General features: G+C 62.7%; 38 protein-coding genes and 2 pseudogenes. 17 read left to right on the top strand and 23 right to left on the bottom strand.

The genetic code is table 11. From position 1 onward, the window contains the following. Positions 1–58 precede the first annotated feature (58 nt). Complete coding sequence (locus tag EOA28_RS01930; RefSeq protein ID WP_128314503.1) at positions 59–844, bottom strand: SDR family NAD(P)-dependent oxidoreductase; 786 nt, start codon at positions 842–844, stop codon at positions 59–61. A gap of 42 nt (positions 845–886) precedes the next feature. Continuing rightward, positions 887–2,074 carry a mandelate racemase/muconate lactonizing enzyme family protein gene (locus tag EOA28_RS01935; RefSeq protein WP_128314504.1) on the bottom strand — a complete coding sequence of 396 codons (1,188 nt, stop codon included), beginning with the start codon at positions 2,072–2,074 and terminating at the stop codon, positions 887–889. Positions 2,075–2,422: 348 nt separating this feature from the next. Here EOA28_RS01935 and EOA28_RS40815 point away from each other — a divergent pair, with 348 nt between their 5' ends. Both EOA28_RS40815 and EOA28_RS40820 read left to right on the top strand, forming a co-directional pair. Then, positions 2,423–2,653, top strand: a complete 231-nt coding sequence (locus tag EOA28_RS40815) for an alpha-amylase family glycosyl hydrolase (protein WP_210214911.1) — start codon at positions 2,423–2,425, stop codon at positions 2,651–2,653. A gap of 2 nt (positions 2,654–2,655) precedes the next feature. Then, entirely contained in the window at positions 2,656–4,134 is a 1,479-nt protein-coding gene (locus EOA28_RS40820; RefSeq protein WP_281060883.1) for an alpha-glucosidase, read from the top strand. Here the strand turns inward: EOA28_RS40820 and EOA28_RS01945 are convergent, their stop codons facing one another. After that, positions 4,135–4,905, bottom strand: a complete 771-nt coding sequence (locus tag EOA28_RS01945) for an HAD-IIA family hydrolase (RefSeq protein ID WP_128314505.1) — start codon at positions 4,903–4,905, stop codon at positions 4,135–4,137. A gap of 363 nt (positions 4,906–5,268) precedes the next feature. Beyond that, a complete protein-coding gene (locus EOA28_RS01950) occupies positions 5,269–6,387 on the bottom strand; it encodes an FAD-binding oxidoreductase (RefSeq protein WP_128314506.1) in 1,119 nt (372 codons plus the stop codon). A 98-nt stretch (positions 6,388–6,485) separates the two neighbouring features. On the opposite strand from EOA28_RS01950, the gene EOA28_RS01955 reads away from it, so the two are divergent. The 5 genes from EOA28_RS01955 (at position 6,486) to EOA28_RS01975 (ending at position 13,210) form a co-directional block, all read left to right on the top strand. Further along, positions 6,486–7,391: a LysR family transcriptional regulator gene (locus EOA28_RS01955; RefSeq protein WP_128314507.1), complete on the top strand. Its 906-nt coding sequence runs from the start codon at positions 6,486–6,488 to the stop codon at positions 7,389–7,391. An 89-nt stretch (positions 7,392–7,480) separates the two neighbouring features. Further along, a complete protein-coding gene (locus tag EOA28_RS01960) occupies positions 7,481–9,559 on the top strand; it encodes a hydantoinase/oxoprolinase family protein (RefSeq protein WP_128314508.1) in 2,079 nt (692 codons plus the stop codon). Between the two features lie 5 nt (positions 9,560–9,564). Then, positions 9,565–11,550 (top strand): hydantoinase B/oxoprolinase family protein, encoded by a 1,986-nt coding sequence (locus tag EOA28_RS01965; RefSeq protein ID WP_128314509.1) that lies wholly within the window; start codon positions 9,565–9,567, stop codon positions 11,548–11,550. Next, complete coding sequence (locus EOA28_RS01970) at positions 11,547–11,846, top strand: (2Fe-2S)-binding protein (protein ID WP_042641147.1); 300 nt, start codon at positions 11,547–11,549, stop codon at positions 11,844–11,846. Before EOA28_RS01965 ends, EOA28_RS01970 begins: the two co-directional genes overlap by 4 nt. Further along, on the top strand, positions 11,843–13,210 hold the full coding sequence (locus tag EOA28_RS01975) for an FAD/NAD(P)-binding oxidoreductase (RefSeq protein ID WP_245501455.1): 1,368 nt from the start codon (positions 11,843–11,845) through the stop codon (positions 13,208–13,210). The genes EOA28_RS01970 and EOA28_RS01975 overlap by 4 nt, the downstream gene beginning before the upstream one ends. Positions 13,211–13,212: 2 nt before the next feature. Here the strand turns inward: EOA28_RS01975 and EOA28_RS01980 are convergent, their stop codons facing one another. Beyond that, positions 13,213–14,538, bottom strand: coding sequence for an FAD-binding oxidoreductase (locus EOA28_RS01980; RefSeq protein WP_128314511.1), 1,326 nt, complete (start codon positions 14,536–14,538; stop codon positions 13,213–13,215). 224 nt (positions 14,539–14,762) lie between these two features. Here EOA28_RS01980 and EOA28_RS01985 point away from each other — a divergent pair, with 224 nt between their 5' ends. Beyond that, a complete protein-coding gene (locus tag EOA28_RS01985) occupies positions 14,763–15,239 on the top strand; it encodes an Lrp/AsnC family transcriptional regulator (RefSeq protein ID WP_042641150.1) in 477 nt (158 codons plus the stop codon). Positions 15,240–15,255: 16 nt separating this feature from the next. On the opposite strand, the gene EOA28_RS01990 is transcribed toward EOA28_RS01985, so the two are convergent. The 7 genes from EOA28_RS01990 to EOA28_RS02020 form a co-directional block, all read right to left on the bottom strand. After that, positions 15,256–16,911, bottom strand: a complete 1,656-nt coding sequence (locus tag EOA28_RS01990) for an ABC transporter ATP-binding protein (RefSeq protein ID WP_042641151.1) — start codon at positions 16,909–16,911, stop codon at positions 15,256–15,258. After that, positions 16,908–17,753 carry an ABC transporter permease gene (locus EOA28_RS01995; RefSeq protein ID WP_128314512.1) on the bottom strand — a complete coding sequence of 282 codons (846 nt, stop codon included), beginning with the start codon at positions 17,751–17,753 and terminating at the stop codon, positions 16,908–16,910. The genes EOA28_RS01990 and EOA28_RS01995 overlap by 4 nt, the downstream gene beginning before the upstream one ends. A gap of 2 nt (positions 17,754–17,755) precedes the next feature. Beyond that, positions 17,756–18,706: an ABC transporter permease gene (locus tag EOA28_RS02000; RefSeq protein WP_042641153.1), complete on the bottom strand. Its 951-nt coding sequence runs from the start codon at positions 18,704–18,706 to the stop codon at positions 17,756–17,758. An 86-nt stretch (positions 18,707–18,792) separates the two neighbouring features. After that, positions 18,793–20,403: an ABC transporter substrate-binding protein gene (locus EOA28_RS02005; protein ID WP_128314513.1), complete on the bottom strand. Its 1,611-nt coding sequence runs from the start codon at positions 20,401–20,403 to the stop codon at positions 18,793–18,795. 65 nt (positions 20,404–20,468) lie between these two features. After that, complete coding sequence (locus EOA28_RS02010) at positions 20,469–21,191, bottom strand: HAD-IA family hydrolase (RefSeq protein ID WP_128314514.1); 723 nt, start codon at positions 21,189–21,191, stop codon at positions 20,469–20,471. 229 nt (positions 21,192–21,420) lie between these two features. Beyond that, positions 21,421–22,797, bottom strand: coding sequence for an aspartate aminotransferase family protein (locus EOA28_RS02015; RefSeq protein ID WP_128314515.1), 1,377 nt, complete (start codon positions 22,795–22,797; stop codon positions 21,421–21,423). A 14-nt stretch (positions 22,798–22,811) separates the two neighbouring features. Next, positions 22,812–23,651, bottom strand: coding sequence for a GNAT family N-acetyltransferase (locus EOA28_RS02020; protein WP_128314516.1), 840 nt, complete (start codon positions 23,649–23,651; stop codon positions 22,812–22,814). Positions 23,652–23,969: 318 nt separating this feature from the next. Between EOA28_RS02020 and EOA28_RS02025 the strand changes: the two genes are divergently transcribed. Both EOA28_RS02025 and EOA28_RS02030 read left to right on the top strand, forming a co-directional pair. Further along, on the top strand, positions 23,970–24,638 hold the full coding sequence (locus tag EOA28_RS02025; RefSeq protein ID WP_128314517.1) for a haloacid dehalogenase type II: 669 nt from the start codon (positions 23,970–23,972) through the stop codon (positions 24,636–24,638). A 16-nt stretch (positions 24,639–24,654) separates the two neighbouring features. After that, a complete protein-coding gene (locus EOA28_RS02030; RefSeq protein WP_128314518.1) occupies positions 24,655–25,929 on the top strand; it encodes an FAD-binding oxidoreductase in 1,275 nt (424 codons plus the stop codon). A 12-nt stretch (positions 25,930–25,941) separates the two neighbouring features. Here the strand turns inward: EOA28_RS02030 and EOA28_RS02035 are convergent, their stop codons facing one another. From EOA28_RS02035 to argE, 6 genes are all read right to left on the bottom strand, one after another. Next, entirely contained in the window at positions 25,942–27,399 is a 1,458-nt protein-coding gene (locus EOA28_RS02035) for an NAD-dependent succinate-semialdehyde dehydrogenase (protein WP_128314519.1), read from the bottom strand. Between the two features lie 17 nt (positions 27,400–27,416). Continuing rightward, positions 27,417–28,460, bottom strand: a complete 1,044-nt coding sequence (locus EOA28_RS02040; RefSeq protein ID WP_128314520.1) for a tartrate dehydrogenase — start codon at positions 28,458–28,460, stop codon at positions 27,417–27,419. Positions 28,461–28,470: 10 nt separating this feature from the next. Beyond that, positions 28,471–29,934 (bottom strand): aldehyde dehydrogenase family protein, encoded by a 1,464-nt coding sequence (locus tag EOA28_RS02045; protein ID WP_128314521.1) that lies wholly within the window; start codon positions 29,932–29,934, stop codon positions 28,471–28,473. 150 nt (positions 29,935–30,084) lie between these two features. Continuing rightward, the gene (locus EOA28_RS02050) at positions 30,085–30,438 is read right to left on the bottom strand and encodes a cupin domain-containing protein (RefSeq protein WP_128314522.1); all 354 of its coding nucleotides are present in this window, start codon (positions 30,436–30,438) and stop codon (positions 30,085–30,087) included. 78 nt (positions 30,439–30,516) lie between these two features. Continuing rightward, positions 30,517–31,440, bottom strand: coding sequence for a glyoxylate/hydroxypyruvate reductase A (locus EOA28_RS02055; RefSeq protein ID WP_128314523.1), 924 nt, complete (start codon positions 31,438–31,440; stop codon positions 30,517–30,519). Positions 31,441–31,453: 13 nt separating this feature from the next. Then, complete coding sequence (argE, locus tag EOA28_RS02060) at positions 31,454–32,578, bottom strand: acetylornithine deacetylase (protein WP_128314528.1); 1,125 nt, start codon at positions 32,576–32,578, stop codon at positions 31,454–31,456. 275 nt (positions 32,579–32,853) lie between these two features. Here argE and EOA28_RS02065 point away from each other — a divergent pair, with 275 nt between their 5' ends. Further along, positions 32,854–33,711, top strand: coding sequence for a GNAT family N-acetyltransferase (locus EOA28_RS02065; protein ID WP_128314529.1), 858 nt, complete (start codon positions 32,854–32,856; stop codon positions 33,709–33,711). A gap of 559 nt (positions 33,712–34,270) precedes the next feature. Here the strand turns inward: EOA28_RS02065 and EOA28_RS02070 are convergent. Continuing rightward, the gene (locus EOA28_RS02070) at positions 34,271–35,617 is read right to left on the bottom strand and encodes a sorbosone dehydrogenase family protein (protein WP_128314524.1); all 1,347 of its coding nucleotides are present in this window, start codon (positions 35,615–35,617) and stop codon (positions 34,271–34,273) included. A gap of 221 nt (positions 35,618–35,838) precedes the next feature. Between EOA28_RS02070 and EOA28_RS38610 the strand changes: the two genes are divergently transcribed. Beyond that, the gene (locus EOA28_RS38610; protein WP_189341897.1) at positions 35,839–35,991 is read left to right on the top strand and encodes a hypothetical protein; all 153 of its coding nucleotides are present in this window, start codon (positions 35,839–35,841) and stop codon (positions 35,989–35,991) included. Between the two features lie 363 nt (positions 35,992–36,354). Here EOA28_RS38610 and EOA28_RS02075 read toward each other — a convergent pair whose 3' ends face one another. Continuing rightward, on the bottom strand, positions 36,355–37,236 hold the full coding sequence (locus EOA28_RS02075; RefSeq protein ID WP_128314525.1) for a LysR family transcriptional regulator: 882 nt from the start codon (positions 37,234–37,236) through the stop codon (positions 36,355–36,357). A gap of 109 nt (positions 37,237–37,345) precedes the next feature. Here EOA28_RS02075 and EOA28_RS02080 point away from each other — a divergent pair, with 109 nt between their 5' ends. Continuing rightward, complete coding sequence (locus tag EOA28_RS02080; RefSeq protein WP_128314530.1) at positions 37,346–37,879, top strand: VOC family protein; 534 nt, start codon at positions 37,346–37,348, stop codon at positions 37,877–37,879. 454 nt (positions 37,880–38,333) lie between these two features. Here the strand turns inward: EOA28_RS02080 and EOA28_RS02085 are convergent, their stop codons facing one another. Next, positions 38,334–39,848, bottom strand: coding sequence for an amino acid permease (locus tag EOA28_RS02085; protein WP_126080971.1), 1,515 nt, complete (start codon positions 39,846–39,848; stop codon positions 38,334–38,336). A gap of 725 nt (positions 39,849–40,573) precedes the next feature. Here EOA28_RS02085 and nhaA point away from each other — a divergent pair. From nhaA to EOA28_RS40825, 4 genes and pseudogenes are all read left to right on the top strand, one after another. Continuing rightward, positions 40,574–41,763: pseudogene (gene nhaA, locus EOA28_RS02095) on the top strand (Na+/H+ antiporter NhaA). 236 nt (positions 41,764–41,999) lie between these two features. Further along, positions 42,000–42,395 (top strand): MAPEG family protein, encoded by a 396-nt coding sequence (locus EOA28_RS02100; RefSeq protein WP_128314526.1) that lies wholly within the window; start codon positions 42,000–42,002, stop codon positions 42,393–42,395. 465 nt (positions 42,396–42,860) lie between these two features. Beyond that, positions 42,861–43,579 (top strand): annotated as a pseudogene (locus EOA28_RS39925) (cation:proton antiporter). Further along, positions 43,531–43,827, top strand: a complete 297-nt coding sequence (locus EOA28_RS40825) for a cation:proton antiporter (protein ID WP_281060884.1) — start codon at positions 43,531–43,533, stop codon at positions 43,825–43,827. Before EOA28_RS39925 ends, EOA28_RS40825 begins: the two are co-directional and overlap by 49 nt. A gap of 157 nt (positions 43,828–43,984) precedes the next feature. Here EOA28_RS40825 and EOA28_RS02110 read toward each other — a convergent pair whose 3' ends face one another. Together EOA28_RS02110 and EOA28_RS02115 are read right to left on the bottom strand one after the other, a co-directional pair. Next, positions 43,985–44,656: an ABC transporter ATP-binding protein gene (locus EOA28_RS02110; protein ID WP_128314527.1), complete on the bottom strand. Its 672-nt coding sequence runs from the start codon at positions 44,654–44,656 to the stop codon at positions 43,985–43,987. After that, positions 44,653–45,785: ABC transporter permease (locus tag EOA28_RS02115; protein ID WP_148670651.1), on the bottom strand; the 1,133-nt coding region annotated here is incomplete at its 5' end. The genes EOA28_RS02110 and EOA28_RS02115, both read right to left, overlap by 4 nt.

The raw sequence follows: 45,785 nt of genomic DNA on the forward strand, positions 1-45,785 counted from the left end.
ATGATCCATGCTTCCAGTCGAGCCGCCAGGGCTCGCTTCCATCAGGGATCATCATTTTTCAGAAAGTTGCCGAGGCGCCGCCATCGACAAGCAGTACCTGGCCCGTCACATAGCTCGCGTCGTCTGAGCAAAGGAAATAGGCCGCGTTGGCGATCTCCGTCGCGGTTCCTGCACGCCGCATCGGGATACGGCCGTGCTTGATGTAGACTGCCTGAAACCAGTCGGTCTCATGCTCATGGCCGGAGCCATCTGGAAGCAGCGCCATTCTCGTATCGACGAATCCGGGTGCGATAGCGTTGACCAGAATCCCTTGGTCGGCAAGATCGCAGGCGAGGCACCGAGTGAGGTTTATCAGCCCACCCTTAGCGGTCGAGTAGGGGATCGAATCCCTGCTGCCGCGGATCCCCATGATCGAGGCAACGTTGACAACGCGCGCACAGGATGACTGCTTCAGCAATGGCAACAGTTTTAGAGTCAGACCGAGCGCGCCGTCCAGATTGACCCGCATCACGTCTCGGTAGCGCTCGATGGTCAGTTCGCTGGTTTTTGATGCATCAAGCACAGCGGCGTTGTTGACGAGGATGTCGCAGGAACCGACGTCATCCGTGACGACGCGGACGAACTTCTCCAGTGCCGATGTCTCCGCGATGTCGACCTCGCATGCTCTCGCGCCAAATCCCGATGCCCGCAAGGATGCGGCGACTTCCTCCGCCTCCTTGATGTCGATGTCGGCGACAACAACGTTCGCCCCCTCCATGGCCAGCCGGCGAGCGATGGCTTGCCCGATTCCGCGGGCGGCACCCGTTACGATGGCGCTGCGTGCTGCAAGACGTTGCTTTTCCATTGACGTGTCACTCTTCTTGAGAGGGGTTCATGAAGCAGGCGATTACCCGACACGAAACAGTGGCTCGGGATCCGGCGTGTAGCGTGCGACTTTTTCGGAGCTCAATGTGATGCCCAGGCCTGGTCTGTCGGAGATGGTCACATACCCGTCCGTATCCAGCGAAAATGGCTCTTCGAGCAGCCCGTCGACGTAGGGGCTGCCTCCGATAAATTCGACAAGGTCACACAATGGCAGGGCAGATGCCAACTGCAGGTCGGCTGCAAGTCCGAGCGCCGTATTCCAGCCGTGCCCCACGTATCTGATACCGAAATCGTCCGCCATCCAGGCGATCCGACGCTGTTCGCTGAGCCCGCCCACTTTGGTGACATCCGGCTGGACAATGTCCAGTGCACCGGCGGCCAGCCATGGAAGGAATGTCTGCCGGCGCGTGAGTACCTCGCCTCCGGCGACCGGAACCGGGCTCGCCTTGCGTAGGGCAATGTAGTCGTCTATTGCATCGGGCCTGAGCGGCTCTTCGAACCAGCCGACGTTGTAGTTGGCCAGCATCTGCGCTGTTCGCGTTGCCCATTTCAGGCCATGGGGCCAATGGGCATCGCTTGCGCCGGCATCGACAAACAGTTTCGACTCTGTACCGATCGCATCACGCGCTGCAGCCACGATTTTCTCGTCAAGATGGTGATCCAGTGCCCGGCCAAACGGTCCCCACCCGATTTTGAACGCACGGAATCCCCGCTCCTTATGGCACGTAATCGCGTCGCGCATTCGGGAAGGCTCCTCCATGAGCAGTGAGCAATAAGGCTGGGCCCTGTTGCGGTATGTGCCGCCGAGGAGACGGCCCACCGGTTGTCCCAATGCTTTGCCCAGAATGTCCCACAGCGCGATGTCCACGCCTCCGGCCACATGGGTCAGCGTCCCGCCACGTCCCATCCAGAAGGTGTTCTGATGCAGCCTTTCGCAGATGCGCTCGGGCTCCATTGCGTTCTCGCCGATGAGCAGCGGTCTGAGCACCTCCACTCCAGCTTTCGCCAGGCGGCCATCAGTGAAGACACTGCCATATCCGGAGATGCCGGTGTCTGTGTGGACAGCTATCAGCGCATGGATTGAGTCGTCGGGCTGGATTTCCACGGACCAGCCCCCCTTCGGGCTTTCACCGAAAAGGGGGACGGCTGCGATCTCGACAATCCGGGGGGCGGGCGAAAGTCCCGAAACGGGCGTGGTACTGTCGTTCATCTTCCATCCTTCGATCTGGAGCGCCGGGCTGACGGGGTGCCAAGATGCTACATCAATGAAACGCCATCAAGGTATAATGTCGACATTCTGAAAAAAATCATGTAGACATGAACCTGCGTCGGGCTTTATATCGTCTTGCCGATGTGTGGCCTCCCTCATGCTCGGCACGCGGCTGGCCGGCCGACAACTGACCGGCCAGCCGCCATTGATTGATAAAAACTTCGGCTGATGATGCCGAACAGCGCTGTCCTCTGCGGGAAATGATCGATGAGGTGGCAACCGCTTTAGTTCTGCACCGGCGCTCGTGCAGGCGTCTTGAAGCAACCCAAAAAATTAACAGGAGTACACATGTCGAAGGGCGTCGAACGGGAATTCGACAAGCAGCAGAGCTTTCAGCGGCATTGGTGGAAAGAGGCCGTCGTCTATCAGATCTACCCGTTATCTTTCGCCGACTCGGATGCGGACGGTATCGGTGATCTTCAAGGTATCATCGGTAAGCTAGACTATATCGCCGGCTTGGGTATAGACACTATCTGGCTATGCCCTCATTTCGATTCACCCAATGTGGATAACGGCTAGACATTCGCGACTATCGAAAGGTTCTTCGAGAGTTCGGCACAATGGACGACTTTGATCGTCTGCTTGAGGAAGCCCGATCAAGAAACATCCGCCTCATAATCGATCTCGTTCTCAACCACACCAGTGATCAGCACGAGTGGTTCGTAAAGAGCAGGACCGGGCGAGATAGTTCGAAGCGAAATTACTACATCTGGCGGGATGGTTCCGGGGGTGTGCCGAACAATTTTCCTTCGTTCTTTGGCGGTTCCGCGTGGCAGAAGGACGACATCTCCGGCGACTACTACCTTCACTATTTTGCCAAGGAACAGCCGGACCTCAACTGGGACAACCCATGCGTTCGCGCCGACATTTTCGACATCATGCGCTTTTGGCTCGATAAGGGTGTCGCAGGTTTTCGGCTGGACGTCATTCCGTTCATATCAAAAGATCAGGCATTCCCCGACCTCACTCCGGAACAACTGCAGGCTCCAGAATTCACCTACAGCGACGGCCCGCATGTGCACGACTATCTGCAGGAGATGAACCGCAAGGTTCTGGCGCACTATGACGCCATGACCGTCGGCGAGGCCTATGGCGTGACGGACGCCAAGGCGCCGCTGTTTGTCAATGAGGACCGGCGTGAACTTAATATGCTGATAAGTTTTGACGTCGTGCGTCTCGACCGGAATGGCTGGCGCAAGACTGATTGGAACCTGCCGGCTTTAAAGGCCGTCTACTCCAGACTGGACAAAACAATCGGCGCGTCCGGGTGGAACGCAATATTCTTGAGCAATCACGACAACCCACGCGCAGTAAGCCATTTTGGCGACGATACCCCGGAGTTCCGTGTGAAGTCGGCCAAGGCTCTTGCAACACTGCTCCTCACTCTTCGCGGCACGCCTTTCATCTATCAGGGCGAGGAGCTCGGTATGACGAATTTTCCCTTTCGGCATGTCGAGGAATTCGACGACATAGAGGTCAAAGGGCAGTGGGCGGAGCATGTCCTCCGTGGCAAAGTATCGCCCGAGTACTTCATCTCGCATCTCAGACAAACGAGTCGCGATCATGCGCGTACTCCCATGCAGTGGAATGGTACGGCCAACGCGGGCTTCACCTCGGCTGAGAAGCCGTGGTTCGCCGTCAATCCGAATTATTCCGAAATCAATGCCGAGGCTGATCTTGCCCATGAGGACTCGATCTATCGCTATTTTCAGCGACTGATTGCGCTTCGTCGATCGAAGCTCGCCTTGACCTATGGCGACTACGTTGATCTGGATCCTGCGCATGAAAGGCTCTTTGTCTATACGCGCGAGTTCGGAGCCGACCGGCTGCTTGTGGCCGTCAATTTCAGCCGCGAACCAGAATTGCTTGGACTTCCCGCCATGGGTGCGCCCTGGGATCTGCTCCTCACCAACCTGTCGGGACGTGCAGACAAGGTTCTCTCTTCTGAAATTCAGCTTGCTCCCTGGGAATCAGTGGTCATGGGGATCTCGGGCGACTGACTATCCCCATACATGATCGGAAAGATCGGACAGACGAGCAACAGTCAGGTCTGGCTTGAAGGAGAAGCGGGAAAGATCGGCAAAGGTAGTGACACCCGTCAGAACGAGCACGGATCGCATCCCCGACTCCAGTCCGGCAAGAACGTCCGTGTCCATTCTGTCACCGACCAATACGGTCTGCTCTGCGCTGACCCTCAGTCTTTCAAGAGCGCATCTGGTCATGAAGGAATTCGGCTTGCCGATGAAATAGGGCTTCATACCGGTTGCTTCGGCGATCAAGGCAGCAACCGCCCCGCAAGCCGGATGCAGCCCCTTCTCGGCTGGCACGGCTGGGTCCGGGCTGGTCGCGACGAACCGCGCTCCTGCAGAAACGAGCTGCGCGCCTTTAGCGATCGCCTCGTAGTGATATGAATCTGCGTCCCCCAGGACGACATAGTCAGGGGAAAATACCGTAAGGCGACAGCCGGCTGCCTGTAGAGCCGCTATCAACCCCTGGTCACCGATGGCGTAGACGGAAGCGCCCGGAAGCTGTTCGCTGACGAACCGAGCGGTCGCCATGGCCGAAGTGTAGATGTGGTGAGGTTCGATGGGAAAACCTATTCCACGCAGACGGTGCGCGTGATCTTCCGGGGTGTACCTGGAATTATTCGTGAAGATCTGGAAAGCCCGCATGCTTTCGACTAGGGCACCGACGAAATCGGCTGATCCTTCGATGGGGATCCCCCCGCGTACCAGTACCCCGTCCATGTCGAGAAGATAGGCGATTTCCATCGTTGTCTCCGCTTTTGATGCAGCGGGTATAAACGCGAAGGCAATCGGCGTTGAAAGTCGCTCAGGCCCGTTATCGTAGAAATAGGACGGTTCGGCGTGCAAGAAGGCTGGTTTCGGGAACCGGCCAGCCGACGAAAGGCGAAAGTGGCAACGCTGGTAGGTTTTCCAGTCCAACGTATTAAAGGCCGACGTCCGCCTTTCGGCTCTAAAACAGTCGTGCTGGGACCCTCTTGTGCATGAAAAACCAGGCTTCCCAACCCTTTGGTTCGCCTGACGAGAAATCCGAAGAAAATGGGTTGGCGAACCACCGCAAACTATTGATTTTCTGTATTAAAGGCCATCCCTCCGGGCCCACCATTATCGTTATCCGTCAATGCCGAAGCGATCCACCCTGAAATCGTCGAGCGGCGTGTCGCAACGGCCGGTCGTGATCAGTTCGGCGATGGCGTCGCCCACGCCCGGTCCGAGCTGGAAGCCGTGACCGCAGAAGCCGAAGGCGTGGAACAGGCCCGGCGTCGTGGCCGATTGCCCCATGACCGGCAGCATGTCGCGCACATAACCCTCGCATCCGGACCATGTGCGGATGACAGCGACCTTTGCGATCGCCGGCAAGAGCCGCGCGACGGCGCGCAACTGCACCGGCAGCCGCATCGGGTTGGCAACCGCGTGGCCGGGATCGAGATTCACCGGCACCCGTTCGGCCGCACCGCCGAAGACAATGTTGCCACGCTCGACCTGACGCAGATAGGCGCCATGGTTCTTGTCGCGCGTCCAGATGCCGACCACCGGCAGGACCCGATATGGTAGCGGCTCGGTCACGCCCATCTGCGGGCCACGGGCGTCGAGAGGAACCTCTTCGCCGAACCCGGCGGCGACGCGCGCGCCCCAGGCGCCGGCGGTGTTGAGCAGGCACTCAGCGGCGAACGAGCCTTTCGAAGTTGTGATAATGAAACCCGAACCAGCGTGCTTGATCGTCTCGACATCGACATCCTCGACGATTTCCACGCCGAGCTTACGGGCTGCCTCGGCAAAGGCCGGGGCGATCAGCCGCGGATTGCCGCTGCCGTCAAGCGGCGAGAACGACGCGGCGACCGCGTCGGGGCCGAGGCCGGGAAACCGGGAACGGATTTCGCGCGGGCCAAGTTCTTCTAGTTCGAGCCCCCAGGGTCGTGCCGCTAGAGCATAGGCCCGCATGTCGGCAAGACTGTCTTCATCGAAGACCAGCCGGATATGGCCGGTGGTGCGGAATTCGACGTCGCGGCCAAGCATTTTTTCCGCCTCGCCCCACAGCCTGAGCGAACGGTGGGCTAGCGGCAACTGGGACAGGTGACGCCCGGTGCGCCGGATGTTGCCGAACGAGGCGACGGTCGCCCCGGTGCCGATCCGGTTGCGTTCGATTAGCCTCACGCGCGCGCCGCGTCTTGCGAGGAAATAGGCCGAAGCCGTCCCCATCAGGCCGCCGCCCAGCACGATCACATCCATAGTCGTTCCTTGCTCCTTGGATGCATCTTGTCGGCGCCGCGGCATTGCGTCAAAGATGGGTTTGGGCAAGACTCATAAGCTTTACCTATGGAGTGGCAATGCGGGCCCGGCAGCTCGAAGTGTTCATCGCAGTCATGCGCGCCGGCACCGTGACCGCCGCGGCGCGGATGCTGAACATCTCCCAGCCCGCGCTCAGCCAGATCCTGCTCCACACCGAGGACGAACTCGGCTTCACGCTGTTCGAGCGGGTTAAGGGCAGGCTGCGGCCGACGCCGGAAGCGCTCGAGCTCTTTGCCGATGCCGAGAGGCTGTCAGCGGGGCTCGACGGCCTGCGCCGCAAAACCACGGACCTGCGTCTCGGCCGGACCGGGCTGGTGCGGGTCGCGGCCTCGCCTCCGCCGGCCATGGCGATACTGCCGCGCGCCTTCACCGCATTCCGGACCCAACATCCCGACATTTTGCTGCGTTCTCATAGCGCCCCGATCGCGGCGATCGTCGACATGCTGCGCACCGGCGATGCCAGCCTGGGTGTGGCCTTGGATGACCGGCTGCCTCCCGATATCGACGCGGAAGTGATGGGCAGCGTCGGCTTCGCCTGCCTGCTGCCCGCCGGGCATTCGCTGCAGAAGAAAACCGAGCTAACGCTCGCCGACCTCGTCGGCGAGGAGCTTATATCTTATCGCGGCAACACCCGTCCCGCCGACGAACTGGCTCACGCCGCCCGCGCGCAAGGTGTGGCGCTTTCGCCGTCGCTGGAGATCGATGTCTCCATTTCCGCGGTCGGCTTCGTCCAGGCTGGCTTGGGCGTCGGCCTGGTCGACGCGCTGCTGCCTTGGCGCCAGTTCGCAGGCCTTGCTGTCAGACCGCTGGCGGCCGGGCCGGAATTCCCGATCGCGCTGCTAACGTCGCGCGCCCGGGCCCTCTCTCGGGCTGACGAGATGATGCGCGACGAAATCCGTACGGCCTGTTTCGCAGTTCTCGGCGAGCATCGCGCCAAGGCATAAGCAAGACTTATATCCTTGCCCTTCTTCCATCTTGGACCCTGACTGCCCGCTCGTGCCAGTTTTCGGCGGCAGACAGGAAGGGACACATCATGGATGGTGCCGTCGCGGCGAACGAGGCGCGGAGCAAGTCCGACTGGAAGGTCGGCGTCGATATCGGCGGGACCTTCATCGATTTTTGCGCGCTAGAGGCAAACTCCGGGCGCGTCTCCTCGCTGAAGGTGCTGACGACGCCGGAGGACCCGGGCGCCGAACTGATGACTGGTCTCACCCTTCTCGCTGAACGCGAGGGCTTCGATCCGACCCGCATGACGCGCTTCGTGCACGGCACGACCGTGGGCATCAACACCATCATCCAGCGCAAGGGCGCGCCGCTCGCGCTGTTCACCAATGCCGGCTTCGAGGACGTCATCGAACTGGCGCGGCTGCGCATGCCGGACATGTATTCGCTGTTCTGCTCACGCCCGGCTCCATTGATCTCGCGCGACATGGTGTTCGGAATCCCGGTCCGCATGCGTCCCGATGGAAGTGAATCCCAAGCCCCGGACATGGCGGCGGTGACCAACGCGGTGACAGTTGCCAAGGCGAAAGGGGCGCAAGGGATCGTCGTTTCCTTTCTCCATGCCTGGCGCAACGGTGCGCAGGAAGCTGCGGTGAAGGCGGCGGTCGCGCGTTTGGCGCCGGAGCTCTTCGTCTTCACCTCGGCCGAGGTGTGGCCCGTCATCCGTGAATATGAGCGCAGTTCGACCGCGATCCTCAATGGCTATGTCCATCCGCGCGTCTCGTCCTATCTGACGGCTCTGGAAGAGCGGCTGAAAGGCCGCCAGGTGCCGGCCCGCCCTATGCTCACGAAGTCGAATGGCGGACTGATGAACGCTGCCGAAGGCAAACGCGCCTGCGTGAACATGCTGTTGTCCGGGACGGCTTCCGGCGTGATCGGCGCCTCGTGGCTGGCGCGTCAGGCCGGTGAGGACAAGATCCTTACCCTCGACATCGGCGGGACCTCTGCGGACTTCGCGCTCATCATCGGCGGCGAGGCGCAGTTCGGCACGGGTGAACTGATCGGCGAGTTTCCGCTGCATATCCCATCGGTGTCGGTCAGCTCGATCGGCGTCGGGGGCGGCTCGATCGCCAGTGTCGACGCGCAAGGGGTGCTGCGCGTCGGGCCGGAGTCGGCGGGCTCGACGCCGGGACCGTCCTGTTACGGTCGCGGGGGCACCCAGGCTACAGTAACGGACGCCATGGTGGTCTGCGGATGGCTCGGCCACAGCGAGATGGCCTATGGTCAGCTCACGATCGACGCCGGACTGGCGCATCGCGCCGTCAGCGAACTCGCCGCCAGGCTTGGGCGCACGGTCGAGCAGACCGCGCAGGCGATCCTCGACATCGCGGTGTCGGAAATGTTCGTTGAGGTCGAAAAGCTTGCCTCGAGGGCCGGGGTCGATTTGCGCGATTTCACGCTGATGCCCTTCGGCGGCGGCGGCCCGATGCTCGGCGCCTTCCTTGCCCGCGAGCTTGGGATGAAACGGGTGATCGCGCCGCGCCGCCCGGGCGTGGTCTCGGCGCTCGGTGGACTGGTGGCGGACCTGCGCGGCGATTTCATCCGCACGATCTTCAGTCCGCTGTCGGCAGAGTCGCTCCCCGCCGTCCGCGAGGCCTTCGAGGCGCTCGCGCAGGAGGGTCGCGACTGGCTTGCAGCCCAGGGGCATGATGCAGCCGCCGAGCTCAATCTCTTCTGCGACATGCGCTATCTCGGGCAGAGTTATGAGATCGAGGTCGTGCTGTCGCCGGAATGGCTGGTGAAGAGCGACACGGCGGCCATCGAGCAAGCCTTTCACCGCACCCACGAGCAGCTCTACGATTTCCACGATCCCCGAGGCGCGATCGAGATTGTGAATGTTCGCCTTTCGGCGATAGGCGCGGGGCCGGTGCTCTCCTTCCCGGAAGCCGACGAGATAAACGCTCCGGCTAGTCCGGCGCGTCGGCTCCCGGTCTACACCGGCCGAACCGTTGAGACCGTCGACCTCCACGACAGGGGGACCTTGATGCCCGGCAGCACGTTCCTCGGGCCCGCCGTGGTGGTGCAGGAAGACACGACCTTTGCCATCCCCGCCGGAACGCAGGCACGCGTCGACCGCCACCTCAATCTCCTTCTGACCTTCGCGGAGTGACGCCGTTGTTCGACCGTACAAACCTTCAGGTTCTGGCCAACCACGCCCGCGCGGCGGCCGAGAACATGGCCCACACGCTGCACCGCACCGCGCACTCGGCCTTCGTCAAGGAGACGCAGGATTTTACCGTGATGCTGATGGACCGCTCGGGCGCGACCTTCGCCGTGCCGATGGAACTCGGGGCCACCTGGTACCCCGGCCTTTCCTATCACCGGGCGATCGCGATGGTGGATGATTATCGGCCGGGCGACGTCGCTTTCACCAATGATCCCTATTCAGGCCATGTCGCCACGCACGCGCCCGACACTCATCTTTGGAAGCCGGTGTTCGTCGACGGCGAGATCATCGCCTGGACCGGAGGCCATATCCACAACACCGATATGGGCGGTGCAGTGCCGGCTTCGCTCAGCCGCGCACTGAGCGAGATTCATCAGGAAGGCATTCGCTTTCCGCCGATGAAGCTGGTGCGCGAGGGCGTCTTCGACGACGCGATCCTGCGGATAATGAGCACCAATGTGCGCAAGCCCGACCTCAATATCGGCGACATCAAGGCGCTGGTCGGGGCGCTCAACACCGGTGAGCGTAAAATCCAGGCGATGGTGAAAAAGTTCGGCAAGGCCGGCTTCATCGAAGGCGTTGCCGCACTTCTGGATCATGCGGAGGCGCAGGCGCGCGAAGTGCTGCGTTCCATGCCCGACGGCGCCTGGGAGTTCGCGGACTATGCCGACGAGGATTCGGTCGAAGCCAACCCATGCCGGCTGAAGCTGAGGCTGACGATCAAGGACGACGAGGCGGTGCTCGACTTCACCGGCTCCGATCCGCAGCTCGGCTCCTCGCTTAACGTCCCTTCGGGCAGCGATCCGCGCCACACCATGCTGCTCGTCGGCGTCTACTACGTGCTTTACACGCTGAACCCGAAGATCCTGCTCAACACGGGCCTTACCCGACCGTTCACCTGCATCACGCCGCAAGGGTCGGTGCTGAACCCGGTCCACCCCGCCGCCGTCGGGATGCGCTCGCTCACTTGCGCGCGATTGCGGTCCGTCATCTTCGGCGCCTTCTCGCAAGCCGTGCCCGAACGACTGCCTGCGGCGCCCGCCGGCAACAACTGCATCGTCAATGTCATGACCACCGACGAGCGCACCAGCCGCAGCGTCATCGCGGCGGTGAACCCTGTTGTGGGCGGTGGCGGCGCGATGCCGCATCGCGATGGCACCAACGGATCGGGCGCCGATGCCGCCTATCTGAAGAACACGCCGATCGAGATCACCGAGACCGAGACGCCGGTCGAGTTCGTCAAATACGGGCTCGCCCGGGACAGCGGCGGCGCGGGTCGCTGGCGCGGCGGGCTTGCGACCGAGATGGCCTTCCGCGTCTCTGCGCCGGACTCACGGATCACGGCGCGCAACCGCGATCGCAGCTTCTTCCGCCCATGGGGCGTGCTGGGCGGCAAAGCGGCCGGCCTGTCCGACATGCTCGTCAATCCAGGGACCGGGCACGAGCGGCGGCTGGGTAACATCGACACGGCAGTGCTGCAGCCGGGCGACGTGCTCGAGATCCGCTCCGCCGGCGGCGGCGGGCGCGGCGATCCGTTTCAGCGCGAGCCCTGGCGGGTCGCTGAGGATGTGCGGCGCGGTTATCTCTCTCCGACAGCCGCGGAGCGCGACTACGGCGTTGTCCTCCGCGATGGTGTGGTCGACGAGCAGGCGACAGACCAATTGCGCGCGCGGCACAACCCATCCGCCGGCCATTTCCATTTCGGGCCGGAGCGCGACGGTTACGAAGCGCAGTGGACGCCGGCCGCCTATGATCGGCTCCATGTCATATTGGACGCCTTGCCGATCCATTGGCGCTTCTTCGTCAAGACGGAGATTTTCCGGCGCATGAAAGGGCGCTCCGGGGCGGATGGCGTCCAAGCAGCCTTCGATGCGGTCTGCGAACGCTTTCCCGAATTGCTAGGTCCGAGGCCGGTGCGGGAGGCTGCGGAATGAACACCGGCCGCATCGTCCGGCTGGCAGAGCGCGACCGGGTAGAGGTGCAGTTCTTTCTTGACGGCGAGATGCGCTATGCGCTTGCGGGCGATACGGTGCTGACCGCCATGCTGGCGCCGGGACACGCTTTGCGAAAATCCGAATTTGGCCCTGAGCCCCGCGCCGGCTTCTGCCTGATGGGAGCCTGTCAGGATTGCTGGGTGTGGCAGGAGGCTGGACCGCGCCTGCGGGCATGCTCCACGCCGGTCACTGGGGGCATGCGATTGCGCACGACGGCACCGGAGAGCTGGCCGTGAGCGAGGCCTCATCGCAGAAGGTCGTCATCGTCGGCGCCGGCCCCGCCGGCATAAGGGCGGCCGCAACGCTGATCGAGGCTGGGCTTCACCCGGTGGTGATCGACGAAGGCCATCGCGCCGGCGGGCAGATCTATCGGCGCCCGCCGGATGGGTTTGTCCGCACGCCGGGACAGCTGTACGGGTCCGAAGCGGCGAAAGCCCGCGCGCTGCATGCCTGTTTCGATAAGTTAGTCGAAGCAGGGAGGCTCACCTATTTCGCGCGCAGCTCCGTTATCGCCGTGCACGATCGGCGGCTGCACGTACTTGAGGAGGGTTGCTTGCAAGTAATCGGCTATGACCGCCTGATCCTTGCCACTGGCGCGTCCGATCGCATCGCTCCGGTCCCGGGCTGGCAGAACGCTGGCGTCTACAGCCTCGGCGCGGCGCAGATCGCGCTCAAGGCGCAAGGCGTGGCGCTCGGACGGCGCATCGTCCTCATCGGATCGGGACCTTTGCTGACGCTGGTCGGCGCGCAACTCCTCAAGGCCGGAGCCGACGTGACGGCGGTGCTGGACACATCCTCGTGGCGCCGGCAGATGAGGGGATTCCCTGGACTCGCGGCCCGGCCGATCGTTGCGTTGCGCGGTCTGGCCCTAAGGGCGCGGCTCGGTGGCCGCTATCATGCGGGCGTAACGGTGGAGTGCATCGAAGCGGACGCGTCGGGCGTTACGGCGATGCGCTGGCGTGATCCCGGCGGACGGCAGCGCATCACCCCATGCGACACGGTCGGCATGGGTTGGCACCTGCGGGCGGAGACGCATCTGGCCGATCTGGTCGGATGCGCCTTTGCCTATGACGAGCAGTGGAAACAATGGCTGCCGCAGACTGACGCGATGGGGCGGGCCGGCAACGGAGTCTACCTTGCAGGCGACGGGGCTCGTCTCATCGGCGCGGATGGGGCGGAGATCGCGGGACGTCTCGCGGCCGTGGCATGCCTCACGGATCTCGGGCATGCGGCATCTCCCGTCCAAGCTGACCTGCGCAAGCTGGCGCGGCTCAAGCGTTTTGCATGCGGCCTGGCTTGTGCCTTTCCCTGGCCGGCCGAGATGGTGCGAACAATGCCCGACGACGCGATCGTCTGCCGCTGCGAAAACATCACTGCCGCAGCCGTCCGCGAGGGCGCGGATTTCGGCGGCGGCGAGGCCAACAGGGTGAAGTCGCTTTCACGCGCCGGCATGGGGCGCTGCCAAGGGCGCTATTGCCACTTGGCGGCCGTCGAGCTCGTCGCGGCGCAATCCGGATGTGCGTCAAGGGATGTCGGTCGGTTTCGCGGGCAGGCACCTGTCCGGCCGGCGCCCGTCGGCGCCTTTCTTCCGGAGGACTGATGCTAGAAGTCGGCGACCTTGCCCCAGGACGAAGCGTCGAAGCGCCGTGGGTCATAGGATTTCGGATCGACGATCGGCTTCGCCCCGGTAACCAGATCGGCGAGGAAGTGCCCGGCGCCGGGGCCGATGCCGAAGCCGTGTCCCGAAAATCCGGCAGCCAGGAAAAAGCCTGGGACGGAATCGATCGCGCCGATGGCCGGCACGCCGTCCGGCGTGCTGTCGATATAGCCTGCCCAGGCAGCACTGATCCTGGTCTTTCTGAGGTCGGGCAGAAGTTCGAGTGCGCGGGTATGCGTGAGGCGAATGGTCGACTGATCCGGAACCGGATCGAGGATGCGCGTGCGCTCCATCGGCGTCGGCCGGTCGAGCCGCCAGCGCTTCAGCGTTTCGTGGCCGGAAAGCGCGCCTTGCAACCCGCCGGGGCCGAGGCTGCGCCACCGCTTCAGGAACATCGGCACGAACTGCGAGGAGAAGCGCAGTTGCTGCGGCGTCACGTCGACGCGTCCGCGTCCGCTGATCGCGAGCGTGTAGCCGCCGTCGCCGCGACGCGTGGCCGATATGCTTTTCGTGTGCAGCGCATCCGGCAGGCCCTTGGCGCCTGGCGAGACCGAGAGGATCGAGGAACGGATCGATGCTTGCGGAAAGCGGAAGCCGAACTGGCGGCAAAACGAAGAGGCCCAGGCGCCACCGGCCATCACCGCCAATTTCGTCCGGATCGTTCCGCTTTCCGTGATGACGCCGCTCAAACGCCCGCCTTCGGTCTCGATGCCGCGCGCGGCGCAATTCTGGTGCACGCTGCCGCCGAGCTTCAGAATGGCGCGGGCGACCGCGGGCGCGGCTCGCGACGGGTCGGCCGTGCCGTCGGTCGGCGAGAAGACGCCGCCCTGCCAGGTCCGCCCCGTGGCGCGGCCCCGTTCAGTGGCCTCGGCCGTGTCCAGCATATGCGTGGTGACGCCGGCGGTTCTGGCGAAGTCGCGCCAGCGCGCCCAGCCGGCCAGTTCGGTCTCGTCATTGCTGAGATAGAGCAGGCCGCAGCGGCGAAAGCCGGTGTCCTCCCCAGTCTCTATCGAAAAGCGCTCCCACAGATCGAGGCTGTGAGTCGCCATTGGCAGCTCGCGGGCATCGCGGTTCTGTTGCCGGCACCATCCCCAGTTCCTGCTGGACTGCTCGGCGCCAATGCGCCCCTTTTCGACAAGCGCGACCTTCATGCCGCGCCGGGCCAAATAGTAGGCCACGAAGACGCCGACGATGCCGCCGCCGATGATTACCGCATCCGCGGATTGCGGAATCTCGCTGGATGTCTCGATTTGCTGCAGTGGCGCGCGCATCACTCTCTCTGCCTTGAAGCCCCAGTTTATCGCGTTGCACAGGCAGCCGCTGCCGCAGTTGAGGCGCGCACAGAATATTGTTCCGGCAACCCCGTTGAAATCGCGATAGCCTGCGCTTCAAAGCGGTGTCCGCTCGGATGGACAGGCCGGCGGGCTATGGTAGTCTCGACGGGCACCAGCATGGCAGCATTTTGTGCTGTGGCACTCTTCCTCGGAGACAGCCCATGAAACTGGATCGAATCGACATCAAGATTCTGCACGAGCTGCAGAAGAACGGCCGCATCACCAATGTCGAACTGGCCGAGCTGGTGCATCTTTCGCCGAGCCCGTGCCTAATGCGGGTCAAGAAGCTGCAATCGGAAGGCTACATCGAAGGCTATTCGGCGCAGGTCAACATCGCCAAGCTCGGCCAGACACTGACGGTGTTCACCGAGATCACGCTGAAGAACCACCGCCAGGTTGACTTTGCGCGCTTTCTCGCCGTGGTAGAGAAGATCGACCAGGTTATCGAATGTCACCTTGTCTCGGGCGGCTACGACTACCTGATGAAATTCATGACGGCCGGCATCGGCGAATACCAGACGATCATGGAGCGGCTGACCGATATGGATATCGGCATCGACAAATATTTCAGCTTCGTGGTGCTGAAGTCGCCCATCGTCAAGGCGCATATGCCGCTGCCCAGCCTGTTTCCGATGTAAGGCGGAGCCGCCGCTTTCACCGATGGCCGTACTGGCTGACGAGCTCCGGGTCGCGGACGAGGCCGTCGAGCCAGGTCGGATCGAGCTTCGGCACGGAGGAGAACAGAAGCTTGGAATAGGGGTGGGCGGCCGCCTGGACCTTGTCGGGCGCGATCTGCTCCACCCGCTGGCCATTATACATGACCATGATCTCGTCGCAGATCGCCTCGACGACGGAGAGGTCGTGGCTGATGAAGATGTAGGACAGACCCAGCTCGCGTTGCAGCTCCTTGAGCAGCTCAATCACGGCGGACGCCACCACCGTGTCGAGCGCCGAGGTGATCTCGTCGCAGATGATCAGCTTGGGATCTGCCGCCAGCGCTCGCGCGAAATTCACGCGCTGCTTCTGGCCGCCCGACAGCTCGGAGGGATGGCGATAGCGCAGCGTTCTGGGCAGGCGCACCATGTCAAGCAACTCGTCGACACGCTTGGACCGCGCTTGCCTGTCGAGCCCATGATAGAAAGCCAGCGGCCGGGCGATGATGTCCTCGACCGGTTTGGCCGGATTGAGCGCTGTATCGGCATACTGGAACACGATCTGCATCTCGCGCAGCTGGTCCTGGCTGCGTTTCCCGGCAGCCCGTTGCAACGGCTTGCCATTGAAGATGATGTCGCCAGCTGCCGCCGGATGGATGCCGGCGATGACCCGCGCCAGCGTCGACTTTCCGCAGCCGGATTCGCCGATAACGCCGAGATTGCGGCCCTTCTCCACGATCAGGCTGACGGAATCGACGGCGCGGATCAGCGGCAGTCCGTTGTCCCGCACCGCGCCGTAGCCGGCCGTCACATTGTCGATGCGCAGCAGCTGGTTTGCCGCGGCCTCCGCACCGGCGTGCGATTGCCGCCGCTTCGGTTCGAAGGCGGCCAGCAGCTCGCGCGTATAGGGATGCTTGGCGGCTGAAAGGATTTCGGCCGTCGTGCCGGTTTCCTGCACTTCGCCCCCCTTCAGCACCACGATGCGATCGGCGATCTGGGCGACGACCGCAAGGTCGTGGGACACGTAGACACCCGCAATCCCACCCGCGCGCATCACCGACTTGAAGGCCTTCAGCACGTCGATCTGCGTGGTCACGTCAAGCGCCGTCGTCGGCTCGTCGAAGATGACCAGCTTGGGATCGCCGATGAGCGCCATGGCCGCCGCAAGCCGCTGCAATTGTCCGCCCGAAACCTGGTGCGGATAGCGCGCGCCGATCGCTTGCGGGTCCGGCAGCGACAAGGCCCTGAACAGCTCGACCGCCCGCTTGCGCGCCTGCTCGGGCGGCATCAGCCTGTGGATGCGCGTGACTTCGATCACCTGCTCCATGATGGTGGATGCGGGATTGAACGATGCGGCCGCGCTTTGCGGAACATAGGCGATGTCGGTGCCGCGCAGCTTCGCCCGTTCCTTCTCTCGGAGTGCAGCCATATCCTTGCCGTTGATGTTGATCTCGCCGCCGGTGATCCGGCATCCGGGCCGCACATGGCCCATGAGCGAGAGCGCCACCGTCGTCTTGCCGGAGCCGCTCTCGCCGATCAGGGCGACGATCTCGCCGTCGGCGATATCGAGGCTGACGCCCTTGATGATTTCGACGACACGTCCGGCATCGGTCGTCGCTTCGATCCTCAGGTTCCTGACCTCGACAAGATTGGTCATGCGTCGCGGTCCCTGATCTTCTGCGGCAGGTTGTCGATCAGCAGGTTGACGCTGATGGTGAGGCTGGCGATCGCCAGCGAGGGCACGACCACTGCCGGGGCGGCGAAGGGCAGGCCGCCTATGTTCTCGCGCACCAGCGCGCCCCAGTCGGCCAAAGGCGGCTGCAGTCCAAGGCCGAGGAAGGACAAGCCTGAGAGCAAGAGCACGATGAAGACGAAGCGCAGCCCGAAATCGGCGAGCACCGGACGGATGATGTTGGGCAGGACCTCGGACCCGATGAGATAGGCCGTGCTTTCGCCGCGGACACGGGCGACGGTCATGAAATCCATGGTGTTGATGTTGACCGCGAGCGCCCGCGCGAAGCGGTAGGCGCCGGGGATGTAGATCACCGCGAGCGTCAGGATCAGCACAGGGATCGACGAGCCGACCGCGGCGACGACCACGAGGCCGAACAGCTTGCTCGGGATCGAGTTCATCGCGTCGAGGAAGCGGCTGAGGCAAGTGTCGAACCAGCCGCCGGTCACGGCCCCGAGCATGCCGAGCACGACACCCGAGAAGCAGGCAATGGACACGGCTGCGAGCGATATGCCGACGGTGTAGCGTGCGCCCATCAGAACGCGTGAGAGCATGTCACGCCCGAGATAGTCCGACCCGAGCCACAGTCCCTGGCGCATCGGGCCGAAATAATCGTCGTCGACGATATCGCCGATCGGATGCGGAATGATGTAGGGCGCGAAGATCGCGACCAGGGTCCACGCCAGGATGACCAGCGAAGCGACGACGCCGACAAAGTTGTAGCTGTGACCCAGGAAGGACCGTCCAGAGGCTGCTGCGCGCGCCATCGTTATCTCAGCCTCGGGTTGGACATGATGGCGATGATGTCGGCGGCCGTGATCAGCAGGAGATAGCCGAGGCAGAAGATCATCGCGCAGCTCTGGATCAGCGGCAGGTCGCGGGTCGCGACGGCGTCTACCATAAGCTTGGCGATGCCGGGATAGTTGAAGATTGTCTCGACGATGATGACGCCGCCGACCAAGTACGACAGCGAGAGCGCCACTGCGTTGACGATCGGCCCGAGCGCGTTGGGCAGCGCGTGCCTGAGCACCATGCGGCCGCGTGATGCGCCCTTGAGCAGCGCCATCTCGACATAGGGCGTGGACAGCGTTTCGATCACAGCGGCGCGGGTCATGCGGATCATCTGGGCCGAGATGACGAAGGTGAGCGTGATGACCGGCATGGCGTAGATGCGCACGAGGGCGCTCAGCGAATGCGCCTCGTTAACCGACGACAGCGCCGGCAGCCATTTGAGGTAAACGGCGAAAAGCAGGACCGCCAGCGTCGCGACCATGAACTCCGGCACGGAGATGACGCCAATCGAAAGCACGGTAACGGCGCGGTCGAAGAGCGAGCCCCGCAGCATCGCGGCGGTTATGCCGAGCGTCAGCGCCAGCGGCACCGAGAGCAACGCTGTGATTGCGGCGAGCTTCATCGTATTGACCAGCCGCCCACCGATCAGCGCCGCGACCGGCATGTCATTAGCATAGGAGGTGCCGAGGTCTCCGTGCAGCAGTCCGAAAAGCCAGCGCAGGAAACGCAGGATCGCCGGATCGTTGAGATGCATGGCCTCGCGCAGGCCGGCGACCGCTTCGGGAGTTGCCGCCTGGCCGAGCAGGATCGACGCGGTGTCGCCCGGTAGCATGCTGGTGGCGAAAAACACGGCGAACAGGACGATCAGAAGCGTGACGACCGCGATCCCCAGCCGCTTGACCACGAGGTTCAAGACCCCAGATTTCATGGAAGCGCTCCCTGCGGTTGCGTTCGGTCAAACAATCCTGCGCAATGCAGTGCCGGGGCCGGTCGGCCGGCCCCGGCAGGCGCCTCTCAGGCCTCAAGCCAGAGATATTCCGCCATTGCGTAGCCCATCATGCCACCGAGCGGGTTCGCTTCCAAACCCTTCACCTTGCTGGAGAGGGCGTCGACGTTGGAAATGTAAGCCGGGATGATGGTGCCAGCCTCGTCGGCGATCATGGTCTGCATCTGGCCATAGATCTCCTTGCGCTTGGCCTGGTCGAGCGAGCCGCGCGCTTTCACAAGCATCTTGTCGAACTTCTCGGACTTGTACTGGCTTTCGTTCCACGGCGCGTTGGAAGCGTAGAGGAGCGAGAACAGGATGTCCGGCGTCGGGCGTGGGTTGATGTTGCCGAAATGGATTGGCGCCTTGAGCCAGTAATTGTCCCAGTAGCCGTCGGACGGCACGCGTTGCACGTCGAGCTTCATGCCGATGTCGGCGCCCGCTGCCTGGATGATCACCGCCATGTCGATCGACGAGGTCGCCGCATCGGAGGCGATCACCGGGATAGACTGGCCGAGCAAGCCCGCCTTCTGGAAGTGGAACTTCGCCTTGTCCGGGTCGAAGGCCTTCGGCTTGAGGTCGGCATTGTGGAAGATGTTGGCCGGGGAGACGGGCTGGTCGTTGCCGATCTCGCCGAGGCCGCGCAATGCCGATTTGACGATCTGCTCGCGGTTGACGAGATACTTCATGCCGGCGACGAAATCGGCCTTCTTGCCCGGGTCCATGTCGAGCCGGATGTTGAGGTCCGTGTAGTTGCCCGAGGTCGTCTTCGACAGTTCGAATCCCTGCTGGCTTTCCAGCAGCTTCATGGCACGCGGATTGATCGAGGCGGCGAAGGCGATATCGCCTGAAAGCAGGGCGTTCACACGGGCGCTGTCGTCGCTGATGGCGATGAACTCAAAGGAGTCGAGATAGGGCTTGCCGGACTTCCAGTAGTTCTTGTTCTTGGTAACCATCGAACGCACGCCCGGCTCGAAGGTCTCGAGCACGAAGGCGCCAGTGCCGTTACCCTTTGAGAAATCAGTCGTGCCGTCCTGGACGATCATGAAGTGATGCAGCGCCAGGATGGTCGGCAGGTCGGCATTCGGATCGGCAAGCGTGATTTCCACGGTCGACTTGTCGACCGCCTTGAAGCCGGTCATCTGCGCTGCGATCTTGGCAACCTTGGAACCGACCGCCTTGTCGAGATGGCGCTTGAGCGAAAAGACCACGTCGTCGGCCGTCAGGTCCTTGCCGTCATGGAACGTGACTCCCTTGCGCAGCTTCACGGTCCAGGTCTTGGCGTCCTTGCTGTCGATGCTTTCGGCCAGCTCCATCTGCGTCTTGCCATCCTTGTCGAGGAAGGTCAGGCGATTGTAGAGCGAGCAGCAACGGACATAGTCGGTCGAGAGCGACGCCTTCGCCGGGTCGAGCGTGTCGGCGGTCGAGGACGACCAGCCGGCCGCCTTGAAGTTCCCGCCGGAAACCGGCGTGGCGGCGACGGCCTTTGTGGCGCGGCCAAGCACGACGCCGCCCGCGGCGATTGCGGCGCCTCCGGCCAGCAGCATCTTGAGCAGTTCGCGGCGGCTCGCGCCCCGCCGGATGGCGTTCTCGACCATGGCATCGTCCGCACTGGTCCAGTTGGTGATCTTGTCGGTCATGTTCATTCCCCTTTCTGTTGGTTTGGTCGGTATGCTCGTCTTGCTGCGGCTTTCCGGGCTTGGGTTCAGGTTCGCTCCTTCAGGTTTTCGCGCACGGCGGCCGCAAAGGCAGCCATTGACGTGAAATGATAGTCCGGGGTGGTAAAGCGCTCGGGCTCGATCGTGCCGCCATAGCCCTTCTGGTCGTGCCGGCGCTCGATCCAGCAATTGGTCATATCGAGCGTCCTGGAGACGCCGATGTCGTGATACTGGCTTTGCGCGACATGCAGGATGTCGTCCTTGCTATCGCCGCGCGATGCGACGAAATCGAAGACCTTCTGGAAGAAGGCCGGATCAGGTTTCTCCGTGCCGGTATCGTCGGCGGTGAAGGTGGCGAAGAAGCGCGATCCGAGCTGCTTCTCAAAATGGTCGAGCGCCCAGCGCCGCGCGTTGGTCATGGCGATCAGCTTGTGCGACTTGGCAAGGTCGCCCAGTGCGGCCGCGCTGTCCGGGAAGCCTTTCCAGACGCTCGCGGAATCCCGCAGGCGGACACCGTGTTTCTCTTCTGCCGGCAGGCCGAGCCGCGCCGCGATGACCATGTAGACGCGGACGAGATCGTCGGGAAACAGGCCGGCATCGGGCATGTAGCGAGCTTGCCGGTAAAGGCTCAGCGCCTCCTCACCGTCGATGGCGACGCCGGCTTCGGCGGCGATAGCGGCGAGGCAGGCCGTGATACCGACTTCGAAATCGATCAGCGTGCCGACCACATCGAAGGTCATGTATTTGAATTCGCTAAAGGCCTTGGCCAAGAACTTGCTCTCCTCTATGGCCGAACCGTGCTGAACAGAACAAAATTCCGTGCTGTCTGGGACCTCGCCTTGTCAAGAAGCCGGTAAATTCCGGCTTTCTGGCCTTGTCTTAACGGTAGTCTGGCACTTCCCCCGCGCTGGATTCGCCGAAAAGGCGCGGGGCTTCGGCACAAAATTGCGAAATCGTCTGCCCCGGCGATATTTCGAGATGCTAAAAATCCGCCGCTGCTCATCCCAACGCCTTACGGACATCCGGATCGTCCAGCGTCTGGTCGAGCGTGACGCGTGTGCGCTCGATGATCGCATCGATATCGCCATCGCTGCAGCAGAGCGGCGGCGCGTAGCCGAGAACGCCATGCGCGAAGGCACGGATGATAAGACCGTTGTCCCAGGCCCTGTCGAAGATCCGCCGTGCCGGCATCGCCGAGGCGGGAAGTGATGCCTTCTTCCGCTTGTCGGTCACCAGCTCGATCGCCGCGAGCATGCCGCGGCCACGCACGTCGCCGACGAGCGGATGGTCCCTCAGGCGTTCCAAGCCTGCCATCAGGCGGGCACCGGCCTTGACGCCGTTTTCCAGCAGGCCGCCGTCTTCGTAAAGTTTCAGCACTTCGAGCGCGACGGCGGCACTGACCGGATGGGCGGAATAGGTATAGCCGTGGCCGATCGCCGCGTTACCCGCGCCATCGGCGATGACCTGGTAGACATGGTCGGCCATGAACACGGCGCCCATCGGAACATAGCCCGAGGTCAGGCCCTTCGCGGTCGTCATGAAATCGGGAACGATGTCCTCTTCCGTGCAGGCGAACAGCGGCCCGGTGCGACCGAAGCCGGTGATCACCTCGTCGGCGATGAACAGGATGCCGTATTCCCTGCACAGTTCGCGGATCGCCCTGATCCAGCCCTTCGGCGGCACGATGACGCCGCCGGAGCCCTGCATCGGCTCGGCGTAGAAGGCGGCGACCCGGTCGGGCCCGATCGCCTCGATCTTCGCTTTCAGCGCGGCGAGCGATGCGGCGATGATCGCGTTGCCATCCTCGCCGACCGGATTGCGGTAGGGGTAGGGCGACGGGATCTTATGCTGCCATTCGAAGGGAATGCCGAAGCCGGCGTGAAAGGCGGGTAGCGCAGTCAGGCCCGCGCCGACCACCGACGATCCGTGATAGCCCTGCTCGATCGAAATGAACTGGTCGCGCCGCGGCTCGCCCTTGGCATTCCAGTAGTAGCGGACGAAGCGGATCGTGCTGTCGACCGCGTCCGAGCCGCCGAGCGTGAAATAGACGTGATTGAGGTCGCCCGGCGCGCGCTCGGCCAGTTCCGAAGCGAGCCGGATCGCCGGCTCGGAGCCGAGGTCGAAATAGGCTGTGGCGTAGGGAAGCTCGCGCATTTGCCGCGCCGCCGCCTCGACGATACTGTCATGGCCGTAGCCGGCATTGACGCACCACAGCCCGGCGAAGCCGTCGACAAGCTGCTTGCCGGATGCGTCGGTCACAGTCGCGCCCTTCGCGGATCTCAGCACGCGCACGCCGAGCGCCTCGTGGCCACGATAGGAGGAGACCGGATGGATGAGATGGGCGCGGTCGAGTTCGATCAGCGAATTGGCGAGCATTGTTTTTCTCCGAACTAGCCGAGCGCCTGGTTGGCGAGGGCATAAACTTTTGGCCGTGCCTGTGCCGCGGCCGTCCGAGACGGGCGATCCATGGCCACGCCGCCGCCGACATGGCCGAGGCCAATTTCCGTCAGCCAGTCGGCTATGCCGGTCCGGCGGTCGGTGTCGACGCGCAGGAAGGCGCCTGGGCGCGGGGCGGCAAAGAAGCCGATCAGTGCTTTGGCTTCCTCTGCGCTGTCCGCGATGACCGGGCCGATCACCTCGCCGCGTCCGAACGGGCGGATCGCGGCATAGGCCTCGATCGCTCCGTTTCGGCGGATGAGGGCGAATTGGCCGCGCTCGGCCAGCGCGTCGATCAGGGCTTCGCGGTCGGCGCCATAAGCGTCGCGGTCCAAAGCCTTGATCTCCGGCAGGTCATTCGCGCTCGCCGGTTTCACGCCGTCGGCCGCGCCAAGCGCGGCGACGTTGCCCTGATGCTGCAAGATGGTGCCCGAGGGCGCGAAGCCCAGTTTCTGATAGAGCGGCATGCCGTCGGCGGTTGCGACAAGCCGCAGCGGACGATCCTCGGCCAACGCGAAGGCCTGTTCCATCAGCCGGCGCCCGAGCCCCATGCCTCGCATACTTTTGTCAACGATCACCATATTGATCATGGCGCAATCCATACCGTAGGGCGTTACCAGGATGGTGCCGACAACCCGGCCCTGGTCGTCGAGCGCGACTGCACCGCTCGAAAGCTGCAGCGCCATCTGCCAGTCCTGCGGGCGATGCGGCCAGTTCTCCTGGCGGGACAGCGCCACCGCGCCCTCGATATGGTCTGGCCCGAAAGCCTGGATTGCGATTTCGCCCTGTTGCATGAGGCATCCTTCCGTCTGCCTGCAAGTCTCGGTCATCTGCGCGCGGCGGATCGTCTGAACGTTTTGGTCTTTGCGATATCTTTCGCCTTTGCGCGGGGCGTGCGCCGCATCTTCTGCTGGCAGCGTCCTCGATGGTCGCTTTGCCGTCGCGCAATGGCGCGCTTCTCGACGGGCAAGATGCTACAGCGTGCCAAACCGGACGGCGGATACGGAACTTTCTGCTTTCGGCAGGCACTTTTCGGTCAGGTGCCCCGCCACCTCCCGACCTATGATGAACACATCCCAGCGCGGATATGTTTCCACCGGAGATCGACGGACATGGCTTCTTTCAGACCCAAATACATCACCTTCGACTGCTACGGCACGTTGACGAATTTCCAGATGGCTGAAGCGGCGCGCGACCTCTACGTCAGCCGGCTCGACGAGCCGCGCATGCAGGAGTTCATCAAGAACTTCGCCGCCTATCGGCTGGATGAGATCCTGGGCGACTGGAAGCCCTATGCCGACGTCATCCACAATGCGCTGGAACGCACCTGCAAGCGTAACGGGGTCGCCTTCAGCCCCGATGACGCCAGGCTGGTCTACGAGCGCGTCCCGACCTGGGGGCCACACGCCGATGTGCCGACAGGCCTCGCGAAAGTCGCCAAGGAAATTCCACTGGTGATCCTGTCCAACGCCATGAACGCGCAGATCATGTCCAATGTCGACAAGCTCGGCGCGCCATTCCATGCCGTCTACACGGCCGAGCAGGCACAGGCCTACAAGCCGCGCTTCAAGGCCTTCGAATATATGCTCGACAGGCTGGGCTGCGGCCCTGAGGACATCCTTCACTGTTCGTCTTCGTTCCGCTACGACCTGATGTCGGCGCATGATCTCGGCATCAAAAACAAGGTCTGGGTCAACCGCGGCCACGAACCGGCCAACCCGTATTACGGATATGTCGAGATCGCCGATATCTCCGGTCTTCCGGGCGTGGTCGGGCTTTGAAACGGGCGGATTGTCGATGAAATTCGTCTCCTACTGGCACGACACAGCCCCGATCTTTGCCGGCGGGGAGCACGGCCCGATCGACGGGCACTATGATGCCGCCATTATCGGCGGCGGCTTCACCGGTCTCGCCGCTGCGCGCCAGCTGGCAAAGGCCGGCGCCAGGGTGGTCGTGCTGGAAGCGGAGCGGGTCGGCTGGGGCGCATCCGGGCGCAATGGCGGGCATCTGAACAACGGCCTCGCCCACAGCTATCTGTCGGCCAAGGCGGAACTCGGCAGGGAGCGCGCGATCGCTCTCTACCGGGCGTTGGATGACTCCGTCGACACCATCGAGGCGCTGGTCGCCGAGGAAGGCATCGACTGCAACTTCCGCCGCGCCGGCAAGCTCAAGCTTGCCTCGAAGCCGAAGCATTTCGAGGCAATCGCGCGCAACTTCGAAGCCATCCATGCGGAGGTCGATCCGGATACAGCTCTGCTGTCGGCGACCGATCTCAAATCCGAGATCGGCTCGCCTTTCCATGGTGCGATGCTGTCGAAGAAGAGCGCCATGATCCATATGGGCCGCTATGTGTCGGGCCTCGCGACGGCCGCCGCTCGACACGGCGCCGTCATCCACGAGAACACAAGGGTGACCGACCGCAGGCAGGCCGGCGCCAGGCATGAGCTTACCACCTCGCGAGGCAAGATTAGCGCCGACAATGTGCTGGTGGCGACGGGAGCCTACACGACACCGAATTTCGATTACTTCCGCCGCAGGCTCATCTCGGTCGGCAGCTTCATCATCGCCACGCGACCGTTGAGCGATGTCGAGATCGCCGTGACCATGCCGGGCGACCGTACATGCGTGACTTCGATGAACATAGGCAATTACTTCCGGCTGTCGCCGGACAGGCGCCTGATCTTCGGCGGCCGCGCGCGCTTCTCTGCGACGTCGGACCAGCGCTCGGATGCCAAGAGCGGGCAGATATTGCAGGCAAGCCTCGCGGCGATTTTCCCGCAACTTTCAAAGGTCGAGATCGACTATTGCTGGGGCGGGCTGGTCGACATGACCAAGGACCGCTTCCCGCGCGCCGGCTATCATGACGGCGTCTGGTACGCGATGGGCTATTCCGGCCATGGCGCCCAGCTTTCCACCCATCTTGGCATGATTCTGGCCGATGCCATGCTCGGCCGCGAGGACCGCAATCCGCTGAAGGGACTCGAGTGGCCTTCCATCCCAGGCTACTCGGGCAAGCCGTGGTTCCTGCCGATGGTCGGCCTCTACTACAAAGCGCTCGACCGAATTCAGTGATCCGGGCTGAGTTTAGCTCAGCCCGCCCATGTGGAAACTCTTCATCTCGAGATATTCCTCGATGCCGGCCTGCGCGCCCTCCCGTCCGAGACCGGATTGCTTGACGCCGCCGAAGGGGGCCACCTCCATCGACACCGAGCCGGTGTTGAGCCCGACCATACCGAATTCCAGCGCCTCTCCGACGCGCCAGGCGCGTTTCAGGTTCTCGGTGTAGAAATAGGAGGCGAGTCCGTAAGGCGTGCCGTTGGCGAGCGCGATCGCCTCCTCTTCGGTCTCGAAACGGAAGAGCGGCGCGACGGGGCCGAAGGTTTCCTCGCCGGCAAGTTCCATGTCTTTCGTAGCGCCGGTCAGCACCAGCGGCGCGACATATTGCGGGCCCTTCGGCAGTGCCGGTCTCTCAGTGACGATCGCAGCACCCTTGGCAAGCGCGTCCTCGACATGGCGGTTGATCTTCTCGACCGCCGCCATGTTGATCATCGGCCCGATCGCGACGCCCGTCTGAGTGCCGGGTCCGACCGTCATGGCATTGACGCGGGCGGTGAGCCTGGCGGCGAAGGCATCGTAGACACCGGCCTGGACGAGGATGCGGTTGGCGCATACGCAGGTCTGGCCGCCGTTGCGGAATTTCGAGACGAGCGCGCCCTCGACGGCGAGATCGAGATCGGCGTCGTCGAAGACGATGAAGGGGGCATTGCCGCCGAGCTCGAGACTGAGCCGCTTAACGCTGTCGGCAGCGCCACGCATCAGCAGCGAGCCGACCCGCGTCGAGCCGGTGAAGGAGATCTTGCGCACCGTCTCGTTGGCCATGATCTCGTTGCCGATCTCTGTGGGCATGCCGGTGACGATGTTGATGACGCCGGAGGGGATGCCAGCCCGTTCGGCGAGCACGCCGAGCGCCAGCGCCGAATAGGGCGTGAACTCGGACGGCTTGATCACCACCGTGCAGCCGGCGGCCAACGCCGGCGCGACCTTGCGGGTGATCATCGCATTGGGAAAGTTCCACGGCGTGATGATGCCGCACACGCCGACCGGTTCCTTCAGCACGATGATGCGGCGGTCTTGTGTGGGCGAGGGGATGGTGTGGCCGTTGATACGGCGTGCTTCTTCCGCGAACCATTTGACGAAGGACGCGCCGTAGCGGATCTCGCCCCTGGCCTCGTCCAGCGGCTTGCCCTGTTCGGTGGTTAGGATCAGCGCCAGATCGTCGAGATGCGCAAGCATCAGGCCATGCCATGCCTCCAGCAGGGCGGCGCGTTCGGCATTGGTTTTCTTCCGCCAGTCCCGATAGGCGGAAGCCGCGGCCTCGATCGCCGCGCGTGTTTCAGAGCCGGCCATGTCGGGCACGATGCCAATCGTCGACTGGGTCGCCGGGTCCAGAACATCGACCGTCTTGCCGGAACCGGCAGCAACCCACGTGCCGGCAATCAGGCCGGCTTCGCGAAACAGACTTTTGTCTTTCAGGCTTTTCATAGGAAACGACCTTGCAATCAGGTGAGCGCGGCGACAACGGCGGCCGCAATGGCATCCGTTTTGTCCTTGCCGGCGATGGTTCCGATGCCGCGTGCGGTCGTCGCTTCGACCGCCTTCATGATGCGACGTGCGGCGGCGGTTTCGCCGAGATGCTCGAGCATCATCGCACCCGACCAGATGGTCGCGATCGGATTGGCGATGCCGAGATGGGCGATGTCGGGCGCCGAGCCGTGCACCGGCTCGAACATTGACGGCGCCGAGCGGTCGGGATTGATGTTGGCCGAGGCTGCATAGCCGAGCCCGCCCTGGATCGCCGCGCCGATGTCGGTCAGGATGTCGCCGAAGAGATTGGAGGCGACGACCACGTCGAGGCTGTCCGGCGCCATGATCATGCGCGCGGCGAGCGCGTCGACATGGTAGCTGGTGACTGTGACGTCGGGATACTCCGCCGACAGCTTGCGCGTGATCTCGTCCCAGAACACCATCGAGTGCTTCTGCGCGTTGGACTTGGTGACGGAGGCAAGCTTGCCGCGCCGTGCCCGCGCCTGCTCGAAGCCGAAGCGCAGGATGCGCTCGACGCCGGCGCGGGTGAAGATCGAGGTCTCCACGGCGACCTCGTCCAGCGTGCCTTGATGCACGCGCCCGCCGGCACCCGAATATTCACCTTCAGTGTTCTCGCGGATGCACAGGATATCGAAACTTTCGGCCCGCAGCGGTCCGGTGACGCCCGGCAGCAGGCGATGCGGCCGAATGTTGGCGTATTGCACGAACGCCTTGCGGATCGGCAGCAAAAGACCGTGCAGGGAAACGGTATCCGGCACCTCCGCCGGCCAGCCGACGGCGCCGAGCAGGATGGCGTCGAAGCCGCGCAAAGTCTCGATGCCGTCTTCCGGCATCATCCGGCCGGTATCCTTGTAGAATTTGCAAGACCAGGGAAACTCGGTTCCGGCCAAGGCAAAGCCCGCGTGTTTGGCCGCCGTCTCCAGCACGGACCAGGCAGCGGCGATGACGTCGCGGCCGATGCCGTCACCGGGGATCAGGGCGATCGAATAGGATTTCATCGGCAACTCTTCAGAGGCTGATCAGGACGCTCTTGGTCCTGCGGTTGGCGAGATAGGCCTCGCGACCAAGATCCTTGCCGATCCCGGAGCGCTTGTAGCCGCCGGTCGGCAGGATGTGGTCGCGCGAGCGGCCGTAGCGATTGACCCAGACAGTTCCCGCTTCGAGCTTGCGCGCGAGGCGTATGGTGCGCGAAAGGTCGGTCGTGAACAGGCCGGAAGCCAAGCCGTAGGTCGGATGGCTGGACAGTGCCAGCGCCTCCTCCTCGGTCTCGAAGGTCTGGACGGTCAGGACCGGGCCGAAGATCTCCTCGACGATGGCTGGATTGGCCCGGTCGACATTGGCAATCAGCGTCGGCTCGTAGAAATAGCCGGGACTGTCCATGACGACGCCGCCGGTCAGGCGTTCGCCGCCGGCCTCGATCGCGGCCCGGACGATGCTGTCGACGCGTGCCCGCTGCCGTTCCGAAATGATCGGCGAATACTGCGTCGCCTCGTCCCAGGTCGGGCCGGGCCGCACCGCCTTCATTCGGTCCACGATGGCAGCCGTAAGCCGGTCGGCGATGCGTTGCTCGACGATCAGGCGCGTGCCGGCGACGCAAGCCTGGCCGGCGTTGAAGGTGACGCTGCCGGCGATCGCCGTCGCCGCCTTGTCGAGATCGGCATCGGCAAAGACGAGCTGCGGGCTCTTGCCACCGAGTTCAAGCGTCATCGGCTTGACGCCGGCGCGGGCGACGTTTTCCATGATCGCCGAACCGGCGCGGGTCGAGCCGGTGAAGCTGACCTTGGCGATCTCTGGATGGCCGGTCAGCGCCCCGCCGGTCGTCGGACCGTCGCCCAGCACCACATTGATGAGCCCGGCCGGCAGACCCGCTTTGACAGCGAGCTGCGCCAGATAGACAGCCGAGAACGGTGTCATTTCGGAAGGCTTCAGCACAACGGCGTTGCCCGCGGCCAGCGCCGGACCGAGTTTCCACCCTGCCATCGAGATCGGGAAATTCCAGGGCGTGATCGCGCCGACGACGCCATAGGGCTCACTGATGATCATGCCTAAGGTGGCGTCGTCGGTCGGCACGAGTTCGCTGCCTTCCTTGTCGGCGAATTCGGCAAAGAAGCGGATCTGCTCGGCTGTCACGGCGATGTCGCCGGCGACGAGCTGACCGACGGGGCGCGTCGAGCACAGCGCCTCGATTTTGGCGAGCGTTGCGGCTTCGGCCTCGATCAGGTCGGCCCAGGCCTGCAGTGCCCTGGTGCGCTCGCGCGGCCGGACTCCGCCCCAGTTGCTGGCTTTCAACGCGGCTTGGGCGCTTTCCACCGCGCTATCGACCATGTCGATACCGGCCACGGGGCAGGCGGCATAGGCTTTGCCGTCAGAGGGCCGCCGCATCTCGATCGCGCCCTCGGCGGAAATCAGCTCCCCGCCGATGAAGTGACCAACGGGCAGGGGGATCGTGTCGGGATCGAAGCTCAGGCTCATGGGCAAACCACTCGGCAGTATCGGCTTCAGCTTAGCGCGTACCGGCACGCAGCATGCGCCGTTCGGTGATCCGCCGCCGACGAATGTTGCGTGCCGGACGGCAGCGACGGCAAAATCTTCCGCCTGGGTCAGCGCCGGTGCTGACGCGCGCTAGCCTACAGTCACGTAGATTTTGCGCACCGTCTCGATCGTCTTCCAGACACCGGTGAAGCCCGGCTTCATCACGAAGCTGTCGCCTGCCCGGTAGGTCACCGTCTCGCCGGCATCGGGCGTGATTTCGACCACGCCGGAGAGGATGTGGCAGAACTCAAAGGTCTCGCCCTTGATCGAGCCCGTCTCGCCCGGCGTGGCCTCCCAAACGCCGGTATGCACGAGGTCATCCTTGGCGACGTCCTGCGGCCAGGTCTTGAAGGCGGGGTCGCCGGCAATCAGCCGCTCGGGCAACGCCTTGGATTCGCGCGGTGAAAAGCTCGGGTTGGTGTCGACGGATTTGAGCAGGGACAAAGGATGGCCTTTCGGTTGGAGCTTGACTTCGATGCATGTCGTTCTCCCAGAACCGCTGCACACTTCTGGCGACATGCATTAATAACCTCGCGACCGGTCGACGAGCCCGATCGGGTCGAGACCGGCGCGATGGCGCCTGATGTTGTCGATGACGGCGCGCGCGGCGGTCGCCGGCTGGGTGACGCTGGCGACATGCGGGGTCAGGATGATCTTCGGATGCGACCAGAATGGATGGCCCGCGGGCAGCGGCTCGGGATCGGTGACGTCGATCATCGCCGCCGAAAGCTGGCCGCTGTCGAGCGCGGCGACTAGCGCTTCGTTATCGAGCTGCGGTCCCCGGCCGGTGTGGATCAGTGCTGCGCCTTCAGGCAGTTTCGCAAACAGCCCGGTATTGAGGAACCCGCGCGTCGCCTCGGTCAGTGGCAGCAGGCAGATCAGTATGTCGCTGGCCGCGAGCATCGCTTCCAGTCCGGCCTCGCCATGATGGCAGGCCACGCCCTCGATGTGTCGCGGTGAGCGGCTCCACCCCGCAAGCGGGAAGCCGAAAGCCTTCAAGCGGTCGAGGACGGCCTGGCCGAGCTGCCCAAGGCCCAGCACGCCGACCCTGCGCGACCCGGCCTGAAACTGCGTGATGTCACGCCATTCCCCCGCGCGCTGCTGCGCCAGGTAGGCGGGCAAGTTGCGGTGGAGTGCCAGCACGCCGAGCGTCACGTATTCCTGCATCATGCGCACGATGCCTTCCTCGATCATGCGCACGATCTTCACCGTCGCGGGCACCGCATCGAAGCGGAACTGGTCGACGCCTGCGCCGAGGGAAAACAGGATTTCCAGATTGCGGTAGCGATCGAGGTTTTCCGGCACCGTCCAGGTGATGAGATAGCGCACTGCGTTGGGATCGACCGCCGCGGGATCCATGACGAAGGGGAGGTCCGGCAATTCCTTCGCGAAGGCCTCGGCGAAGATCGCGCCGCGCCGCGCGTCGGAGTTGAACAGGAAGGTCATTCCGGTTGCTCCTTCAGGCCGCGCAACGCGCGCCCAGCGCCTCGATCATCCGCTGGCAGGCAATGAGTTCGCTGGCGAGGATGTACTCGTCCGGTTTATGGGCGCGGGCAATGTCGCCGGGACCGCAGATGATCGCATCGAGCCCCGCGGCCTGGTAGAGCCCGGCCTCGGTGCCGTAGCTGACGGCGGCCAAAGGCGTTTCGCCGGTCAGTTCGCCCAGCAGTGCCGCCAATGGCGCGTCCTGCGGCAGCGAAAGCGCCGGATAGGCGCTGACCGGCGTCCACTCGACAATATAACCCTGCGCGACAAGAGCCCGGGCCTGCCCCTTGATGGGCGCGAGCAAACCGGCCGGGTCGACGCCTTGTATGGCGCGCGCCTCAAGGTCCAGTGTGCAGGTATCGGGGATGATATTGACCGACTGCCCGCCGGCGACCACGCCCGCCTGCAGCGAGGAATAGGCGGGCTCGAAGGCCGGGTCGAGCGGACCGTGTGTCAGCCGCCCCGCTTCGTTCACGGCCGCGCTGAGCACCTCGGCCATGGCATGGATGGCGTTCAGCCCAAGATCGGGCCGCGAGGAATGGCCCGAGCGCCCCTTGACAATCACGCGGGCGGCCGCCTTGCCCTTGTGACCGCGCACGGCGCGCAGGCTGCTCGGTTCGCCGACGATGACGCCGAGCGGCTTGGCGCAAAGTTCGGGAAGCCGGGCGATCAGATGCGGCACGCCGCGGCACCCGATCTCCTCGTCATAGGAAAAGGCCAGATGGACCGGCTTGGCGAGGCTCAGGCCCGCCAACGTGGACACGGCCGCAAGCGCGGCGGCGAGAAACCCCTTCATGTCCGTTGTGCCGCGTCCATACAGCCGGTCGCCCTCCCGACGCAGCGCGAAAGCGGGCGAGCTCCATTGCGGCTCTCCGGCGGGGACGACGTCCATGTGGCCGGACAGGATATAGCCAGGAACATCGGCGGGGCCGATCGTCGCGAAAAGATTGGAACGGTCGCCTTCCGGCCCGGGAAGCAGGGTGACCTTTGCGCCGTGTTCGCCCAGATGGGCCTCGATCCAGCCCGCAATGTCGCCGTTGGACTTGCCGGCGACCGACGGAAAGGCGACGAGACGGTCGAGAATGTCGAAGACGTCCATTCCAGCCCTCAAGGCATTTTCGGGTTTTCGGGTCCGGTCCCGCTGGCCATAACTCCAGAATTGCCGCAGAGCATGGGCGCGTTCTTTCGCGATTGCGTGCCGAAAGCGAAAGTGTTTCAGTTGAATCTTGCGTTGGCGGGCGGCATTCGAGCAAATCGTATCCGTCTGGTTGTTTAGCGTTGGCAGGGCGGGGGCGTTGTGTGTCACCCGTTGGGCAATCTTTCAGAGGCAAGGAATTGAAGCCGTCCGAAAGCTTGAAAATTGATGCCTTCTCGATGCGGATCGCCGACATCGAAGACGTCGAGCTGGAGCGGCTGCATGCGCTGTCCCTGTCCGTGGGATGGCCACACCGAGCCGAGGACTGGCAGTTCCTGCGCGGCTCGGGACAAGGGTTCGTGGCGCTCGACGAGATCGGCCGGGTTCTGGGTTCGGCCATGTGGTTCGGGCATGGCTCTGGTTTCGCGACCGTCGGTATGGTCATTACCTCGCCGCGCCTGCAGACGCTCGGCGCCGGGCAATGGCTGATGAAGCGAGTCTTCGAGAAGGTCGGCGGGCGCGATCTGCGTCTCAACGCGACCCGCGCCGCGCGGCGGCTCTATCTTTCGCTGGACTTCCAGCCTGAGAAGACCGTCTATCAGTGCCAAGGCGTCGTCCGCGTGCCGGTGATGGGCGACCCGGCGGAGGCGCGTCGCGACATCCGGACGCTGGACGCAAGCGATGTTCCCGCGGCGATTGCTCTCGACGCGTCGGCGTTCGGCGTGAGCCGCACGGCGCTGATTGAAAAGCTCTTCGCGCATTCGGTCGGCTACGGGCTTTTCGACGGAAACAAGCTGACCGCTTTCGCGCTCTGCCGGCCGTTCGGGCGGGGCCATGTCGTAGGGCCGGTCGTGGCCGAAAGCGATGCCGACGCGGTCGCGATCCTTCGGCCGCACGTGGCCGACCATTCGGGGTCTTTCCTTCGGGTCGACACCCACATGCACAGTGGCGAGTTCGCCGCCTTTCTATCGCACGCTGGAATGCCGGTCTTCGATACGGTGCTGACCATGTCGCTGGGCAAACGCCTTGCCGATTTTGCCGCTGACGGCTCGGCTATGCCGAGGACCTATGCCCTGGCAAGCCAAACTCTCGGGTAGTTCGGTGTTCCTACTAGGTCGACCAAACAGCCGGCCAACATTCACCATCGCACCGATTGTATCCCGCGCATCTCCAAATCTGGACCGGTCGTAGCCCTGAAACGTTGCGATCTGAACGTCCCGACGCGGACATCTCGCGCCCGAACCCGCCGGTCCTCTTTCAGACCAAACCAGCCGCGCTGATACTCATTGATCCCTTTTTGTGGTATACGAAAGAAACACCGCTTGCATTGAAATCAGCTCTCCTCGTGATCCTTAGGTTCGCCAGACCATACGAGAGAATACGAAGGAGACGGGTTGGCGAACCAGCCGCTAACATATTGATTTCCTGTAGAGAACGATGACCCTCAGCGACTAATATAATCGTTAATCGCCAATAGGTTACGAGGCAGTTCGCCGAAATCGATTCAAGAAGCCGATCCTGCCCCCCGCCCATCCCTTTGGCTTCTGAGGACGGCTGCTTTGCGCCGCATCTCGGCGGTACAGGTAAGATTCGCTATGCCCCGAAAGCAGTCGTTGTATTCGAAGGCGCTCGAGATCGCGCTTACGGAAAAAGCGGTCAGAAAGGCACTGCGCTAACGCCCTTCGCTCGGCTGACCCGCCAGATGACGTTACCAACATCGTCGGCGACGAGAAGTGCGCCGGCCCGATCGACAGCAACGCCGACAGGACGGCCCATCGCCTTGCCATCATGTCCGAGGAAGCCGGTGAGCACATCCTTCGGGGGCCCGCTCGGTCTACCGCCGCGGAACGGCACGTAGATCACCTTATAACCGCTGTGTACGCTTCTATTCCATGAGCCATGCTGGCCAACGAAAGCGCCGTTGCCATAGGCCGTGCCGAGCGACGTGCGGCTGGAGAAGGCCAGTCCTAGAGAGGCGGTATGGGAGCCGAGCGCATAGTCGGGCTTGACCGCCTCCGCCACAAGACCAGGGCGCTGCGGCTTGACGCGTTCGTCGACGTTCTGCCCATAATAGCTATAGGGCCAACCATAGAAAGCACCGTTGCGAACTGAAGTGATGTAATCAGGCACGAGATCATCGCCAATCTCGTCACGCTCGTTTACGGCGACCCAAAGCTCGCCGGTCTCGGGATTCCAGGAGAGCCCGTTCGGGTTGCGCAGCCCGGACGCGAAGACCCGGGTGCTGCGGCTAGACCGATCCACCTCAAGGACGGCGGCGCGGTTCTTCTCCGCGGCGATACCATTTTCTCCAGCGTTGCTGTTGGAGCCAACGGTGACATAGAGTTTGCGTCCGTCCGGACTTGCGATCACGTCCTTAGTCCAATGATGGTTGATGTCTCCGGCCGGCAAGTCGACGATCTTTTCCGGCGGCGCGGTTATTCGGGTCTGGCCATTGGAGTAAGGGAAAGCGACGAGCGCGTCGGTCTCGGCGACATAGAGCTTGCCTTTGGAAAGTGTCATGCCGAAGGGCGAATTGAGGCCTTCCACGAAAATTCTGCGCACATCCGCAACGCCGTCGCCATTGCTGTCGCGCAGGAGCGTGATGCGGTTAGCGCTGATGGTCGCAGCGCCGGCTCGCTTCATGGCCTGGTTCATGAAGAGCTTTCTGAGGCTGAAGCCGTCGTCATGCTTGGCAGGTGCATTGGTTTCGGCCACAAGCACATCTCCGTTGGGGAGCACGTGCAGCCAGCGCGGATGGTCGAGGCCGGTGGCGAACGCCGTCACCCTGAGCCCCTTCGCCGGGGTCGGCATATCACCTTTCTGCCAGCCTGTTGCCTCCGCGACGTTGACGGTCGGAATCAGCGTGGGTGTTGGTTTCGGCAGGGTAGGGTTGGGGCCGTAACCGCTTGTGGGAACCATTTTCTGAGCTGGAACGCCAGCGCAGCTGACTATGAGGGCTCCCAATCCAGCTATGATCAAGTTTTGTGAGAAGCCAGCATGCATCGAACGTTCCTCCGTTCGGTTTCGCCCCGTGCTCTTTGATTAACGCAAGTCAGCGGCTTGGTATTCCAATCACGTCAAACAGCAGCTCGCGATCCGTTGCCCGTTAGCGGCTAGAGGGCCAGGAGTTCGCGACCGCTCTGCTCTCTGCCATAGATACGCCGAGAGAAGATTGCGGCAACGCCGGCGGCCAAAACCCGAGCGAACCAAGATAGGCTGGTTGCATGACGGCTGGCGTGGTTTGCCTGTGGCAAGCATCAAGCGTAGCTCTCGGCCAATGGCTTGAATCGAAAAAAGGTCAATGGAATGAGTACATTCCTCCGGCCGCCAACACCGACGACGCAAATGGCCGCTTCGCGCCTTTATTCGGCCGTTGAGGTGAGGCTCTACTGCCGCCTGAAAGGAGACATTGCCGTCGACCACGCTGGAGGGACACTCGCGACGTAGTGGGAACCTAAGGTAACTTATGCCACACTATAGGTCGAACGCCTCCGCGAAGACGAAAGGAGCGGGCCAACATTTGCAGATCGCCGGGGCCCGACTCAGCGTGAGTAAGTGGTCCCCTTCCCATGATAAGGCAAAGAGATGAGTGCGCGAAGTGGAGATGTGGCCATCCACTTCGCGCTCTGTTTTTCGAGAAGCTCGGGGCGTTCTGCCGGGTCATCAAGTTCGACAAGTGTGGAACGGGCTACCTCAATGCTGTGCCGGGTCATTTCGCCGGGTCGGTCTAAGGGGTCGGTCTAAGGATGAAGCCCCAGGCGATGGACGGTAGAAACGGCGAAAGCCATGAACTCCCTGACTCGTGCGGGCACGAATTTCTGTGCCGGGTAAGCAAAGTAGAGGCCGGTGAACGGCGAGCGCAGATCGGGGAGCACCCGCACCAGATCGAACTGATCGGCGAGATAGCCTGGAAGGAAGCTGATTCCCAGCCCCATCGCCACGAGCGCCCTGACCGTCAGCAGATCGTCGCAGGCGAGTCCGCCCGACAGGTCGATGGTGATCTTCCGATCACCTACCAGCATCGGCAGCGGTCGCGCCCATGGCTTATTGATTGCGATGAGATCGTGATGTTCGAGTTGGTCCAGCGAGGCAGGCGTGCCCCGGCGGTCGAGGTAGGACTGGCAGGCAAACAGTCCCGATGGGCCTGTCACGAACGCTCGCGAAATCAAGCTTGAATCGCGCAGGGGGCCAACCCGCACGGCGAGGTCGATGCCCTCAGCAACAAGATCGGCAACGCGGTCTATGACGATGAGATCAATTGCAACCGCCCGATAAGTCTTTCGGAACGCCGCAATGACAGGCGGTAGAAGGGTCTGTGCGATGTCCACTGACGCGGTCAGCCGGAGCTGTCCACCCATCCCCGCCGTCTCAGCGCGAAGCTCTTCTTCGACGGTATCGATTTCGTGCAGTGCGGCACGACACCGTTCAAAATAGGTCTGACCCTCAAGAGTAGCTCGCAGCTTTCTGGTCGTGCGGTGGATCAACGTGAACCCGAGCCGTCGCTCCAGGGCAGCAACCTTAGCACTCACCGTCGTTGCAGGCATACGAAGACGCCGCGCCGCGCCGGCAAAGGTCCCCGCCTCGACGACATTGATGAAGACGCTTATCTCGTCGATGCGCATTCCACGATTATGCAGAAAACGGGATTGTCATTCCAGTCATTTCGCATTTTCCGGGCAATGCGTTTGCGCGATGATGTCGCTTGGGAAATTCGCTGTAGGAGTGGACATCATGAACAGCCAACCGATCAATGAAGCCGTCAGTGTCGTTGAGGATTACAGCATCGACCCGCGCGTTCGCGTCGGCCACGTCCATCTCAAGGTCGCCGACATCGAGCGCTCCCTAGCCTTCTATTGGGGTGTCCTGGGTTTCGGCCTTAACATTTCGCAGGGCGACGACGCCGCCTTTCTTTCGGCGGGCGATTATCACCATCATGTGGCGCTCAATACCTGGGAAAGCCGTGGCGGAGCCGCGCCCCCTGCGGGCACGACGGGCCTACACCATGTTGCTTTTCTCTATCCGACACGGGCTGCGCTGGCGGCTGCGCTGCGCCGCCTGCGAGCGGCGGGAGTGGCGCTGACCGGCGCGAACGACCATGGTGGCTCGGAGGCCGTATATGTGCGCGATCCTGACGGCAACGGGGTAGAATTGTATTGGGACCGCCCGGAAGCGGAATGGCCACGAAACCCGGACGGCACGCTGAGGCTGGTCAGCAAGCCGCTCGACGTCGACAATCTGGCCTGCGAGGGGGCATCCGACCGCTGAGGGCGATCGCCATCTTAGCGAGCTTGCATCTTCGCATCGATCCGTATTCGTAGCGGCGGGAGAGAAGATGCCTTGTCAGGCTCTATGTGGCGCGTTCAGCTCGATAGTTAATATGGTGAGCCAAGTCATCCAACCGACGGATGGAAGCACCTAAGGCCGGTGCTATATTGAGCGTAAGGGCGGCAACTCGGTTTTGCTTGAGGTTAATTAACGCCTTCACCAGAAATGCCGGGCGAGAGCGTGACCGTCTTGCCCGTTGGGTATCACGCCCCGTGGCAGACGTGGGCCGACGGCGTAACTCACATCGAAGGACGCATACTCCTTTTTCCAACGGCGCCGCAGGAATGGCTTTTGATGGAGTAAGCGAGATGGCGCCGACCGTCGAGACGCATCCGGCGCTGCCTATAGCAGAGCCGCCCCGGTTCGCGGCGTCGGTCGCGCCCGGGGCGCACCGCTACATCGATTTTGCACCTTCACGCTGCTTGACTGCAAATTCCTCCTCAGGAGAGTAGACAAGAGTATTCCGGCCATAAGCTGCGAAGTAAATGATCGCCAGCCCATACCAGACGGCCACGCCGATGATGCCCTGCCTGTAAAGTGGATCAGTCAACTGGAAGCCGATCGTGATCAAGGCGATGATGACCGTGAGAGATGCACCGGGAACGCCGAAGGGGCTCCTGTAGGGCCGTTCAATGTTGGGGAAACGATTGCGCAATTGCAGAAAGGTCAGGCCCTGAAGGAGATATGAGAACATCGCCCCGAACACGGCCATGTTCAGAAGCGTCCCTCCGATGTAGGTACCGGCCGCTTCGCCGCCTTGGGCGAACCAGATCACCAGCATCACCACGAAACCGACCAGAGATCCCGCGATGAGCGCAACATTGGGGGTCTTATGCTCCCCGTGGGTCACCGAAAGGAAATGCGGGAAATAGCCAGCGCGGCTAAGCGAGTAGATTTGCCGCCCGTAGGCAAAGATAATCGCATGGAAGCTCGCAACCAGTCCGGCGACGGCGAAAAGCGCAAGGACTTTGGCCCAGCTCGCGCCATAAATGGCCCTGAAGCCGTCGAGAATGGGCTCGCCCGACGTTCCGTAGGCAAATGCCCCGTTGGGCAGCGCCGGATTGATGATCAGGATCAGAAAGCCAGTTGCCAGCAGCGTGAACATGCCAAGCATGATGCCTTTGGGCATGTCGCGCCGGGGATCAACTGACTCCTCAGCGGCCAGCGGCAGTTGCTCGATGGCCAGGAACAGCCAGACCGCGAATGGCATCGCGGCGAAGATACCCCTGAGACCGAAGGGTAGGAACGGCCCTTCGCCCTCTGGCAGCGCCGCGGCCGCCCCATCCGGTCCGATTCCGATATTCATGGCATTCTTGGCAAAGTCGAACTGTCCAGATGCCAAAGCGCTCACGAAAAAGAATACCAGGATCGCGAGAGCGATGAGGGTGACGATGACCGTCACCGAAAACGAAAGCGCGACGCCGCGCACGTTCAGCCCGACGAAGACGAGATAGCCCACAAGCCACCAGATGGGTTGCCACGCGTCTGGCGTCCCGGTTATCGCCGTCATGTAGGTGCCGATGAAATAGACAACGACTGCGGGCGTCAGCACGTATTCGATGTTCTCGGCAATGCCGGTGATGAAACCGCCCCATGGACCGAACGCGGTCCGCGCGAACGAATAGGCGCCGCCCGTGTGCGGCAGCGCCGAGCTCATCTCGGCGATGGAATAGGTCAAGCCGAGATACATAATGGCGATGAGTACCGTTCCGACGAACATGCCGCCCCAGCCGCCAACGGCAAAGCCGAGATTCCAGCCCGAAAAGTCCCCGGAGATCACAGCTCCGACGCCGAGTGCCCACAAGGAGAAGACACTCGCATGGCGCTTCAGTTCACGCTTCTCAAAATATTCCGAACCGGGAATGTGATAGGAAACACCCCCTTCATGCTTCTTCGGTTCTCCTGCCATCGATTTGCCCCTTCAGCCATAGACCTATTGGTCCAAATAGAAGATGATCTGTCGCTTAACAACTGCTGTAACTGCCAGACTTGCCTCGGCAAATTCTCGCTGAATTTGCCTCAAAAACTTGTGTTCAGTCAGGATAATTCGCTCTAATTATGCGTCCTCTTTTCGCAGACCGGATTCTCCAACCTGTAGATCAAGCCTGGTTCGACGATCCATTCACCTTGGGCAAGGGACTCGATGTCATAACGCCCGTCAGAAAGGCGTGGGGCGAGACCCACATAGTGATATCGATCGCCGGAGGTGTCTGTGACCGTCTCGAAGATCGGCCGATCTGCGAAGTAGCCGATAACGGCACTCTCGCCACAGATTTGTTCAACGGCGGGTGCGAGGACCCGGAGCGTGTAGTATTCGATAGGGATGCTTCGTACGCCGAATCGCACCACCTTGTTCCCCGAAAAGGAACGTTGGCCACAGTATGCTCCCGAGATTTCAATAAATCCATCGAATTGAATGGTCCGCACACAGCTGAGACCGTGTCCGCATCGCCTGACCTTCACTGCCGAAGACCTATGGCAGATATTGGACGAACACGCTCCGGTATCAGGAAATCGCGGAAGCTTGTTTCCAAAGCCTCGCTGTTATGTTTGTCCGATGGCGTGTGCTGCGTGCGCCCGGGCTCGCCCCGACTACGGAGAACGTGACAATCCGTTTTCCATAGGAGCTCAGCAATGCCCCGGTCCAAATCAATCCCTCGCGAATTCCTCGACGGTGAGACGGCCGGCGGCATCATCCTGATGGTGGCCGCGGCTCTGGCGCTGATAGTCGCCAACTCGCCTTTGGCCGAAACTTATTTCGCCGTGCTTCACGCCTATCTCGGGCCGCTCAGCGTTTCGCATTGGATCAATGACGGGCTGATGGCGGTGTTCTTCCTGCTGGTCGGGCTCGAGATCAAGCGCGAGATGCTGGACGGGCAGCTCTCGACCTGGCCGCGCCGGGTGCTGCCCGGCATCGCCGCCGCCGGCGGCATGGTGGTGCCGGCGCTGGTTTATGTCCTGATCAATCGCGGCAATCCGGCCGCGCTTTCCGGCTGGGCGATCCCGACCGCTACCGACATCGCCTTCGCGCTCGGTCTGCTGTCGCTGCTCGGCAGCCGCGTGCCGGCCTCGCTGAAAGTCTTCCTCACCGCACTGGCCATCATCGAGATCTCGGCGCCGTCATCATCATCGCGCTGTTCTACACCAGCGGCCTGTCGCTCGCTTATCTGGCCGCCGCCTTCGCCGTCATCGCCTTGCTGGTGGTGCTCAACCGCACGCGGGCGATGAAGCTCTGGCCGTATCTGCTGCTCGGCGTCGTCTTGTGGGTGCTGGTGCTGAAATCGGGCGTGCATGCCACGCTGGCCGGCGTTGCGCTGGCGCTCACCATCCCGCTGGAGCGGTCTCCCGGCATCAGCCACGATACCGGACACTCGCCGCTGCATCGCCTTGAGCACGGCCTGCACAAGCTCGTCCCCTTTCTCATCATCCCGATCTTCGGCTTCGCCAATGCCGGCGTCTCGCTCGGGGGCTTAAGCTTTGCCGCCCTGGTCGAGCCACTGACGCTGGGCGTCGCCGCCGGCCTGGTTCTCGGCAAGCTGGTCGGCGTTTTCGGCTCCTCGGCGCTCGCCATCCGCTTCGGCCTTGCCGACCTGCCGGTCAATGCCGGCTGGATGCATATGCTGGGTATTTCGCTGCTCTGCGGCATCGGCTTCACAATGAGCCTGTTCATCGGCCTGCTCGCTTTCGCCAGCGACCCGGCGCTCCAGGACGCGGTGAAGGTCGGCATCCTCGCGGGCTCGCTAGTTGTCGCGCTGCTGGGCGCCGCCGTGCTGTCGTCGATTGCTTCGGAAAAAGCTCGCTCGTCTTCGCCGGCCACACGTTGATGACTTAGCCCCAAATCACTCAGTGCCTTCACTAGCCGATCATTGCTGCGATTAGCCACGGTGCGGCCATCGAGGTTCCCTATCCAAAATTCGACATCCGAGGCATCTGAAATGTCATCACCTTAATCGTTGACCTCGCTCTTGGGGCAGATTTTGTTCTCGATTGCGCGGGCAATCATCTGTGTTAAGAGACGCCGCGGAGCTGGATCAAAGGTCTGCCGCGGCACGAGAAAGCAATGACACTTGAACTCAAGATGCTCGCCCTCAGCATCGTGCTGGGACTGCTGCAAATCGTACTTGCCTCCCACGCTTCAAGCCTGCAACGCGGTTATGTCTGGACGGCGAGCTCTCGAACCGAGCCTGTGCCCGCGTTGACCGGAGTAGCAGGTCGCCTGGCGAGGGCGCTGCAGAATTTCGTCGAAACGTTTCCGCTGTTTGTTGCAGCCGTCCTGATAGCCCATGTTGCGGGCACGCACGGCTGGATGACCGAATGGGGTGTGCAGCTCTATTTTTGGGGTCGGGTCATATATGTCGCATTCTACGCGTGGGGGATTTTCTTGTTGCGCTCCCTTGTATGGAACGTCGCGACGTTCGGTATCGTCTTGATCCTTTTGTCGCTGGGATGGCCTTAATCTACCCTGCCTTTTCAGCCTTTGGCCCGGCTGCTTTGGCATCTCCCGATGGTTGGCAGCCGGGCAGGCGCTAACGTCCATTGAATTGTCCTTTTGGCCGCAGATGTTACTTCCAGCCAGAATGACCAGCTCCCGAAAATCGTGCTCTTCATCGTATTAACAGGGATCGTTGCGATTATCCTGGCCACCTGGCTGTTCGAACCGCCGAATTGGGGCCACTTCTGATCACCTTGATCTGAACTTTAGGCCTCGCTATCACTGCGATGCGATAGGCATTCTGAGGCTTGTGGCCGAGCCCCATCCGGTCACGTTCGGCGTTATAGAAAAATCGAATGGTCCCACGCACGCGGCCATCCAAACTGAGCCTCTCGAAATTTGCTGTCTGCGGATGCCACCGCATTGCACGAAGAGGCCAACGGTCAGGCCGTCGAAATAGAGTGGCGTCGATTTCGGATAAACCTGCCGGTGACAACGCTGCTTGCCTTTCCCGGTGTCGCGATCGCCGCTGCCACTGTAGCCGCCAGCATGCATCTGCTGCTTGGTTGGAGCTGGATCGGCGCGGGCCTGTTCGGTGTGCTGATCGCAGCCACTGACCCGGTGTCGGTCCTGGCTGCCTTCAAGGAGATGAAAGTGCAACCTCGTCTGGGACTTCTCGTCGAATCCGAAAGTCTACTCAATGATGGCGCAGCTGCCGTCGGCTTCGCGATCCTGTTCGCGATCGCGGCAGGCGACAGCGCTACGCCTCTTGCAATAGGCTGTTCGTTTGCGTGGACGGTTGCGGGCGGCGTTGCCGTGGGTGCAGCCGTGGCAGGTGTGCTCGACGAACCGAAGATCACCTGGTGGAAATCACGCTAACAACGATTGCCGCTTACGGCTCATTCCTGATCGCGGAGAAGTTCGGCATGTCGGGCGTTCTCGCAACGCTCACCGCCGGTTTGCTGGTCGGAAACGTTGGCTGGCAGGGGGCAATATCGGCCAATGCACGGAGCCATGTACTCGCGTTTTGGGGATATGCGGCCTTCCTTGCCAACTCCATCGTGTTCATTCTGATCGGCGGCACCATGAAGCGCACCAGCCGCTCGGACTCTTTGCTGGAATATCGGCGATTGCCGTGGTGCTCGTGCTGCTCGGCAGGGTGCTGGCGATTTATCCGCTTTGCGTCCTGCTCAACGGGACTTCCTTGAAGGTCGACCTCAAATATCAGCACATACTGGTCTGGGGAGGTCTGCGAGGCTCGCTGGCACTGGCATTGGCTCTTGCCCTACCTCAGACCATCGCCGAGCGCGGCGTGATCATCGTCACGGCGTTTGCCGTAGTCGCATTCTCGGTATTCATTCAAGGTCTGACGATGCCGTGGCTGATCCGACGGATGGGCCTGATCGCCGGGCAAGCCCACCAATTTGGCACGAAATCAGCTCGGCAGAATCGGTAGGAGCCGTTTGGTGCCACGCGGCGATGGATTTGCTTCGTGTCGCTGCTGCAGCAGTTCTGATGGACCACCACGTTCCGGCCATGCACAATGGATGGTCTGCGGTTAGACTTGATGCTTTCAGCAATCCGGCCAAAGCCCCAGTCTAACAGCAAAGCCTTCATTCTATCTTGCCATCCACCATTTGGATCCGGCGGTCCATGCGCCCTGCCATCTCCAGGTCATGCGTCACCGCAACGACCGTTTTCCCGCGCTCGCGCACCAAATTCTCCAAGATCGCGAAGACCTGTTCCGAACTCTTCGAATCGAGACTTCCGGTAGGCTCGTCCGCCAGGATCAGGGGCGGATCATTGGCAAGCGAACGGGCCACGGCCACACGCTGGCGCTGACCTCCCGAGAGCTGGTCCGGCCGTTTGTCGAGATGCTCGCCAAGCCCCAGCGATGCAAGCAATTCGCCGGACCGCTCATGCATGGCTGACCGCGCAAGCCGGCCGAGCTTGCGCATCGGTATCTCGACATTCTCGCGCGCCGTGAATTCTGGCAGTAGAAAGTGGAACTGGAACACGAAGCCAAGCGTCGACAGCCGCGTTGCCGCGCGTTCCCGCTCGTCCATCGGATCGGTATCACGCCCGCCGATGGTGAGCCTTCCGCCAGTCGGACGGTCAAGCAGTCCGAGCAGATAAAGCAGTGATGATTTGCCCGAGCCCGACGGCCCGGTGATGGCGACGAACTCCCTCTCCTCGATCGACACCGTGACGTCCTTCACCAGGGTGACGGGAATGGTCTCCGGCAGCACGCGCGTAAGACTCTCGGTCTTGATGAGAATGCTCATGACGCGCCCCTGATAATATCGACCGGGTTCTGCTGCGCCGCGCGGCGCGCCGGCAAATACCCGGCCACCGCGGCCGAGCCGATCGCGAAGGCAGACGCGATGACGTAGTGCAGCACGCTCCAGGCGATCGGCAGATGCGTCATCTCCTGCCCGGTCGCGGCGATCTCGAACCGCACCAGGGAGAGGCCGTACACCATGGAGAAGCCAAGCAGCCAGCCGAGCGCGGAGCCGGCGCTGCCGATCGCCACGCCTTCGAGCAAGAAAAGCCGGCGCATGTCGGTCGCCGGGAACCCGAGCGACTTCATGATGGCGATGTCGCGCGCCTTCTCATGCGTGATGGTGGAAATGATGTTGTAGATGCCGAAGCCGGCGACGAGCATGATCGCTCCGACGACGGTGTACATGATGATGTTGCGGATGACGAGGGCCTGGAGAATGGATTCGTTTGCCTCCTGCCAGGCCACCGCCTTGTAGCCTAGCTCGGCCTCGGCGCGATGCGCTACCGCCGGAGCGCGGTTCGGATCGTTTAGCTTGATGCGGATCTCGTTGATGGAGTTCGGTCGCTCCGAAAGAATCTGCGCGTTCTTCAACAGCACATACCCCTCGCCTTCGTCGCGGGCGGTGGTGCCAGTGTGAAAAAGGCCGACGATCTTGAAGTTACGCGTCAGCCCCTCAGAGGAGACCGTTATTGTCTCGCCAAACTCCGCGCCGAGGCGGCTCGCCATCGTATCGCCGATGAGCAGGTTGTTGCCGCCCGCCGCGAGGGCGTTGAAGCTGCCCTTAACGAAATCCTCCATGATCGGCGACACGCCCGGCTCGCGTCCGGGGTCGATGCCGATGATGGTCGCGCCAACCTCGCGGCTGGAATAGCGGATCACGCCCTGCGTCTTGAGACTCACTGCGAACCGTCCAGGGATCCAACTCGCCAGCCATGCGGTCGCGGCTGTCGGATTGATGATACCGCGGCGGTCATCGCGCGGACGAAGCCCCGAAATGGCCACCGCGTTGAAGACGTCTTCGGCGGGCTGGCGGCGAGCCGTGCGCTGATCATCGGTGATGTCGACATGGGGCATTGTGTCGACGAGTTGCCGAACGAAATCATCCTGTCCGCCCTGCATCAGCGCTGCCA

The sequence above is a fragment of the Mesorhizobium sp. M2A.F.Ca.ET.067.02.1.1 genome, assembly GCF_004023285.1.
Lineage (GTDB): Bacteria > Pseudomonadota > Alphaproteobacteria > Rhizobiales > Rhizobiaceae > Mesorhizobium.

Excerpts from the sequence above, each read along its gene's own strand:
- EOA28_RS02030 (WP_128314518.1), top strand. The coding sequence starts at position 24,655 with ATGAAATTCGTCTCCTACTGGCACGACACAGCCCCGATCTTTGCCGGC.
- EOA28_RS01945 (WP_128314505.1), bottom strand. The coding sequence starts at position 4,905 with ATGGAAATCGCCTATCTTCTCGACATGGACGGGGTACTGGTACGCGGG.
- EOA28_RS01995 (WP_128314512.1), bottom strand. The coding sequence starts at position 17,753 with ATGGCGCGCGCAGCAGCCTCTGGACGGTCCTTCCTGGGTCACAGCTAC.
- EOA28_RS02080 (WP_128314530.1), top strand. The coding sequence starts at position 37,346 with ATGAACAGCCAACCGATCAATGAAGCCGTCAGTGTCGTTGAGGATTAC.
- EOA28_RS02020 (WP_128314516.1), bottom strand. The coding sequence starts at position 23,651 with ATGCAACAGGGCGAAATCGCAATCCAGGCTTTCGGGCCAGACCATATC.
- EOA28_RS01935 (WP_128314504.1), bottom strand. The coding sequence starts at position 2,074 with ATGAACGACAGTACCACGCCCGTTTCGGGACTTTCGCCCGCCCCCCGG.
- EOA28_RS01990 (WP_042641151.1), bottom strand. The coding sequence starts at position 16,911 with ATGACCAATCTTGTCGAGGTCAGGAACCTGAGGATCGAAGCGACGACC.
- EOA28_RS02000 (WP_042641153.1), bottom strand. The coding sequence starts at position 18,706 with ATGAAATCTGGGGTCTTGAACCTCGTGGTCAAGCGGCTGGGGATCGCG.
- EOA28_RS01950 (WP_128314506.1), bottom strand. The coding sequence starts at position 6,387 with ATGGATGTGATCGTGCTGGGCGGCGGCCTGATGGGGACGGCTTCGGCC.
- EOA28_RS02040 (WP_128314520.1), bottom strand. The coding sequence starts at position 28,460 with ATGAAATCCTATTCGATCGCCCTGATCCCCGGTGACGGCATCGGCCGC.
- EOA28_RS01970 (WP_042641147.1), top strand. The coding sequence starts at position 11,547 with ATGAACACCGGCCGCATCGTCCGGCTGGCAGAGCGCGACCGGGTAGAG.
- EOA28_RS02045 (WP_128314521.1), bottom strand. The coding sequence starts at position 29,934 with ATGAGCCTGAGCTTCGATCCCGACACGATCCCCCTGCCCGTTGGTCAC.
- EOA28_RS01960 (WP_128314508.1), top strand. The coding sequence starts at position 7,481 with ATGGATGGTGCCGTCGCGGCGAACGAGGCGCGGAGCAAGTCCGACTGG.
- EOA28_RS02075 (WP_128314525.1), bottom strand. The coding sequence starts at position 37,236 with ATGCGCATCGACGAGATAAGCGTCTTCATCAATGTCGTCGAGGCGGGG.
- EOA28_RS01985 (WP_042641150.1), top strand. The coding sequence starts at position 14,763 with ATGAAACTGGATCGAATCGACATCAAGATTCTGCACGAGCTGCAGAAG.
- EOA28_RS02015 (WP_128314515.1), bottom strand. The coding sequence starts at position 22,797 with ATGCTCGCCAATTCGCTGATCGAACTCGACCGCGCCCATCTCATCCAT.
- EOA28_RS02085 (WP_126080971.1), bottom strand. The coding sequence starts at position 39,848 with ATGGCAGGAGAACCGAAGAAGCATGAAGGGGGTGTTTCCTATCACATT.
- EOA28_RS02070 (WP_128314524.1), bottom strand. The coding sequence starts at position 35,617 with ATGCATGCTGGCTTCTCACAAAACTTGATCATAGCTGGATTGGGAGCC.
- EOA28_RS02035 (WP_128314519.1), bottom strand. The coding sequence starts at position 27,399 with ATGAAAAGCCTGAAAGACAAAAGTCTGTTTCGCGAAGCCGGCCTGATT.
- EOA28_RS01955 (WP_128314507.1), top strand. The coding sequence starts at position 6,486 with ATGCGGGCCCGGCAGCTCGAAGTGTTCATCGCAGTCATGCGCGCCGGC.
- EOA28_RS01930 (WP_128314503.1), bottom strand. The coding sequence starts at position 844 with ATGGAAAAGCAACGTCTTGCAGCACGCAGCGCCATCGTAACGGGTGCC.
- EOA28_RS02065 (WP_128314529.1), top strand. The coding sequence starts at position 32,854 with ATGCGGATCGCCGACATCGAAGACGTCGAGCTGGAGCGGCTGCATGCG.
- EOA28_RS02110 (WP_128314527.1), bottom strand. The coding sequence starts at position 44,656 with ATGAGCATTCTCATCAAGACCGAGAGTCTTACGCGCGTGCTGCCGGAG.
- EOA28_RS40815 (WP_210214911.1), top strand. The coding sequence starts at position 2,423 with ATGTCGAAGGGCGTCGAACGGGAATTCGACAAGCAGCAGAGCTTTCAG.
- EOA28_RS02055 (WP_128314523.1), bottom strand. The coding sequence starts at position 31,440 with ATGACCTTCCTGTTCAACTCCGACGCGCGGCGCGGCGCGATCTTCGCC.
- EOA28_RS01980 (WP_128314511.1), bottom strand. The coding sequence starts at position 14,538 with ATGCGCGCGCCACTGCAGCAAATCGAGACATCCAGCGAGATTCCGCAA.
- argE (WP_128314528.1), bottom strand. The coding sequence starts at position 32,578 with ATGGACGTCTTCGACATTCTCGACCGTCTCGTCGCCTTTCCGTCGGTC.
- EOA28_RS38610 (WP_189341897.1), top strand. The coding sequence starts at position 35,839 with ATGACGGCTGGCGTGGTTTGCCTGTGGCAAGCATCAAGCGTAGCTCTC.
- EOA28_RS02025 (WP_128314517.1), top strand. The coding sequence starts at position 23,970 with ATGGCTTCTTTCAGACCCAAATACATCACCTTCGACTGCTACGGCACG.
- EOA28_RS02005 (WP_128314513.1), bottom strand. The coding sequence starts at position 20,403 with ATGACCGACAAGATCACCAACTGGACCAGTGCGGACGATGCCATGGTC.
- EOA28_RS02100 (WP_128314526.1), top strand. The coding sequence starts at position 42,000 with ATGACACTTGAACTCAAGATGCTCGCCCTCAGCATCGTGCTGGGACTG.